Genomic DNA, 57671 nt, shown 5'->3' with positions numbered 1-57671 from the left:
ATGCCCTGGGAGCGTCAGATCCGGTTCGACCACGACACGGTTCGCCCGGTCGAGTTCCGCTCCGCTCTGTTCCGTGAGGATCCCGCCGAGTTCGCTGCCCTTCACACCCGCAGCCCACACCTTGCAGGCCGCCTCGATCCGCTCGGTGCTGCCGTCCTTGTGGCGCAACGTCAGGCCGTCATCGTCCACAGCGGTGACGATCGCCCCGAGAACCACCTCGACCCCCAACCTCGTCAGGGCCTTCTCGGTCTTCGCGCCGAGGCTCGCCCCGAACGGGGGGAGGACCTGCGAGGCACCGTCGACCAGGACGACCCGCGCTGTGGTGGGGTCGATCGAGCGGAACTCGTCGGCGAGGGTGGAACTGGCCAGTTCCCTGATCTGCCCGGCCATTTCGACGCCGGTCGGTCCCGCGCCGACGACCACGAACGTCAGCAACCTGCTGCGTTCCTCCGGGTCGGTGGTGAACTCCGCCACCTCGAACGCCTTGAGGATGCGGGCGCGCAGTTCGAGGGCGTCATCGATGGTCTTCATGCCCGGTGCGAAGGTCGCGAACTGGTCGTTTCCGAAGTAGGACTGCCCCGCGCCTGCGGCGACGATCAGCGAATCGTAGGGGGTCTCGTGATAGTCGTTGTGGAAGCGCCACTTGACGACCTGGTTCGTCAGGTCGATGTCCTCCACGAGCCCGAGCAACACCTGCGCGTTGGGCTGATGCGCCAGGATCTCACGGGTGGCGGGGGCGATCTCGCCTTCCGACAGCACACCCGTGGCGACCTGGTACAGCAGCGGTTGGAACAGGTGGGTAGTGGTCTTGGCCAGCAGGGTGATGTCGACCTCGGCGTGGTGGAGCGCCTTCGTGGCGAACAGCCCGCCGAAACCAGAACCGATCACGACGACGCGGTGCCCGGTCATGCGTGGGCCCTCGACAGGGGGGAAGAGTCGTTTCGCATTGGGCAAGCCTAACCCGGCATCACACGATCTCCCCATGCTGACGCTAGGCTGGCCACTCTGCGCCGAGAGATGGGATACGCGTGAAGCTGCCTTCCTGGGTCAGGACCGGCCACGGCGGGCAACCCGCCCGTCCCTGGTGTTGGGTGCTCGTCGGGTTGCTCGCGGTGGTGCTGATCATCGCCGGCCTCACGGCCGACCTTCACGGTTTCCTTGAGGTGCGCGCCAGTTGGTGGCGGCCCCTGATCACGCTGCCGGCAGTCTGCATGCTGCTGCTGGCGTGGTGGCAACTCGGGCCGAGATGGAAGCATCCGGTGCTCACGGCGACCCTGTGGTCCCTGCCGATGTTGTTCGCCCTGCCCATGCATTCGAGGGACGCCTACGCCTACGCCGCGACCGGATGGCAGGTGGCCCATGGGCTCAACCCATACGTGACGCCGCTGGGCGACGCCGATCTTCCCGGGCTCCTGGTCGGGGTGCACTGGTTCACGACGACCTCGGTGTACCCGTCGCTCTCGCTCGAGCTTTTCGGGGCGATCGCTCGGATGACCGGCGGTGACCTGTATTGGACGCTTGTCGCGCTGCGGCTCCCGAGCCTCCTGGCCCTGGCCGTTCTGGCACTCGTGCTGCCCGCTCTCGCCCGCAGGTTCGGGCTCGACCCCAGGCTGGTCTTGTGGGCCGGCCTCCTCAACCCGATCATGCTGATCCAGTTGGTCGGTGGTGTACACAACGACGCGCTCATGGTCGCGCTCGGCGTCGCTGCGTTCCTGGCCGTGACGGATCTCGGCTGGAAGGGCTGGCGGGGGCTCCTGGTGGCAGGTGTCCTGCTCGGCACCGCGATGGGAATCAAACAGTCGGCCGCCCTTTACGGCCTCGGGGTCGTCGCGGTCGCCTGGGGGCTTCGGATCCGACAGGGCAACGGCTGGCCGCGACTGATCGCGACCGCCGCGGTGCCCGGTGCGGTCACCGTCGGCACCTTCCTGCTCCTGTCGCTGCCCCGGGGGCTCGGCTGGCGCAACCCGACGGCCGGTAACCCGATCGAGGCGACCAGCAACGCCCCGCTGTCTTGGGTGGCCTCTTTCCTCCGCTACCACCATGTGTTCTCGTTCCCGGTGGCCAACGCGGTCGTCACCACAATCTCTACCATCCTGATCGTCGCGGTGATCCTGGTCGTGTGGATCCGGTTCGGGCCCCGCGGCTCTGGAATCGGCCAGCCGTGGCTGTTCGCGATCGCTGTTCTGGTGGCCTTCAACGTCGCCGGCCCCGCCCTGCAACCCTGGTACCTGACCTGGGTTATCCCGTTGTATGCGTTCGCGCGCGGCCGGGCCGCCCTGAACCGGGTGTGGCTGGTGGTGGTGGCGGCGTTTGCGCTGCTCGCAACGCTGCAGGATGTGCTGCCCCCCTACTGGTCGATGTTCATCGTCGGGGTCCCACTGTGGCTCTGCTGGCGGGCGATGGCACGGCGCGGTTACGACCCGCTGCCGACGTCCGACCCGGAGGCCGACCCGTTTCGGACCAAGGTGTGATGTCAGGCGCGACGACGCAGGCTAGCCTTGCGGGCATGTCGAGCCTCCCCTGGCACCAGCGCCCCGGCGGTTGGGCGATCCAGGCTGAGGGGCTCGTCAAGCGGTACTCCGGGCGTGCGGTGTTGCGCGGGCTGAACCTGCACGTGCCGCGCGGTGGGGTCCACGGGCTCCTTGGCCCGAACGGGTCGGGCAAGACGACCTCGATCCGCATCCTGCTCGGCCTGGTGCGCGCCGACGGCGGTGAGGCGAACATCCTGGGGGAACCCGTGCCTCGGAACCTCCCGCGGGTGATCGGCCGTGTCGGGGCCATCGTCGAGTCGCCCAGGTTCTCCCCACGGATGTCGGGCAGGAACAACCTCGTCGTCCTGGCCGAGTCAATCGGGGCGCCGCCGCGGCGCGTCAGTGAGGTGCTGCTCGAGGTCGGGCTGGACGGTGACGCGGAGCGACATTTCACCACCTACTCGCTGGGCATGAAGCAACGCCTGGCGATCGCCGCGACCCTGCTCAAACAGCCCGAGGTGCTGATCTTCGACGAACCGACCAACGGGCTCGACCCCGTCGGGATCCACGACATCCGCACCACGATGCGGGGGCTGGCCGATTCGGGCCGAACGGTCCTGGTGTCGTCGCACATCCTGTCGGAGATCGAGCAGATCGCCGACTCGGTGTCGATCGTCGCGGATGGGAGAGTCGTCGCGGAGGGTGGGATCGACGAGTTCCTCCTCGAAAGTGCCCCGCATGTGCGGATTCGCCTCGACAGGGCGCTGGAGGCGACCGACCTGCTCCGGAGCGACGGCTGGCGTGTCGAGGCCGACGAATCCGGGCTGCGCGTCTCGAGCCGCGACGGTCGCATCCCGGACGCCGCAGGGATCGCCGAGACGCTGGGAAGGGTCGGCCTCTGGCCCCGGGAACTCGTGACGGAGAAGCGCAGCCTCGAACAGGTCTTCCTGCACCTCACCTCCGGGGCAGACCTGTCAGCCACCCAAGGTCGACGGGGGCGGATGCGGTGATGTTCGCCAACCTGATGCGCAGCGAACTCTCACGGTTGCGATACCGCCGCCGGGCCTGGGGCAGCCTGATCCTCATGATGCTCGTCGGGCTCGTGTTGCCCTCGTTCTGGGTTGGCAGTATCCGGGAACCAACGCCCCGGGAACAGCTCCTGACCGAGGTCGACTTCGCCCGCATGCTCGCGGTCGGCGAGTGCCAGGGGTGCACCCTTGCGGACGTGCAGGGCTGGTGGAGCTTCGGGCGCGCGGTGCGCGACGGGATCGGGGGGAGCACGATCTTCCTCGCACTGATCGCTTTCATGGTGGTGGTCGCCTACGTCGTGTCCGACTTCTCCTCTGGGGCCATGGCCACGCAACTCACCTTCACCCCGCGCCGGAGCGCGGTGCTCGTCGCCCGCACCCTGGCCTGCGGTGTGCTCGGGGCTCTGCTGATGCTGGCCGGGGTCATCGCGACGACCACGGTCACGATCACCGGGTTCCTCGCCCTCAACGGGCTGGAATCGATCGGGACGGCGCCGGGCCTGCTCGACGTGGTGAGCGGTGCCGTCGTCTACGGGGCGTTCCTGGGGATCATCGCCGCGCTCGTGGCATTCATCATCCCCAGCGCGCCGCTGGCGATGGCCACCACGACGGGGGTGCTCATCGTCAACGCCTTCGTCGACTGGTCAGGGATCGACCACCTCCCGTCGTGGGCGTTCCACCTACTGCCCATCCACGCCGGGCAAGCCATGCTGCTGGGCAACGTCGTCGTGACCGACCCCTATGTGGGGGAGGTCACGACGGTGATCAGCCGCGGGCAGTCGATCGTCTACCACCTCTTCGTGGTGATTGCGCTCTTCGCTGTGGCAGCGGTCCTGTTCCAGCGACGCGACGTGAAGGGATGAGTCGGCGCCCGACCGCCTAGACTCCAGCCATGCGTTACGTCTCCACCCGATCCGCCGCGCCCGGAAAGTCGTTCAGCGACATCCTGCTGGAGGGGCTGTCTTCCGACGGTGGTCTCTACGTGCCCGAGACCTATCCCTCGGTCGACGCTGAAACCCTCGAGCGGTGGCGCACACTCCTCGCGGAGGACGGCTACGCCGCGCTCGCGTTCGAGGTGCTCCGACTCTTCATCGACGACATCGCAGACGCCGACCTACGGGGGATCGTGCAGCGGGCCTATGAGCCCGGGAAGTTCATCGACCCGGCGGTCGTGCCCGTCACCCGCCTCTCCGACGGGCTCTGGCTCGCACACCTGAGCAACGGGCCTTCGGCCGCGTTCAAAGACATGGCGATGCAGCTGCTCGGCGAACTGTTCGCCTTCGAACTGCAACGCCGGGACCAGACGATCACCATCCTCGGCGCCACCAGCGGCGACACGGGTTCGGCCGCCGAGTACGCGCTCGGTGGAAAGCCTGGCGTGAAGGTGTTCATGCTGTCGCCGCTCGGAAGGATGACGCCGTTCCAGCAGGCTCAGATGTTCAGCATCGAGGACCCGGCGATCATCAACATCGCGGTGGACGGGGTGTTCGACGACTGCCAGGACATCGTCAAGGAACTCAACGCCGACGCCGAGTTCAAAGCCAGGCACCGGCTCGGGGCCGTCAACTCGATCAACTGGGCGCGCCTGATGGCGCAGGTCGTCTACTACTTCGCGGCGTGGCTGCAGGTCTCCGACGGCGGGCCCGTCAGCTTCGCCGTCCCTTCCGGCAACTTCGGCAACATCGCGGCAGGCCACGTGGCCCGCGAGATGGGGCTCCCGATCGACCGGCTGATCCTTGCCACCAACGAGAACAACGTGCTGGAGGAGTTCTTCCGCACCGGGCGGTACAGGGTGCGTGGCTCGGCCGAGACCCTTGCCACCAGTTCGCCGTCGATGGACATCTCGAAGGCGTCCAACTTCGAACGCTTCGTCTTCGACCTGCACGGACGTGCCCCGCAACGGGTCGCAGAGCTGTTCGGGAAGCGGCTCCCCGACGAGGGCGAGTTCGATCTGGGCGCCACTGCCGAGTTTGACGGGCTGGCCGATCGGTTCGGCTTCGTCGCAGGCACCTCGACGCATGCGGACCGGCTCGCCGAGATCAGGCACGTGTTCGAGGCAGACGGCATCGTCATCGACCCGCACACGGCCGACGCCGTGCATGTCGCCCGCCGATCGGGAGTCGACGGGCCCATCGTGGTGTTGGAGACGGCGCTGCCCGTCAAGTTCTCGGAGACCATCGTCGAGGCGATCGGCGTCGTGCCGCCCGTCCCGGACCGGTTCCGAGGTATTGAAGACCTGCCCCGTCACGTCGTCGAGGTAGCGGGCAACGCCGAGGCTGTCCGCAAAGTGATCGAGAGCCACTGACCCGCCGTATTGTCAGGTGCGGGGTGTGAGATCATGCCGATGGGGGTAAACGATGACCTGTAAGACATGTGGGCGGCCAACGGACGGCTCAGCGCTCTGCGTCGATTGCCTGCGCAGACAGCAGAGCGTTGGTGACGACCCCTACGCCGTGCTTTCGACGCCGCCGGCGCAGGGACGCTCGGTCGATCCGTACCTGATGACCGAGAGCTGGTCACCGCAGTCCGCCCCGCCCCCGCCACCGGTGCGGCGCACCAACTGGACCGCGGCGGCGGTCATCGGCGGTGTGGCACTGGTGTTGGCGGGCCTCGGCGTCTGGTACATCGTCGGCACGGGTTCCGGTGACTCGGCTGCGGTGCCGGTAACCACGCCGCCACCGTCCGAGACGGCGATGGAGACGCCTCAGCCGGTGGAAACCTCGACCGTGTTCGTGACGGTTGAGCCGACCTCCGGCGCGACCTCGGCGGTCGCGCGGCCTCCCAGCGCCGAGGGCCTGAACGAGGAAACCGCCGTCGCCGCGCTCAACCGGTACCTGAGTGTCGTCGCCGGCGACCCTGACGCAGGCTGGGAGTACCTGACACCCCGCCGCCAGGCCGTCGAGGATTGGGCCTCCTTCTCGGAGTTCTGGGCCTCCGTGAGCTCTGCGAGCGTCACGGGCTGCCGGTTCGACAGCGTCCTCGGCACCCTCAACTGCGACCTGACCACGGTCGATCCGGCGGGCAAGGTCGCCACCTCCGAGTCGAGATTCTGGCTTACCGAAGACAACGGCACCGTCAGGATCGACGTCGCTGGCGGTGGGGGAGCCGATCAGGTGCAGGCGGAGGACAGGCTGGAGGCCTACCGCAGGCAATGGCTCCCGTTGACCTATGACGAGCGCTGGGTCGCCGAACTCTCGGCCAAACGGCCTGGGATCTCCGACCCGCTTCAGGTTGCGGCCAACGGGACACACGTCTTCTACTTCACCGACATCCTCGCGATGCACGAGGACCTGGCGGCGAGATTCCCGGATGTGCCGGTCATGATGCTGCGGCGCGAGGACTGGGGCAAACAGGGCAGGGATCTGTGGCACAGCGTCGCCGATCCCGGTGGGCTGTATTCACGAGAGGATGCGGAGGCCTGGTGTGCGGCAATGTTCCCCGAATTGTCGGGGGATGTCCTGCTCAACCAGTGCACCCCCAGGAAGGTGACGGCGCCGCACAGCTGATCGCCCTGCCGGGAGCCTGGTAGCGTCGGGGTCATGAGCGAGGCAGACCTTCCAGAACGCCGTCTGAGGGCCAGCGACGCCGAACGGGATCAGTATCTGACCATCCTTCAGCAGGGTTACGAGTCGGGTCGGCTGGACCTGAACGAGATGAAGGACCGTCAAGAGCAGGTCCTGCGCGCCCGGTACCTCGACCAACTGCCAGACGTCGTGGCCGACCTCCCGGAGGGGCGTGGGTTGGCGCCGCTCGGGGTCTCGGCCGACAACTGGCAGGATCTCCCCGCCCAGAGGGAAGGGCGTGCCGCCGTCCCGGAGACGGCCCCGCCCGACGCCGGGTTCAGCGTGTCGATCATGTCCGGGCGCGATGTCCGGGTCGAGTCCGGCACACGCAAGCTGCGCAACTTCGCCTGGTGGGGCGGCAACAACTACGACCTGAGCGACGCCATGGGGCCCGGCCGGATCGTCGAACTCACGCTGGATGCCGTCATGGCGGGCAGCGACATCTTCGTGCCGGAGGGGGTCCGGGTGATCGACCAGTCGCTGGCGATCATGGCGGGTAACGAAATCAACCGGGAGGCGATGGGCGACGGGTCGAATGGGACGCTCGTGCTCAAGGGTTTTCTGTGGTGGGCCGGCAACGAGGTGAAGCTCGCGAAGTAGGGGGGGGCGCGCTCAGTAGTCGAGAAGCAGCGGCAGCTGCATCCGCTGCGCCTGGCGGGTCAGCTCGAGAAACACCGCGAGCCCGAAGACGACCCACCCGTCCCGGAACCCTTTCGGGTCCTGATCGGCGGAATCCGGATCGGGCCCACCCGTCAGCAGCGCCTCGGTCAAGGCCGCCCCGTCGATGCCCAGGCGTTCTCGCAGGTGGTCCAACTCGCGCTCCAGCAGGTCGAGCGTGGCCATCGCGACCGTCTCGCCGTCGACGGTGGTGCCAGTGAAGGTCGCCGACACCCCCGGCGCCGGAAGCCACCATTCGGCTCCGCCGATCAGGCTGGGGTAGAGGTCGCTGCCGGCCGCTTTCACAGCCTCGACGGCGGTGCTGGAGGCGAACTCCTGCGGGGTGTCGGACGGATCGGCCAGGTCCGGCCGCTCCAGGTGGGCCGCCAGCAGCACCAACGCCCCGTAGCCGAGCCAGTGTGGCTGGTCGGTGGCATAGGGGGCGTTCGCCCGGTCGGCCCACAGGTCCTTGAGCCCGAGCGCCTCCCCGAGCGCGGACTGCCACGCAGCCACCGCCTCCTCCAGGTCGGCCGGATCGCCGGGCGATTCCGGTGCCTCGGGGCGCGCGGTTGAGAATTGGATGCCTTCGGCGCGGGCCGCCTGCGCGACGACGCTGTGCCAGTCGCCGAGGTAGTAGCGGCTCAACGATCCGACGTAGATGTCCAGGCCCATGCGCCAATCGTAGCCGCCGCAGAGGTTGAGTCCAGGCGACTCAAGATCGAACTTGAGTCTGGTTGACTCATGTGCTTAACTTGAGTCAGCCCCGCTCAAGGGATCAGACAGAAACTTCCACTCCAGAAGGAGAAAACACACATGGCTCGTGCAGTAGGCATCGACCTGGGCACCACCAACTCGGTTGTCGCCGTCCTTGAAGGCGGCGAGCCCACCGTCATCCCGAACGCGGAGGGTGCGCGGACGACCCCCTCGGTCGTCGCATTCACGCAGTCGGGTGAGGTTCTCGTCGGCGAGGTCGCCAAGCGTCAGGCGGTCACCAACACCGACCGCACCATCCGCTCCGTCAAGCGTCACATGGGGACCAACTGGAAGGTCGACATCGACGCCAAGGAATACCACCCCCAGCAGGTCTCCGCATTCGTGCTGCAGAAGCTGAAGCGTGACGCTGAGGCGTACCTCGGTGAGTCCGTCACCAACGCCGTCATCACGGTTCCCGCCTACTTCGGCGATGCCGAACGCCAGGCGACCAAGGAGGCGGGCGAGATCGCCGGCTTGACGGTCGACCGCATCATCAACGAACCCACCGCGGCCGCTCTGGCCTACGGCCTGGACAAGGCCGACAAGGAGCAGACGGTGCTCGTGTTCGACCTCGGTGGCGGCACCTTCGACGTCTCGCTGCTCGACATCGCCGACGGCGTGTTCGAAGTCAAGGCGACCAAGGGCGACAACCGCCTCGGCGGCGACGACTGGGACGCTGTCGTGGTCGACTGGCTCGTCACGCAGTTCAAGAACAAGTTCGGGATCGATCTGTCCAAGGACAAGATGGCCCGCCAGCGCCTGCAGGAGGCTGCAGAGCGCGCCAAGATCGAACTCAGCTCCGCGTCCGAGACCTCGGTCAACCTGCCCTACATCACCGCCTCGGCCGAAGGCCCGCTTCACCTCGACGAGAAGCTGACCCGCGCCGAGTTCCAGCGCATGACCCAGCCGCTGCTCGACCGTTGCCGCGCGCCGTTCAACGCGGTCATCTCCGACGCCAAGACCTCGGTCGACAAGATCGACACCGTCCTTCTGGTCGGTGGCTCGACCCGTATGCCGGCCGTCGCCGACCTCGTCAAGGAACTCACCGGTGGCAAGGAGCCCAACAAGGGCGTCAACCCGGACGAGGTCGTCGCCCTCGGAGCCTCGCTGCAGGCCGGCGTGCTCAAGGGTGAGGTCAAGGACGTCCTACTGCTCGACGTCACCCCGCTGAGCCTCGGTATCGAGACCAAGGGCGGCGTGATGACCAAGATCATCGAGCGCAACACCACCATCCCGACCAAGCGGTCCGAGGTGTTCACCACTGCCGAGGACAACCAGCCCTCCGTGATGATCCAGGTGTACCAGGGCGAGCGCGAGTTCGCCCGCGACAACAAGTCGCTCGGCAACTTCGAGCTCACCGGCATTCTGCCCGCACCCCGCTCTGTTCCGCAGATCGAGGTCACCTTCGACATCGACGCCAACGGCATCGTCCACGTCGCGGCGAAGGACCTTGCAACGAGCAAGGAGCAGTCGATGACCGTGACCGGCGGCTCCGCCCTCGGTAAGGACGACATCGACCGCATGGTCAAGGAGGCCGAGGCTCACGCAGAGGAGGATCGCCAGCGTCGCGAGGCGGTCGACATGCGCAATGAGGGCGACGCCCTGGTGTTCCGCACCGAGAAGCTCCTCGCCGAGCACGCCGAGACGATCGGTGAGGACATCAAGGCCCCGGTGGTGGAAGCCACTGAGAAGCTGAAGGAGGCGCTGAAGGGCGAGGACAACGACGTGGTCAAGGCCGCGATCGACGACCTGAACACCAAGGCCGCGTCCATGGGGCAGGCCATCTATGCCGCGGCGCAGGCCAAGGCGCAGGAGTCGGCTCCGGCCGAGGGCCAGGAATCCAGGGGCGCCTCGGGTGACGACGACGTCGTCGACGCGGAGATCGTCGATGAGGAAAAGGAAGACAAGTGACCGATTCGCACATGGATGCGGACCGCGTAGCTCAGGGTGAGGGCGCCGAAGCGGCGCCCTCACCCGAGGGTGTTGAGGCCGAGCCCGCGACTGCCGAAGGGGCTGAGCCTGAGGCCTTCTCCGATCGGGAAGGCGAGCTTGAGACTCTCGTCGCAGAGCGCACCGCCGATCTGCAGCGGCTGCAGGCCGAATACGTCAACTACAAGAGGCGGGTCGACCGCGACCGTGACCTGTCCCGACAGCTCGGTGTCGAGTCCGTGTTGACCGACTTCATGCCGGTGCTGGATTCGATTTCCCTCGCGCGGCAGCACGGCGACATCGACGGTGGGTTCAGGCTCGTAGCCGACGAGTTGGAGAAGGTCACGCTCAAGTATGGCCTCGTCGCGTTCGGTGAGGTCGGCGAGGTGTTCGACCCGGTGCTGCATGAGGCGCTTATGGCCTTGCCGCTCGACCTTCCGGTCGAGGTGACCACCATTTCGCAGGTGATGCAGCAGGGCTACCAGCTGAGGGGTCGGGTCATCCGACCGGCACGCGTCGCTGTTGCGAACCCCTGAAAACCCGATTCCTTGAAAGGAGATGAGCGGGAGTGAGTACGAAGGACTGGCTCGAAAAGGACTACTACAAGATTCTCGGCGTCTCCAAGAGCGCTTCGTCCGACGAGATCAAGAAGGCGTTCCGTAAGATCGCGCGCGCCAACCACCCAGACCAGAACCCGGGTGACAAGGCGGCCGAGGCGCGCTTCAAGGAGGCTTCGGAGGCCAACGCCGTGCTCAGCGATGCTGACAAGCGCAAGGAGTACGACGAGGCCAGGAGCCTGTTCGGTGGCGGTTTCAAGTTCAACCGTGGCGCCCAGCCCGGCGGTGGTGGGGCCGGGTTCGAGGACCTGTTCCGCAACGCCAGCGCGAATGCGGGCGGCGCCGGAGGGCTCGGCGACATCTTCGGCGGGCTGTTCCAAGGGGGCGGAACCACCACCTCAAGCAGACGCACCACCCAGCGTGGCCCACGTCGGGGCGCGGATGTCGAAGGTGAGGCGAAGATCAGCTTCGAGCAGGCCGCCGAGGGCGCCACGATTTCATTGCGCACCGTCTCCGACGAGCCGTGCAGCGCGTGCCGTGGTACCGGTGCGAAGGCCGGAACCCTGCCCCGCGTCTGCCCGACCTGTGAAGGCTCCGGCATGCACACCACGCAGTCGGGCGGCGTCTTCTCGATGAGTGAGCCGTGTGTCGAGTGTCTCGGTCGCGGCCTGCTGGTCGACGATCCCTGCCCGGTCTGCGAAGGCTCAGGGCGGGGCAAGTCTTCCAACACCATGCAGGTCCGTATCCCGGCCGGGGTGCAGGACGGGCAACGGATCCGGCTCAAGGGGAAGGGCGCGGCAGGTGAGAACGGCGGCGCTTCAGGCGACCTGTACGTCCTGGTACACGTCGCGCCGCACAAGCTCTTCGGACGGAGTGGCACGAACCTGACCCTCGACGTGCCGGTTACGTTCGCCGAGGCGTCGCTGGGGGCGGAGATCGAGATCCCGACCCTGAACGGGCCGCGGGTCAAGCTGCGGATCCCGGCCTCGACCCCCAACGGCCGCACCATGAGGGTCCGCGGCAAGGGCGTCCGAAAGGGCGACGGGACCATGGGAGACCTATTGGTCACAATCAAGGTCGAGGTTCCCGAGGACCTCAGCGAAGACGCGAAGGCGGCGCTCAAGGAGTATGCCGCCAAGGCACACGAAGCAAACCCGCGCATCGCGTTGTTCGGCGGGTGAAGGCGATGAGCCAGCACCTGCAGCCATTCGATCCCGACGCGGCCGTGTTTCCCGTTTCGGTGGCCGCCTCGCTGGCAGACATGCACGCGCAGACCCTGCGTGGCTACGACAGACTCGGGCTGGTCGTCCCTCAGCGGGCGGCCGGGCGGGGCCGTCGATACTCCCTGCGTGACATCGCGAGGCTCCGCCATGTGCAGAGCCTCTCGCAGCAGGGCATCAATCTCGAAGGGGTCAGCCGGATCCTTGCGCTGGAGGCGGAGGTCGACCAGTTGAACCAGCAGGTCGACCGGCTCGCTGAGGTGGTGCGCAGGCTTCAGACGGACGAGGCCACCTCGCGGGTTTTCACCGCAGAGGTCTCCGGGGCCGTCCAAGCAGGCCGTTTCCAGACCCGCACCTTGCGTGCACTTCCCGCGTCCCCCGAAGTCACCTGAGAGTGACCTGGCGGGGGTCAGGTAACGGAGAGAACTAGGAGCAGGAAATCAACGTGAAGAATCGAACCGGAACGAAGTTGTCCATCGTCGGAGCCGGGGCGGTGGGCACCTCGCTCGCCTACGCGGCACTCATCCGCGGAGCGGCATCGGAAGTGGCCCTCCAGGACATCAACGCCAAGAAGGTACATGCAGAAGCGCTCGACCTGGCTCACGGTAGCCAGTTCCTGCCCCCGGCGAAGATCGACGGGTCCGACGACGTCGCTGTCACCGCAGACTCGGACATCGTCGTGATCGCGGCCGGCGCAAAGCAGAAGCCGGGCGAGACCCGGATGGACCTGGCCGACAAGACCGTCTCGTTGATGAAGTCGATCGTGCCGCCGCTGGTCGAGCAGTCACCCGAGGCGGTCTTTCTGCTCGTGACCAATCCGGTAGACGTCGTAACCCAGGCCGTCGTCAAGATCTCCGGGCTGCCGGACGGGCAGGTTTTCGGGTCCGGCACCGTGCTCGACTCCTCACGGCTGCGTTACCTGGTGGCGCAGGAATGCGACATCGCCATGAGCAACGTACACGCCTACATGTGCGGTGAGCACGGCGACTCTGAGCTTCCCCTGTGGAGCACCTCGACCATCGGCGGTATTCCCCTGGCCGACTGGGAGAAGCAGACCGGCCAGCTGAGCACGGCGCGTCGGCAGGAGATCGCCGAGCGGGTCGTCGGGGCCGCCTACGAAGTCATCGACGGGAAGGGCGCCACGAACTACGCCATCGGGCTTGCCGGTACCCGGATCATCCAGTCGATCCTGCGCAACGAGCACGCGATCCTGCCTGTCTCGTCAATGCTGCACGACTGGCACGGCATCTCGGGGGTGTGCATGTCGGTGCCGCAGATCATCGGCCGCGCCGGCGTCGTCAAGGCGTTGGAGCTTCCGGTGTCGGACGAGGAACTGCGCGGCCTGCGGGCCAGCGCCGAACACATCAGGTCGGTCGCAGCCGAGCTCGGCTTCTGACCCCCGGCCTTCGACGGGATTGACAACCTGGGCCGGGCCCGGCAACGAGGCGGCGTCGTAAGGGTCCGGCCAGGGTGTTTCCAGGGGCCTGACCCTACTGCCCGGGCGTCGTTGTGGGCAGACTGGAAGGAACGACAAACGTGGGAGGAGTGCCAAGAAATGAGTGAGCACGAGCAGGACGTCGCGCCCGAGCGGGTGGAGGCGTTCATCGACGCCGAGGCACAGCACGAGGCCTTCGTCGATGCGGACGACACCCAGCAGGGCGATGAACGCTCCGAACTCGACACGCTACACCTCGACCTCGACGCCGCGAAGCTTGGCGAGGCGATCGCCAAGGCCGCAACCGACACCGCATACGCGACCGTCGGCCTGGTCGGCGTTCTGAGCGACCGGGTCAAGGAGTACTACGAGGAGCAGAAGAAGCGCTACGCAGACCAGCACCCCGAGATGGAGGAGGAGCCGAATGCGACGCACCTCTTCTCCCAGTTCGGGGAACAGCTCGACCGGTTCGTCGGGGATGTCGGGCGCACCTTCCAGGACCTGGTCGAACGGGGCCGGGCAGAGGCGAAGGCCGACGATGCCGACGAGGGTGAGGCCGCTGACCCCGGCGAAGCCACTGAAGCCGATGCGGTGGAGGACAAGACCGAATAGGCGTTGCCCGAGTTGGCGCCAATGGACGCCGGGGCGGCGGAACCCAACACGTCGCCCCGGCGTTTTCGCATGCCCGGACGGCGGTCTGTGACGTTGTTTCAGGATTGATCGGTGGAACCTTGCGGGGCCGTGAGGCCAGTCGTGGCCCGTGTGATCGGCGGATTCAGCAAGTCGAGGGTGCCCCGCCGGTAGAGGCGTGCCGGGCGGCCGCCGTCGACGTTGCTCGCCTGGCTGGTTGGCTCCAGAAAGCCGGGGGCGTGCGTCACCTTGCGGTGGAAATTCCGGGGGTCGATCGGGGCACCCCACACGGCCTCGTACACCGCCCGCAACTGGCCGACGGTGAACTCCGGAGGGCAGAACGCCGCAGCCAGCGGTGAATACTCCAGCTTCGCGCGCGCACGTTCGACACCGTCGGCGAGGATCTGCGCGTGATCGAACGCGAGCGGTAGCCCGCCTTCCATGAAGTCCGTGACGGGGCGCCAAGCGGCGTCGGAGGCATCAGTCCCGGCCGAGGGATCGGACGAGGAGGGCAGCAGCGCCAGCCAGGCGATCGTCACCGTGCGGCCGCGGGGGTCGCGCCCGGGGGCACCGTAGGAGGCCAACTGCTCCAGGTGAACCCCTTCGCGCAGGTTGGTCTCCTCCTCCAACTCGCGGTAGGCGGCCGCGGGCAGGTCCTCGTCGGCTGCGACGTAGCCGCCGGGCAGGGCCCAACTGCCCTCGAACGGTGGGTACTTCCGCTTGACCACGAGGGCGTTGAGGCTGCCGTCCAGAATGGTGAGCACGACCAGGTCGACCGTGACGAAGAACTCCTGCATGGGCCCCACCCTACCGCCCTTATCGTCAGGTTGACACGCGACCCTTCTAATAGTTATCGTCATGCCAACGATAAACAAGTTCTGAGGAGAACCAAGATGGCGACGATCACCCGATTCCCCCTCGTCCGGCACCTGCGCGGTACCGCCACGACGCACATCGAATGCCTGGCCAACGGTCGCCGACGCGAGGCCGGGGTCGGTGCCACCTTCTGGTTCCGGCCCATGACGGCCGCCATCAGCGAGATTCCGATCGATGATCGCGAACAGGAGGCGCTGGTGCGGGTCCGCACGTCGGACCTCCAGGAGGTGACGGCGCCCGCGACCATCACCTACCGCTTCGCGGCGCCCGCGCAGGCCGCCGCCCGCGTCGACTTTTCCATCGACCTTGGCAACGGGACCTGGCTGGAGAACCCGCTCGAGACGGTGGGTGCCATGATCAACGGGGCCGCCACCGCCGCCGTCACAGCGACATTGACGGGTCTGTCGCTGCGCGAGGTGCTGACGCTTGACGCCTCGAACCTTGCAACCCACACGCTCGCGGGGCTTCGCGGCGACGAGCGGCTGGTCGCGATCGGCGTCGAGGTGATCGGCATCCGGTTCTCGCTGCTGAGGCCCGAACCCGAGGTCGAGCGGGCGCTCCAGATGCCTGCGCGCGAGCAGGTGCAGCAGGAGGCCGACAAGGCGACGTTCGAGCGTCGGGCGCTTGCCGTCGAGAGGGAGGCGGCGATCGGTGAGAACGAGTTGGCCAATCAGATCGAGTTGGCCAGGCGGCAGGAGCAACTGATCGCGCAGAAGGGTGCCAACTCCAAGCGGGAGGCGGAGGACGCGGCGAAGGCCGATGAGGTGCGCGTGCATGCCGAAGCAGGGCGGTCGGCGACCCTCGCCAAGGCGAAGGCGGAAGCCACCCGGGTCCTCGGTGCAGCGGAGGCGGAGGCTGAGGCGGCCAAGCTGGCGGCCTATCAGGAGGCGGGCCGCGACGTCCTCATCGGCCTTGCCCTGCGTGAACTGGCTGCCAACCTGCCTCAGGTCGACCAGTTGGTGTTGACCCCGGATCTGTTGACCGGGATGCTGGGCAGGCTGACCGGCGCTCAGCAGGACTGACGGCGAAGGAAGACGCAAGATGACAAGCCCGAGAGCGGTGGTGGTCCACCGAACGACCGAGTACGAGGAACTGCTTGCGCGCCATGGCACCCGCGGCCAGGCGGCGTTCTTCCTGGCAGGCCGGGGCCGCGGCCTCGACGACCTTGAGGCCGCGCGGAGCGCCCAGGAGGAGGCCCGCTCCGTGGTGGCTGCCGCCATCCCCGCGGACTGGCGGCGTGCCGAGGTGGAGCGGGCAGACCTCGCCCGCTTCGTGTTCGGCCCTGAGGATGTGGTCGTGGTGGTCGGCCAGGACGGGCTCGTCGCCAACGTCGCCAAGTACCTGGACGGTCAGGTCGTGGTCGGCATCAACCCAGGACGACACGCCGGTGTCCTCGTCCCGCACCGCCCTTCGGAGTGTGCCCGGCTGCTGGCGAGCATCGGTAGGGCCCCTACCATGCAGCGCACCATGGTGATCATCCGCACCGACGACGGCCAGGAATTGACGGCGCTCAATGAGATCTACGTCGGGCAGCCGACCCATCAGTCGGCCCGCTACCGAATCGAGGTCGACGGCCGGACGGAGCGACAATCGTCGTCTGGGCTGATCGTCGGGACCGGGACGGGATCGACCGGGTGGTGCGCCTCGCTTCAGCGCGGCACGGAGCCCTCGCTTCCGCTCCCTGGGGCCGGTGACCCGGAACTCGTCTGGTTTGTGCGGGAGGCCTGGCCCTCACCCTCGACAGGGGTCTCGTTGGCCTGGGGTGGGCTTGCAGATGGGGCGGAGCTCGCGTTGGTCGTCGAGTCGGACACCCTGGTGGCGTTCGGCGATGGGATCGAGAGCGACCGGCTGACCCTCGGCTGGGGGCAGCGCGTGACGATTGCGCGCGCCGACAGGATGCTCCGCACGCTCTGATCTCTCTCGTGGGGTAGCCACGGCTCGTGCGCGCACGCAATAGGCTGGGGTTCCACCCGCACAGGAAGGATTCGGCGTTGACCGATCCCATCGAGGAGCACGAGCCGCACACCGACACGATCCCGATCCCGGCACCCGGTGTCGCAGAGGCGCACCCGGCGGTGGCGGACGCCGTCGACCAGGAGATCAACTTCGACGAGGCGTTCTACCCCGCACGCCCGCGGGCGCTGCGCCCCCGTGCGCGCCGCCACCTCTCTTTCACGGGAACGCTGGCGACCCCCTTCGAACCCGTGGGGACGAACGGGGCCTATGTCGAATGGCTCGTCAACCACTCGATGCTGGGTGACGCGAAGACCTTGGCAAGGCAACTCTCCGGGCAGCCGGAGATGTGGGGGAGGGCCTATGCCAGCCCTCATCCCCGCGGCGCCATCGACACCGCATCGGTCTGGTTCACAGCCTATCCGCTGTCCCAGATCACGGGAGAGGGGGAATCCTTCCTCCGGGCGCTCGGGGCCGACGACCTGTGGGACGCGTTCGCGCGGGTGGGCATCCGAGCCATCCACACCGGCCCCGTGAAACTCGCGGGCGGCGTTTCCGGTTGGACGCGCACCCCGTCGATCGACGGCCACTTCGACCGGATCTCCATGACGATCGATCCGATGTTCGGCTCCGAGGACGACTACCGTGCGATGCAGGCGACCGCCTCGTCGCGCGGCGGCACCATCATCGACGATCTGATCCCGGCGCACACCGGTAAGGGATCTGACTTCCGGCTCGCGGAGATGAACTACCGTGATTATCCCGGGATCTACCACATGGTCGACATCCCCAGACACGCCTGGCACCTCCTCCCGGATGTTCCCGATGGGCGCGATTCGGTCAACCTCAGCGCCGAGGATGAGCGGAGGCTGAAGGACGCCGGCTACATCATCGGCGAGCTGCAGCGCGTCATCTTCTATGAACCGGGGGTCAAGGAGACCAACTGGTCGGCTACGGCCGAGGTGCTCGACACCGGAGGCGAACCGCACCGCTGGGTCTATCTGCACTACTTCAAGGACGGGCAGCCTTCCATCAACTGGCTGGACCCGACCTTCGCCGGGATGCGGCTCGTGATGGGTGATGCGCTGCACGCCCTGACCGACCTGGGTGCGGGCGGGTTACGGCTCGACGCGAACGGCTTCCTCGGGGTGGAGCGTGCGAGCGAGGATGACGAGGGGGGCGTCGCCTGGTCTGAGGGGCATCCGCTGTCCGTGGCCGCGAACCAGCTGATCGGCTCTATGGTGCGCAAGGTCGGCGGATTCACGTTCCAGGAGCTGAACCTGTCGATGGACGCGATCCGTGCCACGTCTGTCACGGGCCCCGACCTGTCGTACGACTTCGTGACGCGACCCGCGTATCAGCATGCGCTGGCCACCGGCGACACGGGCTTTCTCCGGTTGGCGCTACGGGAAGGACTGAAGATCGGCGTCAACCAGGGCGCCCTGGTGCACGCCCTTCAGAACCACGATGAGCTCACCTATGAACTGGTGCACTTCGCGACGACGCACCGGGCCGACATCTACCGGCTCGGTGACGTGGAGTACACGGGCGCCGACCTGGCGGATAAGATCCGCGACGACCTTCGCCGTCGGATCACGGGCCCGGCCGCTCCGTACAACGCGGTGTTCACCCAGAATGGCATCGCCTCGACCACCGCGTCGGTGATCACCGCGAGCCTGGGGATCAGCGACCTGTCGACCATCGACGACGACGACGTCGCGCGGATCCGCGACGCCCACCTGTTGCTCGCCGGGTACAACGCACTCCAGCCAGGGGTGTTCGCGCTGTCCGGCTGGGATCTGATCGGGGCGCTCCCGGTGGACCGCGATGAGGTTGCAGACCTGATCTCCACCGGGGACACTCGCTGGATCGAGCGCGGCGCATTCGACCTGATGGGTCACAACCCCGACGCGAACCGCTCGGCCTCGGGGCTGCCGAAGGCGCGCTCCCTCTACGGGACGCTGCCCCAGCAGTTGGGCGATCCGGGGTCGTTCGCGAGCCGGTTGGCGTCGATGCTGCACCTGCGCGCCGCGCACGGGATCGCCACCGGAACGCTGCTGGAGGTGCCCGAGCCTGACGATCCGGCCATGTTGATCATGGTCAACCGGCTGGCGGTCGGTGCCCTTCAGCTCTGTGTGTTCAACTTCGCCGAGAGGGAGGCCTCCACCGTGGTGTGCAGCCGGGAGCTGAGGTTCGGCGACGAGGTCTTCGATCTGGGCACGTCTCAGCGGGTGGCCGTGGCGGAACCGCTCGGCAGCCATGTGGCCGAGGGACAGGCCGGTTTCAGGGTCACCCTTGGCCCGTTCGGCCTCCAGGCGCTGATCGTGCGCGACTGAGCCTGGAGCATGAAGACGAGACGGGCCGCCACCCTGGGGTGACGGCCCGTCCCTTTCTGAGGCTCCGGGTCAGAGCATCGGCGAGGTGTGCCAGATCCGCTGCAGGTAGTCGCGCATCGAGCGGTCGGACGAGAAGTAGCCCGTCCTGGCCACGTTTAGGATCGCGGAACGGGTCCATGCGTCCTGATCGGCGTAGCGCTGCTCGACGAGGGCCTGGGTGTCGACATAGGACTGGAAGTCCGCCAGGGCCATGAACCGGTCCTGGTGCAGCAGGTTGAAGACGACCGAGTCGAAGGCGTGCGGGTCACCGTCGGAGAAGTGACCAGACAGGATCAGGTCGAGCGTGGCCCGCAGTTGCGGGTTCGACTCGTAGTACGCGCCGGGGTGGTAGCCCTTGGCTCCGAGTTCGGTTACCGCAGGCTCATCCATGCCGAAGAGGAAGAAGTGCTTGTCTCCGACGAGTTGGCGGATCTCGACGTTGGCGCCGTCGTCCGTGCCGATGGTGAGCGCGCCATTGAGGGCGAACTTCATGTTTCCGGTTCCCGAGGCCTCCATACCCGCCAACGAGATCTGCTCGGACAGGTCCGCGGCCGGGATCAGCTTCTCAGCGAGGGTGACGTTGTAATTGGCAGGGAACGCGACCTTCAGCCGTCCCTCGACCTCGGGGGCCGAGTTGACCTTCATCGCGACCTTGTTGATCAGGTGGATGGTGTCCTTGGCCATCCGGTACCCGGGGGCCGCCTTTGCGCCGAAGACGACGGTGCGAGGCGTCAGGGCGGAGGCCGGGAGCTTCCCGGAGAGCACCTGCTCGTAGAGGGAGACGATGTGCAACAGCTTCAGCGACTGGCGCTTGTACTCGTGCAGCCGCTTGACCATCACGTCGAGGAGGTGGCCATCTGGCAGATCGATGTCGTCTCGGGTCTTCAGCAGGGCGGTCAGGCGCTGCTTGTTGGAAGCCTTGACGGCGGCGAAGGAAGCCTTGAACTCGGGGTCGTCCGCGTAGGGCTCCAATTCCTTCAAACGCTCGAGGTTGGTCAGCCAGCCTGGGCCGATCGCGTCGGTGATCAGGTCCGAGAGCTTGGGGTTGGCCAGCTTGACGAACCGGCGCGGGGTCACCCCGTTGGTCACATTCGTGAACTTGTCGGGCCACAACTCGGAGAAGTCGGGGAGCACCTTGTCCCGGAGCAGTTGGGAGTGGAGGGCGGCGACGCCGTTGACCTTGCCGGCCGCCACGGTGGCAAGGTAGGCCATCCGAACGCCCCTTTCGGGGTACTCGGAGATGATCGACATCCTGCGGGTGCGGAGGCCGTCGCCCGGGAAGGTCTTGTCCACTTCTGCGAGGAACTGGTCGTTGATCCGGTAGACGATCTCAAGGTGGCGGGGCAGCAGCCTCCCGAGCAACTCCGTTGACCACACCTCAAGTGCCTCGGGTAGGAGGGTGTGGCAGGTGTAGTTGAAGCACTTGCTGGTGACCTCCCAGGCCTCATCCCAGGAGAAGCCGCGCACATCGATGAGCAGCCGCATCAGCTCGGGCACCGCGATCACGGGGTGGGTGTCATTTAGCTGGTAGGTGATCCGATCCGCCAGGTTGTGCAGATCGAAGCCTTCCTCGAGCTCGTTGTCGATGAAGTCGCGCAGCGAACAGGCGACGAAGAAGTACTGCTGCTGGAGCCGCAGTTCCTTGCCCTGAGGCGTCGAATCCTCGGGGTAGAGCACCTTCGAGATGTTCTCGGCGAACGTCTGGGCACGGACGGCCTGAGCGTAGTCGCCGGCGTTGAAGATCTGCAGATCGAACGCCTTGGTGGCCTGCGCCGACCAGAGGCGGAGCGTGTTCACCCGACCGTTGAGGTAGCCGGGGACCATGTAGTTGTACGGGACGCCCAGCACGTTCCAGGACGGCACCCACCTGGTGCGCTCCTCGCCGTCCGCGTCGACGTACCTCTCGGTGTGGCCACCGAAGTCGACCTGAACCGAGGCTTCGGGGTGGGGGAACTCCCACGGCGAACCCAGCGCCAGCCAGGTGTCGGTCTCCTCGACCTGACGGCCATCGACGAAGGTCTGGCGGAAGATGCCGTACTCGTAGCGGATGCCGTAACCGATGCAGGGGACATCCATCGTTGCGAGCGAATCGATGAAGCAGGCCGCGAGGCGCCCAAGGCCGCCGTTGCCGAGCCCGGGCTCCACCTCCTGATTGCGCAACGTCACCAGGTCGAGGCCGCACAGCGCCAAGCCCTTCTCGGCGATCTCGTTGAGGTCGGTGGCCAGGAGGGCGTTTCCGAGTTGGCGACCGAGCAGGTACTCGGCCGACAGGTACCCGATCGTCTTGGCCTTTGCCTCACGCGTCCTGCGGCTGGTTTCCAGCCAGCGCGCCATCAGGTAGTTCCTGACGGTGCTGGCCAGGGCCAGGTACTGGTCGTTGGCGCTGGACCGGGAGAGTGCCACGCCCTGGTTCGTGTTGAGTTCGTGGAGGAACTCACGCACGAAACCGTCGACCGAGTGCGCCGGCATGCCGACGGGGGCGGTGGCCAACGGGTGGGTCGGGGTGGACGTCGGGCCAAGTGTGCGGTGACCGCTGACCTCGTCGATCGGGTCGTTCCCCGGGATCTGATTAAGCTCTTGCATGGGACCAATCTAATTGGCACGATCCAAGCTGGTCCACACCGACACCCGAACTTGGACGCTCAAGACGCTCAGGTGGCCAAAGTTGGCGACAGATTGTTATCTATCGGCTACTTGTCGGCAGTATTTCGTCTACCTGAAGTGCAACCGGCGCCGCGGGCCAGGCGTAGAGATGGGTAAGAAGCCTCCCGCGGGCGGAGCCTGATCGCCCCGACCGCGACCCCTGGAGGCCACCTGCTCCAAATAGTTACGGAGGAAGCATGATGAGGAGTCTCAGCAGGATCGCGATCGGTGTCGTCGCCGCGGCAACCGCCATGGCCGGGCTGGTGGCCCGGCCAGCTGAAGCGGCCGGGCCCGACGTCTACACCACCCCGGGTGGCCACATCCAGAACGGACGACTTTGGGACACGAAGTGTGAAAAGTACTCGTCGAGCGTCGTGCGCTGCACCACCCGGATCTGGGCGACGCAGGTCGTCCAGGTCGGAAACGGATTCAGGAGCGTCACGGGTTGGCACTTCAACAACCTCACCTACCTCCCCTCGGCAAGGTCGGCGTGGAAGACCAACCCGTTGGGGGCGTACGGCGTTGAGGGCGGGACGGCGGCCTGGACGTCGAACGGTCGTCGTTGGCGCACCGAGTGCGACACGGCGGCCACCGGGCGAGGGGGCTGTCGCTCCTACATCTGGACCAACTATGTCGCCACCTCGGGCGGCAGCTACGTGAGCCGGTCCGGCTGGGTGTTCAACAACATCGTCCGCTTCGCGCAGGGTTCCATCCCTCCGGTGACGAAGATTCCGGCGCACGTCCTCGACCAGAGCGTCCTGACCATCAACGGTCTCGGTCCGCTGGGCATCATCGGTTCGACGACCGCCCAGCGCAACGCGACGCTGGTCAACTACGCGCGGCTCGGCTACGTCAAGCTGGGCTCCATCTGCGACTCCTATGTTGAGGCGGCACCGCTCACCAGCCGCAAGCTCTTCGTGATGGGGCGCGCGGACGTTGCGGTCAGCAACACGACGACCCGCACGGATATGGGGGCGAAGGTCGGTATGACGGTCGGCCAGGTCAAGGCGTTGTACGGCTCGGCCTTCAAGGTGGTCCAGAAGGAGAACTACGGCGAGATGCAGTATTTTGGCTCGGTTCGCACCGGCAACCGGGAACTGATCTTCCGGGTGGCAGGCCCCGACAGCTACGCGCCGAGCGTGCCGCTCAAGGATTCCGACGTGATCGCCGAGATGTCTGCGGGGGTGTTCACCACTGACGTCTCGTTTGACGGCTGCTGAGCGTCAGATGACCGGCCACCGCTCCAACTCATAGGAGCGTGCCCAGAACTGCTGCTCGTACCAGGTCGCCGCCGTGAACACCTCCGCCATCGCATCCCGCGTGGCATCGTCTGTGGCGTCGGCCGCATCGTCCAGCAACGTGATCGCGCCGCGCGTGGCGGCCTGGAACACCGGGTCGTCGTAGGCGGCGAGCCAGGCGCGGTACGGGTGGTCGTCAACGAGGGAGGCGGTGTGCGCGAGCCGCCTCCCGACGTCGGCATAGACCCAGTAGCAGGGCAGGACCGCCGCGACGCCGACGGCATACGGCTCATAGGCCGCCGCCGTCTGCAGCATCGAGACGTAGGCGCGGGTCGTCGGGGAGGGGGCCTCAGCCCGTGGCAGCTCGGCGAGGCGGGAATCGTTGAGCAAGGCGACGTGCATCTCGACCTCGGCGGCCACCGCCCCGCTCGCGCCTGAGGCCCAGAAGGCGGCGGCCGCGGTGGTCGGAGCCCTGGTGGCCAGCATCGCGAGCGCCCTGGCGTAGCCGCGGAGGTAGAAGTCGTCCTGCGCCAGGTATTCGACGAACCGGTGCGGCGCCAAGGTGCCGTCGGCCAGTTCTGTAAGGAGCGGGAGCGCGTCGATGTCGCCGCGGAGGGAGGCGGTCGACTCCCAGACGCGCCGGCTGAAACTGCGGGTCTGCCAGGTCATGGGCGGGCCTTTCCGACGAGATGGTCGACGGGTCCGTGGCCCGTCCCGGGTGAGCGGCTTAGGGTCCAGGCGGCACCGGAGGCGATGGCGCGCAGCAGATAGCCCCGGGCCTGCCCGATCGCCTCCCGGGAGATGCCGGAGCCGATGGTGTCGCCGTGCAGCGCCGAAAACGCGGCGATGGCCGAGCTGAGCGTGCAGCCGGTGCCGTGCGTGTTGCGCGTGTCGATGCGCCCGTCGGTGAACAGCGTGACGCCTTCCGCGTCGGCCAGGACATCGGTGAGTTCCTCGCCGCTCTGGTGCCCGCCCTTGAGGAGGACCGCGCGCGCTCCGAGGCCGCGCAGGGCCAGCGCCTGCGCCGTCGACTCGTCGAGGTGCCCGGCGGGGGTCGAACCGAGTAGGACGGCCGCCTCGGGGATGTTCGGGGTGATCAGGTCGGCCAGCGGCAGCAGGCGGTCACGCACCGTCTCGACGGCCTCGTCCTGCAACAGCCGGTCACCGGAGGTGGCGACCATGACGGGGTCGAGGACGACGACCCCGAAGTCGGCGCGACGCTCCTCCAACAGGTCGGCGACGACACCTGCCACCGCGGCGTTGGAGAGCATCCCCAGCTTGGTCGCCGCGACCGGCAGGTCATCCAGGACCGCGGCGATCTGGTCTCGGACCAGCGCCGGGTCGACGGGCGCCGCCGCGCGGACGCCCTGCGTGTTCTGCACCGTGAGCCCGGCGATCGCGGCGGTGCCGTAGACGCCGAGCGCGGTGAACGTCTTGAGGTCGGCCTGGATGCCGGCCCCGCCGCTCGGGTCCGAGCCTGCGATGGTGAGGGCGATCTTGGGGTTCATCGGTTGCTCCAGAGCGAGAGGAGATGGGCCGCGGCCGCGCGGGGGTCTTGCGCGGACGCGATCGCGGAGACGACGCAGACGCCGTCGACGCCGGTGGCGATCACGTCGCGGGCGTTGGACGCGGTGATGCCGCCGATGGCAACGGTCGCTGCGCGGCCCGCGGTGGTGGCCACGAGTTCCCGGGCTCCTGCAAGGCCGAGGGCCGGTTCGGTGTCGGTCTTGGTCGGGGTCGCCCAGATGGGGGAGAGGCCGAGCACGTCGGCGGTCGGGTCGGCCAGCTCTTCCTGCAGTTCGGCCCGGTTCGAGATCGACAGCCCGATCAGGAGGTCTCGCCCGAGCGCCGCGCGGGCGGCCTCGACGGCGCCGTCGGACTGGCCCTGATGGAAATGCAACCCGAGCTCTTCTGCGACGCGGAGCCGGTCGTTGACGAAGACGGCGGCCCTTCGGCCGGTGGCGTCGAAGGCGCGTTCGACAGCGTCAAGGCAGCCACGGGTGAGGCGGGTAAAGGCTGGATCGTCGAGTTGCTTGTCGCGCACCTGGATGACCCCGGCACCGCCGAGCACCGCCTGCTCGACGATGCCCGCGACCTTTTCTGGGCCGCCGCTGAGCGCGGTGTCGGTCACGTAGTAGAGGCGCCAGTCGATGGCGGCGGCAACCCCGGGAAGGGCGCGCACCTATGACTCCTGGATGTCCACAAGCTCGGCGACCTGCGCCGGGGCCAACTCATACAGGGCGTCGATCCAGGCGGTGCGGAAGCTGCCGGGGGCGTGCGTCGTGCGCGCCGCGGCCGTGCCAGCCGCGGCGAACAACGCATGCGCCGCGACGACGGCGTCATGCTCGTCCAACCCGGCCGCGCGGGCCGCGCCAAGGCAGGCCGCGACGGTGGCGCCCAGGGCACAGCCGGTGCCGATCACCAGCGGCATCAGGTCGCTGCCGCCGGTCACCCGGGTCACGCGGTCGGCGGAGACGATCAGGTCGACGGGGCCGGAGATCGCGACCACTGCCCCGCTGGTGGCGGCAAGTTCGCGGGCGGTCGCGAGCGCCGAATCTGCTTCGTCGGTGGCGTCGACCCCCCTGCCGCCGGCGCTGACGCCCGCCAGGCCGAGGATCTCGGAGGCGTTGCCACGGATCGCCGCGGGGTGCTGTGCCACGAGGTCGCGGGCCAGGGTCGTCCGGACGGGCAGGGCGCCGACCGCGACGGGGTCGAGTACCCACGGTCGACCGGCCGAGACCGCGGCAGGGGCGGCGCGCCGCATGCCCTCGTGCTGTTCGGCCGACCCGTTTCCGACGTTGATCAGCAAGGCCGAGGCGACTGTGGCGAAGATCTCCGCCTCTTCCGGCAGGTCGATCATCGCAGGCGCGGCGCCGACGGCGAGCAGCACGTTGGCGGTGACCTCGGGGACGACGGTGTTGGTCATGCAGTGCACCAGTGGCGTCGATCTGCGGACCTCTTCGAGTACGGCTTGCATGTGGGCTCCCTTCGCTAGCACTACCTAGATCAGGTGTTGCGGGTGTGATCTCAGCCCTCATCGGTGGGGCACCCCGGCAGAAATCACCCTAGCAGCGTTCGCGGTCGACCCGTTGGTTGGGCCCGGCGAGCGCCAGCGAGCTGGCTTGGTCGTTACCCGGTGTTGTTGTTCAGGGTCTTTGGCCGGGTTTGCTTGTCGGGTTGGGGAGTGGTTTCGTCACGGTCCCGGCGCTTCGCGCGGGGGACCGGCTCAACCGGCGGCTGGGGACCGGCTCAACCGGCGGCTGCGTACCTCTTGGCCGCCCTGGCCCTGGCCTTGGCGGCTTCCTCGTCGCGGTCCTTCGGCGGCGCCGTCGTCACCAGGTCGTCGAGCAGGTGCGCCGTGATGTGGGCGATCTCCTCGACAGCCCGATTGAAGGCCTCCTCGTTCGCTTTGCTCGGTCGCGTGGTCCCCGCGACCTTACGGACGTACTGGAGCGCGGCGGAGCGGACCTCATCAGAGGTTGCTGGCGGCTCGAAGTTGTTCAGCGGTCGGATGTTTCGGCACATACCCGGAGCCTACGTTCGCCACACCCGGAAGCACAGCCCTATCCGGCGGCGACCTCGTCGCGGGCCGCGACGAACGCGGAGATCGCCTTGTCAAGATCCTCCCGCGTCAGCGACGCCGAGATCTGCGTCCGGATCCGTGCCTTACCCTTCGGCACAACCGGGTAGCTGAACGCGCGAACGTAGACGCCCCGGGCGAGGATCGCGTCGGCCATCTTGGCGGCCAGGACGGCGTCGCCCAGCATCACCGGCACGATCGGATGGTCGGATTCGGGCACCACGAAGCCCTCCTCGACGATCCGGCGGCGGAAGTATGCGGTGTTTTCCCGCAGCTTCTCCAGCAGTTCGGGATGAGTTCCGATCAGTTCCAACACCGCCATCGACGCCGCGGTGATCGACGGCGCAAGCGAGTTGCTGAACAGGTACGGGCGCGAGCGCTGCCGCAGCAGTTCGACCATCGGCGCCCGGGCACAGGTGAAACCACCGGATGCGCCGCCGAGGGCCTTGCCGAGGGTGCCGGTGAGGATGTCGACCCGGTCGCTCACCCCGAACAGCTCAGGGGTGCCCGCCCCCGTCGGGCCCATGAAGCCGACGGCGTGCGAATCGTCGACCATCACCAGCGCGCCGTACTCGTCGGCCAGCGCGCAGATCTCGTCGAGCGGGGCGACGTAGCCGTCCATCGAGAACACGCCGTCGGTGGCGATCAGCTTGTGCCGGGCACCGGAGGCCACCTCAAGCTGGGCGCGCAGGTCGGCCAGGTCGCGGTTGCGGTAGCGGAACCGCTGCGCCTTCGACAGGCGCACGCCGTCGATGATCGACGCGTGGTTGAGCTCGTCGGAGATGATCGCGTCCTCGGCACCGAGGAGGGTCTCGAACAGGCCGCCGTTGGCGTCGAAGCATGACGAGTAGAGGATCGTGTCGAACCCGGCGGAGCCGGGCCGCAGGAACGTGGTGAGCGCGGCCTCCAGATCCTGGTGTTGGGTCTGGGTGCCGCAGATGAACCTAACCGAGGCCATCCCGAAGCCCCACCTGTCGAGCGCCGCCTTCGCGGCCGCGATCAGGACAGGTGAGTCTGCCAGGCCGAGGTAGTTGTTTGCGCACAGGTTGATCACGTCGCCGCCAAGGGTGCCGACGTGCGCGGCCTGCGCCGTGGTGAGCGGCGCCTCCTCCTTGTAGAGGCCGTCGGCGCGCAACTGCGCGAGTTCGTCGTTGATCTGGTCCAGAATGTTCATTGCCTGCCTCGAATCAGTTTCATTGCCACGTCATGATGACTTTGCCGGACTGCCCGTCGCCCGCCACGGCGAACGCTTCCTCGAAGCGCTCCGCCGGGAAGCGGTGGGTGATCACGCCGGAGATGTCGAGCCCAGAGCGCAGCAGCGCGCTCATCGCGTACCAGGTCTCAAAGATCTGTCGGCCGGTGACGCCTTGGATGGTGAGCATGTTGAAGATGATCGTGGAGAAGTCGACCGTGAGTTCCCGCGACGGTGTGCCGAGCAGCGCGATGCGACCGCCGTGGGTCATGTTGTCGATCATCGACGACAGTGCCGCACCCGAGCCTGACATCTCTAGGCCGATGTCGAAGCCCTCCTTCATCGAGAACCGGTCGTAGACGTCCTCGAGCCGCTCCCGTCCGACGTTGACGGTCGAGGTGAGGCCCAGGCTGCGGGCCAGTTCCAACCGGGCGTCGCTCAGGTCGGTGATGACGACGTTGCGGGCACCTTGGAACTTCGCCACCAGCGCGGACATGATCCCGATCGGCCCTGCACCGCTGACCAGGACGTCCTCGGCCAGGGCCGGGAACTGAAGGGCGGCGTGTACGGCGTTGCCGAACGGGTCGAAGATCGCGGCGACCTCGGGGTTGAGGTCGCTCGGGTGTACCCAGACGTTGGCTGCGGGCATCGCGAAGTACTCGGCGAAGGCCCCGTCGACCTTGTATCCGATGCCTTGCGTGTTGCGGCACAGGTGCCGCTTGCCTGCCAGGCAGGCGCGGCAGCGGCCGCAGACGTAGTGGCCCTCGCCGGAGACGAACTGGCCGACCTCGAGGCCCGTCACAGAGGAACCAAGCTCGACGATGTGGCCGCAGAACTCGTGGCCGATGATCCGGGGTGTCTCGACGGTCTTCTGCGCCCAACCGTCCCAGTTGGAGATGTGGAGATCGGTGCCACAGATGCCCGTGTGGCTGACCCTGATCAGCACCTCGGTGGGACCCGGCGATGGGGTCGGGACATCGATCAGTTCCAGCCCTGGGCCTGGCCGCGTCTTCGCGAGAACCTTCATGGAGCCCATACTTGCACAGCGTCCGGACCGGTCAGAGGCCGGGTACGCATGGCGCCCGGAAGGAATATCGGCTCCTGTCGGGAGGTTGAGTGTAGTAGACTCAACTTTGAAAATGATCCTTAGGAGACACACACATGAACACTGAAAGGCTGACCACCAAGTCCCGCGACGCGCTCACCGCAGCCGTGCGACAGGCCCTCACCAAGGGCAACCCCAACACCGAACCCGAGCACCTCCTCCATGGGCTGCTCCTCACGCCCGACAACACCGTCGGGGCGCTGCTGGAGGCGGCTGGAGCCGACCCCGCCGTCGTCGACAACGCAGCCGTGCTGGCCATCGGCAAACTGCCGTCGACCAGCGGCACCTCGGTGTCCCAACCCGCGCTCAGCGGGCCGCTGGCCCGCGTCCTGGCGCAGGCCGAGACCCTCGCAGACGAGCTGGGCGACAACTTTGTCGCCACCGAGCACCTGCTGATCGGGTTGTCGGTGATCCCATCTGCGGCCAAGACCGTTCTTGACAAGGCCGGGGTCAAGACCTCTGCGCTGAGCGACGCGTTCGCGGCTTCCCGTGGCGGCAAGCGGGTCACCTCCGCCGAGTCCGAGGGGGGCGAGTCCGTGCTCGACAAGTACTCCGTCGACCTCACCGAGGCCGCCCGTGAGGGCAGGCTCGATCCGGTGATCGGGCGCGACGCCGAGATCAGGCGCGTCGTCCAGGTGCTCGCCCGGCGCACCAAGAACAACCCGGTGCTGATCGGCGAACCCGGCGTAGGCAAGACCGCCGTCGTCGAAGGGCTTGCCCAGCGCCTCGTCGCCGGCGACGTGCCCGACTCGCTGCGTGACCGTCGCCTCGTCTCGCTCGACCTCGCCTCGATGGTGGCCGGCGCGAAGTACCGCGGCGAGTTCGAGGAGCGGCTCAAGGCCGTGCTCAACGAGATCAAGGAATCCGAGGGCCAGGTCGTCACCTTCATCGACGAGCTCCACACCGTCGTCGGCGCGGGTGCCTCAGGCGAGGGGGCGATGGATGCGGGCAACATGCTGAAACCGATGCTGGCCCGAGGCGAGCTGCGGATGATCGGCGCGACCACACTCGACGAGTACCGGGAACGCATCGAGAAGGACCCGGCGCTGGAGCGCCGCTTCCAGCAGGTCTACGTGGGCGAACCATCGGTCGAGGACACCGTCGCGATCCTGCGAGGCCTCCGCGAACGCTACGAGGCGCATCACAAGGTGCGGATCACCGACTCGGCCTTGGTTGCAGCCGCCACGCTGTCGAACCGCTACATCACCAGCCGACAACTGCCCGACAAAGCGATCGACTTGGTCGACGAGGCCGCGTCCAGGCTGCGGATGGAGATCGACTCCTCACCGGAGGCCATCGACATGCTTCGCCGCGAGGTCGACCGGATGACGATGGAGAAGTTCGCTCTGGAGAAGGAGACCGACGCGGCCTCCAAAGAGCGACTCACGCACCTCGAGGCCGAACTGGCAGATTCGCAGGAGAAACTGCGAGGCCTGGAGGCCAAATGGGAGGCGGAGAAGTCCGGGTTGAACCGGGTCGGCGACCTCAGGAGCAGGATCGATGAGCTGAGGGTCGAAGCCGAGAAGGCGCAGCGCGAGGGCGACCTGACGCGCGCCTCGACCATTCTCTACGGCGAGATCCCTGGCATCGAAAGGGAGATCTCCGAGGCCGAGGGGGCCGAGAACACGTCTTCGATGGTCTCAGAGGAGGTTGGCGCCGGTGACATCGCGGAGGTGGTCTCCGCCTGGACCGGAGTGCCCGTCGGACGCCTTCTGGCCGGAGAGTCCGCGAAGCTGCTCGAGATGGAGGATCGGATCGGCGAACGCCTGATCGGGCAGAAGGCGGCGGTGAAAACAGTGTCGGACGCCGTCAGGCGCAGCCGGGCAGGGATCTCCGACCCGAACCGTCCCATCGGCTCGTTCCTGTTCCTCGGCCCCACCGGCGTCGGCAAGACCGAGTTGGCCAAGGCCCTCGCCGACTTCCTGTTCGACGACGAGACCGCCATGGTGCGCATCGATATGAGCGAGTACTCGGAGAAACACTCCGTTGCGCGGCTCGTCGGCGCGCCTCCCGGCTACGTCGGCTACGAGGAGGGCGGGCAACTCACCGAGGCGGTGCGGAGGCGGCCGTATTCGGTGATCCTGCTCGACGAGGTCGAAAAAGCGCACCCGGATCTGTTCAACATCCTGCTGCAGGTGCTCGACGACGGCCGCCTCACCGACGGCCAGGGCCGCACGGTCGACTTCCGTAACACGCTGCTGATCATGACCTCCAACCTCGGCAGCCAATTCATGGCCGATCCGCTACTCGATGCCGAGAACCGCCGCAACGCGGTGATGGGGGTCGTGCGTCAGGCGTTCCGTCCCGAGTTCCTGAACCGGCTCGACGACATCGTGATGTTCGACCAGCTGACGCAGGAGGATCTGGGCAGGATCGTCGACATCCAGATCGGCAAGCTGAACCGTCGCCTGGCCGAACGTCGGATCGGTCTCGAGGTGACCCCCGCCGCCCGTGCATGGTTGGCGGATGTCGGTTTCGATCCCGTCTACGGTGCACGGCCGTTGCGTCGGCTGGTGCAGGGCACCATCGAGGACCAATTGGCCCGGGGGCTGCTCTCCGGCGAGGTCGAGGACGGGGCGGACGTCCGCTTCGACCGGGTCGGTGACGCGATCACGATGGTCTGAGCCGCCGGTGTGGCACCGTGGAGGATCGACTCCGCGGTGCCACGGCGTCGGCTACTGCCGGGCTTGGAGGCTGGCGCTCTGCGTCCCCTGGTCGTCCCAACGCCACCGCACGCCGTAGCAGAGCCCAGGCTGCATCTTGTTGAAGGTGAAATCGTGGTGCGCCTGCACAGGTTCGATCAACTCCGAATCCGGGAGGCTGGTCGAGCTGTCCATCAGCGGTGGCGAGACGAAGCGTTCAAGGGCGGCAGGGCGTCGGTCGCCGAACAAGAGCTCGACCGAGGCGTCGTAGCTGACGGTATGCGGCAGGAACCCGGCGATCGGGTCCAGCGCGTCGCGCCCCGGCAACTCGAAAGACGTGGCGAACGAGTGCCGGTCGCCCGTCCGGAGCCGACGTGGAAACGAGAGCCGCACGTCCCAGATGCCCATCCCGACCTTGCGTGCATGGTCGAGCTTGCAGCCCTCCAGCGCCCGGACCAACAGGTTGTCGCCGTTGAACCGGGGTAACCCGATGCGTTCGTCCACGTGGTCGATCCCGTCCGAGCGGACGCTGATCGTGCGCTCGTTGACGATGTAGGGGGTCTCGTCACGTAGATCGAACCTGGTCCTGACGTGGACGAAGGAGTAGTCGATCTCGGGTAGCACCGACCTGTGGCCGGTCGAGAGCAGGATCGGGACGATCTGCTCTGTGGCCTCCTCGAAGCGGCGGCGTGCGGTCCGTTCTGAGACCCGCAGTTGCGCGGCCGCCTGGGCGAGTCGCTCCCCGGTGCCGGGAGGGGCATCGGGTCGAAGGCCCCCGACCACGAGGAAGGCCGTGCGCAGCGTGGGGTCAAGCTGATCCGCGGTGGCGATGAGCCTCCGCCGGACGTATTCCCGCGCGGTGTCCGGAGAGGTGGACGGATCGAGTTGGAGCAGTTCCATCAGTCGAGGCGACAACGGGGCTGTGCGCATGAAGCCGCGCTTGCGCAGCGACTCCATGGCCGTCTCCAGCTCCGACTTCGCGGTGTCGTTGGTCATCTACCCTCCCACCATGATCGTACGGTCGGCGCGCAATCTTCATGGCATCCACCCGGGCCGCGGGCCGGTCAAGGCGCGTCGGTAGCCGCGGAGAAGCCGCGGCGTGGAAGTGCCGGTAGTCTTGAGGAATGGCTGGCGATGACTCCATGCGGATCGGCGATGCGGAGCGTGAGGCCGCACTGTCCGAACTGCAGAACCACATGGCCGCCGGTCGACTGAGCCCGGCGGAGTACAACGAGCGGATGGACAAGGCGTTCGCGGCACGCACCGAGACGGATCTCAGCGCGCTGTTCTACGACCTGCCCGGTCATGGTCAGCCCCCGGTCGGGCAGTCGCCCACACCGGGTTACCCTGACCCGTACGGGTTGAACCAGGCATACCCGGCCGAACCCCCGGCCGTGCCGCACTGGGGCGACGACTCGGACGAGGTGGCAAAGGCGCCTGTCAGGCCCTGGTTCGCCCAGTGGTGGGTGTTGTTGATCGCGCTGTTCGTCTCGGGGGCGGCAGACGGCCGACTCTGGTTCCTCGTCCCGATGGCCGCGATCTGGATCTGGGTGATCTGGCCGAGCATGAACAACACCCGCAAGCCTCGTCAGATCGCATCCACACCGCCACGCCCCCTGACCTACGCTGAGCGCGACGAGGTGATCCTCGCGCTCCACGCGAGCGGCGAGGTTGCGGCCATCAAGCGCTACCGTGAACTGACCGGGGCCGACCTCTATACCGCGACCATGACGGTGAGGGCACTCAACCGCGAACTCGGGCGCTGATCAAGCCTTCTTGCAGCCGTCAATGAACGGGACCCCGGGGACGAGCCGTTCCCACTCCGCCGGAGACAAGGCGGAGCCGAACGATCGGCAGAGCTGATTTCGGGCGGTCGCCGGGTCGTCCTCCCATGCGACGGTCGTGCCGTTGTCGAGCGACATCACGTACCAGCCGGCGTAGGAGTCGACACCGGTCACGTTCGGGCCACCGGGACGGAGCATCAGGTCGAGCGGCCAGCCCGAATCCGTCTTGGACCAGACCCACAACTCGCCGGCGCGTGAAGATGCGAGCAGTTGGCTCCCATCCTCGGTGAACTGGATCTGGGAGAGCGCCCCCCGCGCGTCGCCCAACCGGTGGATGGGCTCCGGGGTGTCGGGCGCACTCACGTCGTACAGAGTGATCCAGCCGCCGTCGTCGCTCACCGCGAGCGTGCCGTCCGGAGCGAAGGTGAACGAGACCGGCACGGTGTCTTCGCTGGTCGGGTGGATCACGAGCTCCTCCGGGACATCTCCCGCCATCGACCACAGCCCGAACTGTTTGCCGTCGACCGACATGGCCGCAAAGAGCGCGCCGTCGTCGCTGAAGGCCGATCTGCCGGGCCACGCATTGAGGGTGGAATTGAGCACCCAACCGGCATCCGACTCCGTGTAGAGCCGGTATCCCGCCTGCCCCTGGTAGGCGACCGCAAGCTGGCTTCCGTCGGGGGAGAGTTGGATGTCGGCCATGCCGGTCGGCATCGGTTGTTCCCCCGCCACCTCGTAGTGCCCGTCAGTTCGGGTAAAGGTCACCAGGGAGCCGTCGTTGGTCTGGTTGACCACCGTGTCGCCTTCGAGGTCGATGGCGTAGTAGGGGTTGTACCCGGAGCCGTCCGGCGCGGGGGCGAGGGGAAGCTCCGTCCAGCGCCCATCCGTGAAGGCCATCATCACCGCGCCGGTGTCGGTGCCGATCAGGAGTCCGTTCGTGCTCCTGATGACGTCGTAGTGGCTCACACCTTGCGCGGATGCAAGGACAACGTCGCCCGGCGCGGACCAGAAGCTGGTGTCGCCCTCTGTCGACCCCGTCAGAATGTTGTCGCCTGCAGGGACCACGCTTGTGACGATGCTGCGCCCCGGCAGGGTCCTGAGCAGGAGGCCGGATGCGGAATATGCCTCGACGGCGCCGAATGAGCCCGCGAGCCAGAGGACGTCGCCCTGGTAGGCCACCGCATTGATGGCCGTGGTGGTCGTCTGAGAGCGCTTCTTCCCGAGTGTCGTGGCATCCCAGATTGTCGCTTCCCCCCGCGAGCTGCCTGACACGAAGGTCGCCTCGTCAGGCGAGGTTGTGAGGGCGCGGACGGTGCCCGACGTAGTCAGCGGGCCCCGGGCGGTGCCGTCGTCGGCGAACACCTCGATTCGGTCGCGGCGACCACCCGCCAGGATCCAGGACCCGCTCGCCGCTAGCGCGGTTACCTGCGTCTCCTCGCCAAGCTGCAGGTCGGGCAACCTCAGGGGCCGTGACGGGTCGGTCAGATCGAAGCGGTGGATCTGGCCGTCCAGGGTGCCGATGAGTGCGGTATCTCCCTGCCACGTCGTGCTGTAGCCGACGGTCTTCTCCCCCGAATCGATCAGCTTCTCCGGCTGCCCGGTGATGTCCCAGACCGCGGCGGTCTTCTGGCCGGCGACCAGTAGCAGGATCCGGGATCCGGTTTCACGCAGCGACAGGGAGAAGAGTTGCCCTCCCCCGGACGCGAGGCTCTGAGGGGTGAGCCGGATGTCGCCGTCGCGCCAGATGCTCAGCTTTCCTTCACTGTCGCCGCGGACGATGAGCCGACCCGTCGCAGAGGTAGCGAGCATCGTGTTGCCCGAGGGGCCGGTGGCCCGGATCGGCGGGTTGGCCGCCACCGAGGTGAGCAGGCTGGAGCGGGACTGGACGTTGTCGTCCAACCTCCTGGACGCGACGCTCAGCTGGCCCGCCACGTTCGGGGACGAACCCCGAACCTCGTCGCTGATCAGCGCCACCTGCCGTGACTGGGCTGCGCGTGTCGCTGCCTCGCCCTGGCGGCGGAAATCCTCGGACCTGGCCGAGGCCGCGATGGTGACCACCGACATGGCCAGGGCGAGACCACCGGCGACCAGGGCGACGTATTGCCGCACCCGCATCCGGGCGATGGTGCGGCGCTGCTCCACGACCGTTGCCTCGCCGAGTTCACAGCTGGCGTCAATGAAGGCGTGCTCCGTGGCCGACAGCACCGTGGCCTCATCGGAGTCGGCCCAAGCCCGCCACAACTGTGCCTCGGCGGGCATCAGGGTGTCGTTCGTGCGGCCCCCCTCGTCCCACAACTGGGCCGCCAGGTGGATGCGCCTCCCAAGCAGCAATGTCGTCTGTGCGGCCTCCACCCACGAGGCCAGCCGGTGCCAGTGCAACAGGAGTGCGTCGTGCGCGACCATCAGATGGTCGTCGACACGGGCGAGGATGCGGGACGCCACGAAGGGCTCCGAAACCTCGGCCATTTCCGGGGTGAGGGCCGAGACCGGGATGCGGCGGCGTAGGGCGGCGGCGCCGTCGACATTGAACAGCGAGAGCAGGAGTCGCCGCGCCGTCTTCTGCTCGGCAGGCGAGAAGCGATCGAAAATGGCATCGGCTTCCTGGTTGAGTGCGGCCCAGAGGCCACCGGTCGCCAGATAGTCCGCAGGCGTCAGCGTTGCGCCCTTCGATTCCTCCCAGCAGCGCCGCAGCGCGTTCGACAGCAGCGGAAGGACCACGCCGGGCGCCGGCTCCCCGTACGCGTAGATGTCGCGGATCAAGAGCTGGGTCAGTTCGGGGGCGACCGCCCGGCCGTGCTGCAGGGCTGGGCGCTCGATGATTCGGACGAAAGCGTCCTCGGGGATCGGGCCGAGGACGACCGGTGTGGTGAGGTCCTGCGCCAGCCACTCATGCCTCATGGCCAAACCGATGGCATCCGCCCGTAACCCGAGGACGCAGATGGTGTTCTCCGGCAGGGTGCCGAGCCGCTCCATCGCAGCCTGTTGTTCTTCGGGTGGTAGTTGGTCCAGGTCTTCGAACTGGTCTATCACGAGCAGTGTGGGGGCGCTGGTCAGTTCCTGCGCGGCGATCCCGGCGGGTGCCACCTGCACTGGTTTCAGATGACTCAGGGCCCCGCCGCGGGAGGTTTCCCGACCGATCAGTCCGGCGGCCAGTAGTGACGACTTCCCCGATCCTGACTCGCCCAGGAGGATGATTATCCGTGACGTCTCGTCGTCGGATGGGCGTAGGCAGGCGTCGACCAGTTTTCCAAGGGAGCGTTCGCGTCCGAAATAGAGGCGGGCCTGCTCGGCGCTGTACGGATTCAGACCGGCATACGGCGATTCCGAAACCTGCCGGACCGAACGGATCGCAGCCAGCGCATCGGCCCAGAGTCGGCGGTCCTCGTCGGAGGCGGCAAGTCCGAGGTGGGTGAGCAGATCCAGGAACTTCGGCGTCAACGCCTGGGTGGGCAGGTGCTTGCCTTCGAACCAGCCCTGAATCGTGGACGGCGGGAGGCCGATGAGCGCCGAAGCGCTACGGATCGAGATTCCGCGCGCCTTTCGTGCCGCGCCCAACGCGTCGACCAGCCGCTCTCGGGTGCCGGGTAGCTGCATGAACGTAGCTAACCATCCGTACACACTCCGTACGGGCGAGACGCGCAAAGGAGGAGGCAACCCCGTACGACTCCGTACACGCGAAACCGCCCGTCGTCGCTCCGGGATGGCTAGCGTGATGGCCGAACGGATCCCCCAGCCGCTCCGCTGTCCTCGGATCCGGACGCTCTGGTGTCGGGTCGGGATGTCGTTGGGGGACCATCCCGACCCGCATCAGGAGGGCCGCAACTCCAGCAGCTTCGCTCCCGCCCTGTCCTCAAGCAGCCAGATCGCGCCGTCCGAGCCTTGCTCGACCTCCCGGATCCGATCCTCCATCGGCCACGTCTCGGCCAGGATGGCGTCTTCTCCGAACAGGTCGATGCGGATCAACGCTTTCCCGGAGAGGGCGCCGATGAACGCGTCTCCTTCCCAGTCCGGGAAGAGGTCGCCCTGGTAGATCATCAGCGAGCCGGGGGAGACGCTCGGGTTCCAGAACACCTTCGGCGGTTCGAAACCGTCACCGGGCTCATGGTCTGGGATCTCGGAGCCGTCATAGCCGGACCCGTTGGACACCTTGGGCCACCCGTAGTTCAGACCAGCCTGGATCAGATTGAACTCGTCGCCACCTTGGGGCCCCATCTCGCTCGACCACAGTCGGCCGTCGGCGTCGAATGCGAGCCCCAGGGGGTTCCGGTGCCCGATGCTCCAGAACTGCCGGGCCTCCGCCCCCTCATCCTGGAAGGGGTTGCCCGGTGCAGGGGCGCCGTCAAGCGTCAGGCGCAGGACTTTGCCGAGGTCATTGTCAAACCGCTGGGCCGGGGAACGTTCCTGCCTGTCGCCCGAACTCACGAAGAGGTGGTCGTCGTGGATCGCCAGCCTGAGTGAGTAGTGGCCCTCGCGGTCGCCGCGGGGCTCCTGGCGCCATATGGTCTCGAGACCGCTCAGTGCGGCCGCGTCGACGTCGAGGCGTGCCCTCCCCACGACTCCTCCGGTGTCGCCTTGGTTCCCCTCCACCCAGCTCAGATAGACGGTGCCGTCCTGTTCGAAGGTCGGGCCGGGGACGATGTCGGCGAATCCTCCCTGGCTGGTGACCGTCACGTCTGGGACGCCGGAGACCTCACGGATCACCCCGTCAGAGGACCGCAGCTTCAACCGACCTGACTTCTCGGTGACGGCCAGCACGTCGGTTCCCGGGAGGAAGGCCATGGCCCACGGCTCGTCGAAACTCTCGTGCTCCGTGATCGTGAAGGTGTGGGTGACGACCGGTTCCCTCGGCGTGGCCGGGGCTGCGGAGGTGGGCAGAGGCGTCGCCGAGGGGCTTGCCTCGACGGGGGACGACGAAGTGGGCGTGGCCGAAATCGATGATGAGGTGGGGGTCGGGTCAGCGGGCCCGGAGCAGGCGGCCAACAGCCCGGTCAGCGCGGATGCGGTGGCGACTCGGATGGCTCTCATGCGTCGACGTTACCCGGCGACAACGGCATCCGGGCGAGGTTCACGACCCCGGAGGGGTCAGGAGACCTGGGCAGAGAGCCAGCGGTCGCCCCTTGCCCGCCACCCCAAGGTGACGGCCCTGGCGCCCATGAACCCGACCGTGAATGACAACCAGAGCCAAAGCAGGGCGGGCCATCCGCTCGGCAGCAGCAGCGCGATGAGCGCGAGCGGTGCATACACCGCAAGGGTGATCAGCCCCGCCCGGGCGAGATACGGGCCGTCGCCCGCACCCATCAGAACGCCGTCCAGGAGGTACACATATCCTGCGAGGCCCAACGTGGCGCCGACCACCAACAGCAGCCGTCCGACGATGTCGCGCACCTCGCCGTCGGTGCTGAAGACGGCTGCCACCGGGCCACGGGTGATGATCGCCACCAGGCCAAGGACGATGCCCGCGCCGATGGACCAGCGCACCATCTTGGAAGTCGACGCCCGCGCCTCCGCGTGATCGCCACCTCCGAGAGCGGTTGCGATGATGGTCTGCCCTGCGATCGCCAGGGCGTCCAGCGCGTAGGCGAGCAGGTTCCAGACATTCATTGCGATGTGGTGCGCTGCCAACGCCTGTGCCCCCTGCGCCGCGGCGATGTAGGTGGTGAGCAGCATCGCAGCCCGGAGTGCCAGCGTCCTGAGCCAGAGGGGGAAGCCGACCTTGAGGCTGTGGCGCATGTCGGCCCAGGACGGCGCGAGTCTGGCACCCTGCCTCCGCGCGGAGACGGTGACCAGTGCCGCCGCGCTCAGCCCGAGCGTCGTCTCCGCCAGCGCGGTGCCGAGGGCGGCGCCCGCGATGCCCATCCCCAACCCGAAGACGAAAACGATGTTGAGCACGAAGTTCAGCAAGGCGGAGGTCAGCGACAACACCATGGGGGTGTGGGCGTTCGCCAGGCCGCGGAAGGTGCCGGTGGCCGCCAGCATCACCAACATGCCAGGCAGCCCCGGCGACGACCAGCGCAGATAGTCGACCGCGTAGCCGAGCACTTCGCCCCTTGCGCCGAGGGCGGAGGCGAGCAATGGCGCGGTCGGCCACATCACGACGGCCAACAGCGCCCCGAGGGCCGCGGCGACCCACATCGCCTGCACCCCCATCTCCAGCCCGCGCCGTCGCTGCCCGGCCCCCATCAACCTGCCAACCACCGCCGTCGAGCCGTAGGCCAGGAAGATGGAGAGCCCGACCACGGTCAGGAGCAGCCCGCTGCCGATACTCAGCCCGGCAAGGGGGATGGTGCCGAGGCGGCCGACGATCCAGGTGTCGGCGAGCAGCATGAGCGGTTGCGCGAGGAGCGCCGCGAAGGCGGGCACGGCGAGGTTGAGGATGCGACGGGTCAACGACATGATCACCGACACCCTATCGCCCGCCACCCGGGCGGTAATCTCGCCGGATGAGCGATCGAGTGATGCCGGACCGGGACACCCCCGGGGCGTTCTGGGTCAGGTTCGGGCCGACCTCGCAGTCCTGGGTGGATCCGTCGCGCCCCGACTTCCTGGCTTTCGAGTACGTTCAACACATCGCGATGGTGATGGACCACACCGTCCTGAGTGCACCGGATGAGACACGTCTGAGGGTGGTGCACATCGGTGGTGCCGGGATGTCTCTTCCGAGGTGGGTCGCCTGGCGTCGGCCCGGCACCGCGCAGATCGTGTGCGAACCGGACAAGGAGCTGACCGCCGAGGTTCGCCGCAAGATTCCCCTGCCTTCACGCTCCGGCATCAAGGTCCGGGACGTCGATGGCCGGGCTGGTCTGGCGGCGATGCCGGAGCAGTGGGCCGATGTGGTCATCGTCGACGCGTTCGACGGGGCGACGGTGCCTGGGGAACTGGCCACCGAGGAGGCCCTCGACGAGTTGCGGCGGATCGTGCGGGGGAGCGCCGTCGTCGCGTTCAATGTGACCGACCGGGCGCCCTTCGCATGGTCGAAGCGGCTGGCCGGAGGGGTGGCTGCCCGCTGGCGGAATGTGTTGATCGGGATGGAGCCGGTCGTCGCGAAGGGCAAACGGTTCGGCAATCTGCTGCTGATCGGCAGCGACACCCGGCCGGATGTCGCCGGGATCGAACGCGAGTCGGCCAGGCTCACCGTCGGCTACCGCTGGATGTCGGGACGCGAGTCAAGGTCCTGGCCAGGCGGCGCGACCCCGATGCGCGACGACGCCGCCGAGGCCTCGCCCGGGCCACTCGGGCGAGGATGGTGACCTGCAACAATGGGCGCCGTGGCGAAGAACGGACGAGATGGTCGACGGGTCTCCCCGCTGCTGGTGATGCTGGTCGCCGTACTGGTCGCGGTGGTGGGCGTCGGGGGGTTCGTGGCCTGGCAATTCTTCGGCACCAATATCGTGGCCAGCCGGGCCGTCCCCGGCGAACTGGCTGCGGTGCATGCCGCTTTGGATGGCGCCACACCTTCTGCTGACGGTGGGGTGAAGGTCCCCGAGCCGGTGCCGCACGAGGCGGCCTGGCTACTGCGGATTCCCAGCCTGGACCTTGAACAGCCGATCATCGCCGGGGTCGAGCCAGGTGACCTCCGCAGAGGAGTCGGCTGGTACCCGGGAACTGCGTTGCCCGGTCAGGTCGGCAACTTCGTCTTGGCCGGATACCGGTTCGGCAACGGCGAACCCTTCCGTCACCTGTTCGGCCTGAAGGTCGGTGACGAGGTGGTCGTCGAGACGCCTCAGGGGGTGTTCACGTACGAGGTGATCTCAGCGCCGGGAGAACTGACGGTGCAGGAAGGCGACAGCTGGGTGCTGGACCCGGTCCCCGGGAGGAGCGACGAAATCCCCACTCAGGCGCTCCTGACTTTGACGACGGGCGAGGACGTGATCGAGACGGGAGACCGTGCCGTCGGATTCGCGGTACTGACCGGGACGCAGATCCGCTGAGCGTCGGGACCCGGTCGTGCTTGCCTCGTCCGCTACGGTGATCGGTAGATACGTTAGGAGACCCATCGTGACCTTCATCATCATCCTGATCGTCCTGCTTCTGGTGGTGCTGGGAGCCGTCGGCTGGGCAGTGAGCGCCTACAACGGCTTCGTGAAAAGTCGAAACGTCATTCAGGAATCCTGGCGTCAGATCGACGTCGAACTGAACCGACGCTACGAACTCATTCCGAACCTGGTCGAGACCGTCCGCGGCTACGCGGCGCACGAGAGGAACACGCTCGAACAGATCACGGCGCTGCGCAACCAGGCGCGTGCCCTTGCGGGGCAGAGCGGTGGCCAGCCCAGCCAGGAACGGGCCGCGATCGAGTCGCAACTGTCCCAGGCCGTCAGTGGCCTGCTCGTCACGGTCGAGGCCTACCCCGACCTGAAGTCCAACACCAATTTCCTGCAATTGCAGCGCGAACTGACCGATACTGAGGACCGGATCGCCGCGTCCCGCAGGTACTACAACGCGAACGTGCGTGACTACAACACGAGGGTCGAATCCGTGCCGAGCAACCTCATCGCGAACTTCGCAAAGTTCGAGAAGGCCACCTACTTCGAGTTGAACGACCCGATCGCCAGGCAGGCCCCGGGCGTCAGCTTCGGAGAGATCTCACAGCGCCCCGCGCAGGCGCAGCAGGCACCCCAGATCGCCCAGCAGTCGGTCGACAACCCGGTGCAGGCACCGCAGCCGCAGGTCCAGCCGCAGCAGCAACCGGTCGACCGCCCACCTTTCGGAAACTGAGCTACTGGATCACACCGCCTGGCGGGCGCGGAACTTGTGGATCAGGTACTCCGCGCCCATCGGGATGAGTGAGACGACCACGATCAGGATCAGCGCAAGGTCGATGGGACCGCATCGGCACCTTGTAGTTGAAAGATCAATCAAATGTGTGTAGAGTCGGTTTCAACGACCTCCCGAAAGGAAATTCCATGAGCCTCAGCGAACTCAGCGGCACCTTCGTCCTCGACCCGACCCACAGCACCTTCTCCTTCGTCACCCGTCACGCGATGGTCACAAAGGTGCGCGGCTCGTTCGAGGAGTTCGAGGGCAAGGCCGTCGTCGACGGTGCCCACCCCGAGAACACGGAACTTGAGGTGTCGATCAACACCGGCTCGGTCAACACGCGGAATGCGGACCGTGATGCCCACATCCGTTCGGTCGACTTCTTCGACTCTGAGCAGTACCCGAACATGCGTTTCGTCGGTACCGGATTCGTCATCTCGGGCGATGAGGTCGCCGTCACCGGTGACCTGACCATCAAGGACGTCACCAATGAGGTGACCTTCCCGCTCGAATACGCGGGCTCCGCCAAGGACCCCTTCGGTAACACCCGTGTCGGTTTCGAGGGCGCCACGCAGATCCTGCGCTCCGACTTCGGCCTGACGTGGAACGCCGCGCTGGAGACCGGCGGCTTCCTGGTCTCTGACAAGGTCACCCTCGAGGTCGAGATCTCGGCCATCCAGCAGGCCTGATCCTGCTGCCTTACCGTAGATCGCCCCCGGCCTTCAGGACGGGGGCGGTCCGGCTTCCGGTTGGACTCCGGGCCCGGCGTGCGGCACGCTCGTCTGGTGAGTGTTGCTGACCCCACCGCGCCGAGCGTCGGCGTCGGACCCCATCCGCGGCCGTGGCCCGAGGATGACCGCCTCGACCCCGAACTCCTCCTCGAAGGGGACCGACGCAACGTCATCGACAGGTACCGCTACTGGCGCCTCGAAGCGATCGTCGCCGACCTCGACCGCAGCCGTTCGAGGCTGCACGTCGCCATCCAGAACTGGGAACACGACTTCAACATCGGGTCGATGGTGCGCACTGCCAACGCCTTCAATGTCGCCGCGGTACACATCGTCGGGCGTCGCCGCTGGAACCGGCGCGGCGCGATGGTCACTGACCGCTACCTCCACGTCCACCACCACGAGGATGAGGGGTCACTGCTGTCGCACCTGTCGGGGATCGGGGTGACGCCGGTCGGCGTCGACAACCTCCCAGGGTCCGTCCCTTTGGAGACCACGACGTTGCCGGCCGACTGCTGCCTCGTCTTCGGCTCGGAGGGGCCCGGGTTGACAGACGCGATGGTTGCGGGCTGTCAGACGTTGGTCGCCATCACCCAGCGTGGCTCCACCCGCTCGATGAACGCCGGAGCCGCTGCGGCGATCGCCATGTACCAGTGGTCATTGCAGCATGGTGCCTGACGAACACGCCTTTGGCAGACCACTAGAGTGACGCGCATGCAGCCTTCGCGATTCGTGGCCGGTCTGACACCGCTCCCGACGGCGGCCCGGGTGACGAAGCAGCGTAGCGCCCTGCGTATGCGGGTGATCTCCTCAATAGTCTCGCTCGGGGTGCTCATCGTCTTCATCGTGTTGTTCCGGGAAAACTGGTCTGTGGGCTGGACGATCGCGATCGCGGTGCTGTGGTCGATCTCGACGGCCTTCTGGTTCACCGTGTCGGCCCTCGGCCTCCGCAACGCCAAACGTGACCTCGCGATGATCCCCGAGGGCGCCGCGTTCTACCTTGACCACGACGGCGTCGAGTTCGTCTATCCGAAGGCCGTGCGGGTCGCATGGACGGAAATGACGGCATTCAAACTGAAGGGACGCAACCTCGGCACGGGGCCTGCCGTCGCGGTGGAGGTCGACGGGCAGGAGATGGCGAGAGTCCCGCTCGCCTTCCTGGATGCGACCCCTGCGGTGATCGACTCCGCGGCCAGGGCCTATTCGCTCGGCAGCGTGAGCCTCGACACCGAGGCGCTCGACGCCGTCCTCTGAGGCCGATCTACACGCTGGCGATTCAGTACACCCCGCCATACCGCGAGGCGTGCCCACGCGATAGGCTAGGGCCGAAACGACTCATCGAGAAAGAGGCATCCATGCCAGTCGCAACTCCCGAGGTTTACGGCGAGATGATCGATCGCGCCAAGGCAGGCAAGTTCGCCTACCCGGCCATCAACGTCTCCTCCTCGCAGACCATCAACGCCGCGCTCCAAGGCTTCGCCGAGGCGGGCTCCGACGGCATCCTGCAGATCTCCACCGGCGGCGCCGAGTACGCATCCGGCCCCACGATCAAGGACAAGGTGACGGGCGCCGCTGCTTTCGCCGCCTACGCCCAGGAAGTCGCCAAGAACTACCCGATCAACGTCGCGCTGCACACCGATCACTGCCCCAAGGACAAGCTGGACAGCTTCGTGCGTCCGCTGCTGGCTATCTCGGAGGAGCGCGTCGCCCGCGGCGAACTGCCCCTGTTCCAGTCGCACATGTGGGACGGCTCGGCGGTCCCCATGGAGGAGAACCTGCAGATCGCTGACGAACTGCTCGCTCGCACCTCGAAGGCTCACATCATCCTCGAGATCGAGGTCGGCGTCGTCGGCGGCGAAGAAGACGGCGTGAAGGCCGAGATCAACGACAAGCTGTACACCACCGTCGAAGATGGCCTGCGTACCATCGAGGTCCTCGGCCTCGGCGAGAAGGGCCGCTACATCACCGCCCTGACCTTCGGCAACGTCCACGGCGTGTACAAGCCAGGTGCCGTGAAGCTGCGCCCCGCCGTCCTCAAGGAGATCCAGGACGCCGTCGGCGCCAAGTACGGCAAGGAATCGCCGTTCGACCTCGTGTTCCACGGCGGTTCCGGCTCGACCGCGCAGGAGATCTCGGACGCCGTCGACTTCGGTGTCATCAAGATGAACATCGACACCGACACGCAGTACGCGTTCACCCGCCCCGTCGCCGACTACATGCTGAAGAACTACGACGGTGTGTTGAAGGTCGACGGCGAGGTCGGCAACAAGAAGCAGTACGACCCCCGCGCCTGGGGCAAGGCTGCCGAAGCCGGCATGGCCGCCCGCATCGTCGAGGCCTGCCAGCAGCTCCGTTCCGCCGGTACCTCGCTCGGCAAGTGAACTGACACCTGAGGCAAACTGAAAACAATCCGCTGGCGGTCGGTCCCGAAAGGGGCCGACCGCCGGTCGTTTCCTGGCCGCGTCGGTATCGTGTGGGGGGTCACCTGAGATGAGGGGCGGACACGATGAACCCAGGAGCCGCGCACACTGACGACCCCACGCGAGGTGTCGACTTCCGACCAGGAACCGGGCACCCCGGAATCGACGAGGTCGTCGGTGGCCTGCGGCTCGGGGACAACGTGGTCTGGCAGACAGACGACATCGCGGCTTTCCGGGTGGTCGTCGCCCACTTCGTCAAGAGGGCAAGGGTTGAGGGGCGTCGCCTCGTCTATCTGCGCTATGCGACGCATGGGTCGCTGATCGACGACCTCGACGGGGTGCAGGTCCATCGTCTCGACCCGGATCCGGGTTTCGAGGGTTTCGCCACCGCCGTTCACCGAATCATCACCGAGGAGGGGCTCGGCGCCTACTACGTGTTCGATTCCCTGACGGATCTGCTGGACAGCTGGGCGTCCGACCTGATGGTGATGAACTTTTTCAAGGTCACCTGTCCTTACCTTTTCGAACTCGACACGATCGCCTACTTCTGCCTCCTGCGGGGGCAGCACACCTTCGAGACCGTGGCAGGAATCCGGGAGACGACGCAGCTTCTCCTCGACGTCCACAGCGTCGGCGATGCCGTCTACGTCCATCCGCTCAAGGTGCTCGGCAGGTATTCGCCGACGATGTTCTTCCCGCACCGCATCGACGAGACCACGGCCGAGCCCGTCACATCCAGTGAGGAGACCTCACGCCTGTTCGGCAGGATCGCGCAGCAACGTGAACCGCAGGACCGCTGGCGCGTGATGGTCGAGCGTGGCTACGCCGCGCTCGGGGGCGGGTCCATTGAGGAACGCGACGACGTCAGAAGGGACCTGGTGCACCGGCTCCTAGGTCGCGGTGGACGGATGATCGATCTCGCTCTGGAGCATCTGAGCCTCCAGGACCTGCTGGCGATCGCCGACCGTGAGATCGGCACGGGCTACATCGGCGGCAAGAGCGTAGGGATGCTTATCGCGGGTGCAATCGCCGAGGCGGACCCGGACCTGGCGCCCCACCTCGAGGCGCACGACTCGTCGTACCTCGGTTCAGACCTCTTCCTGACCTACATCATCGCCAATGGTTGGTGGAAGAACTGGATGGCGCAGAAGGACCCGGAGGGCTACTACGAAGTCGGCGCGTGGCTAAGCGAGCGCCTGCGTGGTGGCCAGTTTCCCCCTGTCATCAGGGAGAGGTTCCTGCGGCTGCTGCAGTACTTTGGGCAGTCGCCCGTGATCGTGCGTTCCAGTTCGCTGCTTGAGGACAACTTCGGCAACGCCTTCGCGGGCAAGTATTTCTCCGCGTTCTGTGCAAATCAGGGTAGCCCCGAGGACAGGTTGCGGGCCTTCGAGGAGGCCGTGCGCTCCGTCTATGCTTCGTCAATGAGCCGAGAGGCTCTGCGTTACCGCGAGAATCGGGGCCTGACAAGCAGCGATGAGCAGATGTCTGTTCTGGTGCAGCGGGTCTCCGGAGACCACCACGGCGACCTCTTCTTCCCCCATGCAGGCGGGGTCGGTAACTCCCACAACCAGTACGTGTTCGCGGCCGACATCGACCCGGCTGCCGGGGCACTGCGGGTCGTTATCGGGCTCGGGACGCGGGCGGTCGACCACCTGAGCGACGACTATGCGCGCATCATCGCGCTGAGCCATCCGCACCGCAATCCGGTGTCGGATGAGGAGGCCGGGCGCTACAGCCAGCGCAAGGTCGATGTGCTGAACCTGCGCGAGAATGCGTTGGTCACCGTGCCGAAGGCTGTCGTCGAGGAGTTGCCGATCGACTGGAAGCTGTTCCTCAGCGTCGACCGGGTCCACCTGCGTCGGCTCGAGGACATGGGGCGGCGCCCCAAGCGGCCGACGCTCATCTGTGACTTCGACGGGCTGCTTCACGCCGGGTTCGACTCTTACATGCGGGCGCTGCTGGCGAAGCTGCAGGCCGCCTATGACTATCCCGTGGACATCGAGTTCACCGTGAATCTGACCGCCCAGGGCGACTTCCGGGTGTGTCTCCTGCAGTGCAGGCCGCTGCAGAGCGTTGGCCTCGGTGCTGCGGTCACGGTTCCCGCGGTCGACCCGGAGAAGTGCCTGGTCGCGACGAAGGGCGCCTTCATGGGGCGTAATGCGCGGCTCGACATCGACTTCGTCGTCCTAGTGCGCCCTGACAGGTACCTCGCGCTAGGGCAACCCCAGCGCTATGCGGTGGCCCGCGACCTTGGCACGCTGAACACGATCCTTGCCGACCGCACGGTGATGCTGATCGGGCCGGGCCGGTGGGGGACCACCACGACCGGGCTGGGCGTTCCGGTGCACTTCTCGGACATCGACAATGCGAAGGTGCTGGTCGAGGTGACCGAGCCGTCTGTCGGGTTCAGCCCGGAGCTCAGCTACGGCAGCCACTTCTTCCAGGAACTGGTGGAGTTGGACATGTTCTTCGTCACCGTCGACCAGCGGGCCGTCGATGTCGAGTTCCACCCTGGTCAGGTGACCGGGAGGGAGAACCTGCTGCCTCTGCTGCATCCCGACAGCGATCTGGCCGACGTGATTCACGTGGCGGCGGTCCCGGGTCTGACGCTGTATGCCGATGTGGCGGAGCAGAGGCTGGTGTGCCAGTCCGAAGATGTCTGAGCCCACGACGAGCCAAAGAAATTGAAGATTCTATGAAATCGGGAATCTTCCGAGGTGCCGGATCGTTGATCCCGTTGTGAGAGCATTTGGATTTTTGTCGTTCGGGCACTACTCGCCGCAGCCCGGGTCTCAGACCCGGAGCGCCGCAGACATGCTGAAACAGAGCGTCGAGCTCGCCGTCGGGGCCGACGAGTTGGGCGTCAATGGTGCTTACGTGCGCGTCCACCACTTCGCGCGGCAGGCCGCCTCTCCTGTGCCGCTGCTGAGCGCGATGGCTGCGCGAACGCGGCGGATCGAGGTCGGCACCGGGGTGATCGACCTGCGCTAGCACATGTCGGAGTCATGACACTGGCGCAACCGCGGAGGCCCCAGAAGCAGAGCTCCGGGGGCCTCCTCCGTCATCCTCTCGTGGGAATCAGTCGTCGTCCTCGTCCTCGAGGTCCTCCAGTACCTCGAACGGCGACTCGACGTCGCCGCGCCATGCCTCCAGGCCCTCGCGCACCGCGAGCACCGCCACGACCAGTGCCGCGACGGAGTCGGCCCACCACCAGCCGAACAGGCTGTTCAGGATGAGCCCGACGAACACAGCGCCGGACAGGTAGACGCAGAGGATGAGCTGCTTGGCGTCGGCCATCACGCTCTTGGAGCCCAGCTCTCGCCCGGTCCGCACCTCGAACCACGCCAGCAGCGGCATGATGAGCAGGCTCAGCGCGGTGATGCCGAGGCCCAGAGGGCTATGGTCGGGGCCTTCCTGGCCGACCAAGGCGAGCACGGCATCGACGGACACGTAGGCGGCCAGCGCGAAGAAGGCGATGCCGATCGCCTTCACGGTGACCTTCTCCCATCGCTCGGGATGCTTGCGCGTGAACTGCCAGGCGATCGCTGCAGCCGAGAGCACCTCGACCACCGAGTCGAGCCCGAAGCCGATCAGCGCCGCCGAGGACGCGAGGACTCCCGCCCAGACGGCGACGATGGCCTCGATGACGTTGTAGGTGATCGTGAACCCGACGATGAATCGGACGCGGCGGTGAAGCGTCGCGCGGCGCGCGGTGGTCAGAGTCTCGCTCATGCGTCCACCGCCGTCCCGCAGCATCCCGGCACCGAGCACGCCGGGTCGATGCACGGCGCGTCCTCGTCCACCGCGAGCGTGACGTCGATCAGGGACGTCAGCGCCGCGGCGAGGTGCGGGTCGGCGATCTCGTAGCGGGTCTGTCGCCCCTCGGGCTCGGCAACGACGATCCCGCAGTCGCGGAGGCAGGTCAGGTGGTTGGAGACGTTCGAGCGGGTGAGCTCCAGCTCGCGCGAGAGCACGGCCGGGTAGCTCGGGCCGTCGAGCAGGGACATCAGGATCCGGGAACGAGTCGGGTCGGCCATGGCCCGGCCGAGCCGGTTCATGACGTCGAGGCGTGAAGCAATGGTCAGCATACGATGACTATACAGTGCGCACTGACCACTCGTCCAGTTGTACGGACTGCCGCACGCGCTCCGCGCGCTTGCCCTCGGGAATCGTGGTCACCTCTTGCGCCAGCGAGGCCACTTCGGCATCCCGCGACCCCTCCACGTCTCCACAAGCCCGGCGACCCAGCGGACGGACGCGAAGAGGGCGTACGCGGCCCCGGCGAGGCCCACAGCGGCCACGAGCCACCGCCCGATGCCGAGCCACACGCTCCCGTCCACGTCGAGAGCCCACTGCGCACCCGTGATGAGCCCGGCGACGCCCATCCAGAGCCCAGCGACGACCACGACCACCGGCAGGAGGATGAGGCACATCGCGGCGGCTGCAGACCAGAGCTGACGGGACTCCAGCTTCGCCGTCGCCTGCATGATCCGCTCGGCGCGCTCGTTCGACGCGTCGAGGTTCGCCGTCATCCTGGCCGATGCCTCCCCGGCGACCTGCTCGACGGCCTTCTCGACCCGTTCCTCGGTTCGCTTCTCGATCCGCTGGACCGCGCCGCCGACCTGGCTCACGAGCTTCTGGTTCACCGCGGCCTGCGCCTTCAGCCCCTCAATCGCCGAGGCCGTAGCCGCGTGATTCTTCTGCGCTTCTGCGACCAAGCTCTGCGACGCGGCGTTCAAGCGCTTCCCGTCGAGACTCTGCGCGAACTCGCTGAGCGTGCTCTCGATCTCGCTCAGCCTGCTCTCGACGCTCGCGATCCTCACGGACACGTCGCTGGAGAGCGAGGAGGTCGACGGTGGGGCCGTGACCCGCTCCAGCCGCCTCGTCGTCTCCTCGTCCATGACCTTCACGAACCCCGCGAGATTCTTCTGCTGCTCGGTCAGCGTGGCGAGCCGCGTGTTCTGCGCCTCGACGGCGGCGAGGATCGAGGTCAACAGCTCCATCGTCTCCGGGCTGCCGAGCTGCTGCGGCGACTGCTCGGGCTCGTTCTGCTGCTTCAGCCTGTCGAGCGCTGCGCTCATGTTCCTGCTCCTTCTGCTGCTGGTGGTAGTCGAAGAACGCCTGCGCGCCCTCCGGGGTGAAGTCCGCCGAGAGCGCAGACGTGCGCTTGCGGCGCTCGGCGCGCCCGGACTCGCCGCGGCGGTCCTCGATGTAGAGCGTCCAGGTCTCCTGACCGGCGCGCTTTCCCTTCTTGCTGACGGGGCTGTGCAGTCGCATCCGTGGCACGCGCTTCCCGTCATCGCCGAGCTGCTGGTTCTGCTCCGCGATCACCGCTTCGAGACCGGCCCTGTCCACCGCACGGGGATCGGCCAGTGCGGCGCTCATCCGGTCGCCCATCTCGCGGTCGAGCCCGCCCTCGACGAAGTCCTCGCGGCGCAGTTCCCAGTCCTTCGGCGCGTGCTCCAGCCGCTTCACGACTGAGAGCCCGTGCTCGCGCATCAGCTCGTCGTTCGCCGACTGCACGCCCCGCTGATTCCCCGCCTTGCGGTCGTGGAACGTGCGGTAGTCCGAGAGCGCCTTTCCCGTGCGGTTGTTGTGGTTGATCACGAGAATGTGGTTGTGCGGCTTCTTGCCCCGTCCATCCACATGGCTGACCACGAGGCAGTCCGAGTCCGGATGCATCTTCTTGGCGAGCTGATATCCCAGGTCGTTGACCCGCTGCACGTCCTCCGGATTGTTCGGGTCGAACTCCTCGTCGCTGAACGACTGTCTGTAGTGCAGCGCCTCAACGTCGCGCTTCGTGTTCTGCGTGAGCGCGCGGGCGCGCGCCGAGAACGCGCCGGGGCCTCCCGGCACATCGCACGTGATCGCGACGCCCCGCTCATCTTCCTTGCCCCGGATGTAGCGCTCGGTGTCGGCGGCGCTCGTGCTCGGGCTGTAGTGCGTCGTGCTCATGAGACGACTCGATCCCCGAGCAGCGCGCGGACCTCGCGCAGCAGCTCGATCAGCTCGGGCACCTCCGCCGACAGCGCCACCGCCTCACCGGCCCGCGCGCGGCGGTCCAGGTCGTTGACGTTGATCGCCAGCGGGCGGATCTGCGCGGCCAGCTCGCGAGCATCCGCCGACACCTGCGCGCGCTCCTCGACGCCGAGCAGGTGCGCGGCCACGGCGGCGTCCAGCTCCTCGCTCCGAGAGGCGTGCAGGGCATCCCGGACGACGGTCCGCACCCACGTGCTCGGAGCCAGCCCGAGCCGCTTCGCACGAGTGCGAAGCGCCGCGAGCGTGGCCTCTCCGAAGTCGGTATCGAGCTTCGCGCGGCCCCCACGACGACGCTTCGCGCCGCCGTGACTCTGACGCACAGCCTCCGCATCAGCCCGACCGGTGTTCACCTGGGAGTCGATCTGCTGCTCCACCTGTACGCCAGAGTGGCAAGCAGTAGGCCTGTCGGACACATCGCTGACGCTCGTGTCCGACAGGCCTGCTTGCGAGGGGCCTCCGGCCCCCTCGACCCCCTGGAAGAGCGCATCACGTTCGGTGCTCATCGCGCACCTCCCGCGACCAGCAGCCCGCCGTTCGCCCGGAGGCGCTCGACCTTCGCGTCGAGGGCCTTCCGCTTGGCGGCGGCACGACGCTCGCGCTCCTCCTCGGAGAGCGCGGGACAGTCGTCGCCATGACGCGCATAGGTGCCCGACTGCGGCGTCGAACAGGTGCACAGCTTCAGCTCACGGTTGTGCTCCTCCAACTCGGCGAGACGCTTGCGCTGCTGTTCCTCGACGATCTCACGGTCACGCTTCGCCGCCTCTTCCGCCAGGGCGATCTCCTCATCGCTCGGCTGAATCGGCTGGCCGACCCCGGCGAACTCCGCGAGCAGGTTGTCGCCGTCGATCGCATCCAGCTCGGGGTGGGCGATCCGATCATGCTGCTCCACGATCGGCGCGACCGTACGCGCCTCGATCTCACCGCGTACGCGCTCCCGCTCTGCGGTGTCCTTGATCGCCTTGCACCTGCGAGCCAGCAGTTCGAGGTCCTGGCGCATGTGCTCGTACCGCTCGTAGCTCTGGTACTCGCGGGTGCCGTTGAGCACGCCGGAGTTCACGAAAATCGAGAACTCGCGCTCGGCGACCGGGATGATCACTGGGAAGCGGCGGAACCCCTGTCCGAGGTTCTCCGCCTGGTGCTTGACTCGCACGCCGCCCTGCATCGACTCGTACTCGCCAGCCAGGCCCCGGAGGAACTCCTCGTAGCCCTCCGGCCCCGTCACGATGTTCACCCGGTTGAGCAGCTGGGTCTTCGACCCCTTGATGTTCACGATCGGCTTCTCGTCCGGCTCGCGCCACGGGCTGAGAATGCGGAAGAGCATGCCGCGGCTCTTGGCCGTGCGGATCATGTCGCCGACGCGCATGTCCTCCCAGATCACGACCGGCTCGCCGTCGTACCCCTCCCATGAGACGTTCTCGCCGCCCACCTTGAAGTACGGCTTATCCGCGTCCGGGGCCAGAGCGCGAGCGAGCGCCTTCGCGAGCAGATCCTTGCCCGTGCCGCCCTCGCCGAAAACGTAGAAGTTCATGACCGACTCGGGCGCGTCCTGATACGCGAGGAAGTCGCCCCGCAGCTTCTGGAAATGAGCCAGGTTTCCCTTCGCGAAATAGATCGCCGGCTCCTGATCACGAACCTGCTTCAACGTCAGCGAGCCCTTGCCTACGGCCTGGAAGAGCTTGCTGAGCTTCGCACCCCCGCCACCCTCCGCGGCGTTGCGGCGCATCGCCATGTGCGCGTCAAGCTCCTGCCCGAAATCGAAGTTCGCGACGATCCGCCCGCGGCCGTACTGATACTTGCCGGGCATGCCCTCCTGCGTCTTGTCCACGAGATAGTGCCGATCCGACTGGTGGATGCCCGGGATGGCGTTCTTCCCCCGCGACTCATGCGGCAGGTACTCGGCGAGATCGAAGAATGCCCTCTCCGCCGCGCCGCGACCCTTGTGCTCCGTGCCCTCCTGCTCGGCGGTCTCCTTCGGCGGCTTCACGCGAGCCGAGGGGATCGAGAAGGCATCGGAGACGGTGCGGATCGTAGGGCGCGGACCATCGGCATCAGCGACCCACAACACCATGTGAGCGTGCAGACCCTTGATCCCACAGCACACCGTCTCGCCGGTGCCCTCGTCCACCTCGACCAGTCGGTCATACGGGTGCCACACGTAGGCCCAGCGGTGGAGGCGATCGCCCAGCGCCGCGAGACCCTCGTCGATCTGCTCCTGCGTGAGCATGACCTCGCCGGTCTCGGGGCGCTCCCGGTACTGCATCACCGAGAACACGCGCGACTGCATCCGGGCGCGCTTCACCTGTTCCGGGCTCTCGGCAGCCTTCGCCCCGGCGAAGAACTCCTTTGCCTCGGCGACCTGCGCGGGCGTGGACTCGACGACGAACGCCTCGACCTCATCGCCGGGATCGGCTCCCGGCACGTCCAGCTCGGCGAAGTCCACGAGTGCAACCGGGGTAGGCGCTGGTGCAGCCGTTTCCGAAACGGATGCGCGGCCACCCAAGGAGGGCCGCGCATGCTGATCGGCGTTAGTTCCCTGGTCAGAGCCGAGATCGACGGTCGCCTCGGAGTCGTCGGGGTCGGTCTGTGCAGCCGTATAGCCGTTTCCTGCGAAATCGTCCTCGACGGTGAGAACCGGGCTCTCACCGCTCGGAACGGCACCGGGCAGCCCGCCTGCGGCGGGTGCCAGGTCAGGCCCTCCGGGCAGGGTCAGGTCGGCGGACACGAGGGCGCTGGTGCGGTCGGTGGTGCTCATCGGGCACCGCCCTTGCTGTAGCGCTTGATGACGGCCTGGTGCGTGACACCGAGGGCGTCGCCGATCTTCGCCCAGGTCACCCCATCGGTGCGGGCGTCGGCGACGGCGATCTCGACGGACTCCTCCAGCACGGAGCGGAGCACGCCGAGGTCGTAGAGACGTGCCTCGGACTCGGCGAGGGAGGGGTCGCCCTGTCGCCAGCGGAAGCCGTTCACGTGGTCGAAGGCGGCGGAGTTGGCGCTCATCAGCGACCACCGCCCATCACGGCGGCGACAGCGGCGCGCTGGCGCGGGTTCAGCGGAGTGAGAGCCAGACGCTCACCGGCTCGGCGACCGGCGGCGCGGGCGGCGGCGATGACGGGATCGAGCCCATCAGCATGCGGAACGGGGATCGAGTCCTGGGCAGGCCCAGGACGGTCCAGCGCGGATGCGCGGGGAACGTCGATAACGACAGACATCGGAAGTCCTCAGACATGAGTATCTTCCGGTTCCCCGCCACGGTAATTGGGCTGTTTGACCGGCTACTCATCCGGGAGCAGAACCCCGCGCTTCTAAGTCGCGGCCCCGGTGGGATCTTCTTGTCTGCAACTATTCTCCCATGACTCGACTCACCATTGCAATGACGAGTCGAGTCATGAGTCAGTCGCGACGCGGCTCTATCCGAATGAGGTCGGGATCGAACTTCACGTGACCGGGTGCGATGGGCTCGATGGTCACCGTCACCAGCTCGTCCACGAGCATCCGGCGGCGGTCCATGTCCAACGCTTCCCACTTCGCCTCGACCATCTCACGGCGCTCCGCGGTGCCGACCGGCTCGTCCACGTCCGCGAGCAGCTTCGCCGACACCGACACCGAGCGGTCGAGCAGCTCCGCGTCGATATCGTCGATGCGGGCCTTCACGTCGTTGATCGCCGCCGTGATCTCCAGGACCGGCTGATGGATGTCGCGCAGCAGCGGGCTCAGCTCCTTCACCCGCTCGACCAGGGCGTTCCGCTCGGTCAGCAGCTCCTCGCGGTCCGGCCCGTCGTCCTCCTGCGGCATAACGAGGTCGTGCACGTCCACCGAGGACAGGCGGGTGAGCACTGCCTCGGTGACCATCGCATCGACGGGCTCGCGCTGGCGGGTGAGGTGGAATAGCTCGCCGCAGCGGTACGTCGCCTGCTTGCGGCTGTTCGTCCCCGAGACGAGCGTCGCGCCGCACTTCCCGCACAGCCCGATCGTGGACAGGAGGTACTTCGGCTGGTTGCCCTGCCTAGCCGACCTCCGCACGTTGTCCTCCAGCTTCGCCACCGCGGCCCGCCATGTCTGCTCGCCGACGATGGGCGGGAACGCGTCGCCCTGCACCGGGTACAACTCGCCCGACGCGTAGTGCTTGATGTAGCCAGCGTAGAGCGGGTTCGCCAGGAGGTAGCGCACGGCATCGACGGAGAACTCCGATCCGCGGGCGGTGAGATGACCGGCACCGTTCAGATCCTCGCGGATTCGCCGGATCGACAGCGACGGCTCGCCGAGGAACGCGTCGAAGGCCTGCCGAACGGCGTCGGCCTCCTCCTCGATCACCTCACCCTCCCTCGTCCAGCCGAATGCCTTCCAGGCGGACGTGGGGATACCTTCGGCACGTCGGCGCTCGTTCGATCTGATCTGTCGCTCGGCCTTGCGACGCGCCTCGAACCGGGCGAGAGCGGCGAGCATCGTCGCCCGGAACTCGCCGTCTGCCGTCGAGAGGTCGATCTCGCCGTCCACGGTGACGACACGCAGGCCGAGGTCGATCAGCGTGTTCAGGTCCTTCGTGCTGCGCAAGAGCCGGTCCATGTCCACGGCGACGACCATCGAGAACCGGCCCGCGCGGGCGTCGTCCAGCATCTCGGCCCACCGGGTGCCAGCGCGGCGCTTCTTCGTCGCCGAGACGGCGTTGTCGTCGTAGACCTCGACGACCTCCCAGTCCTTGGCCTCGGCGAGAGCCCTGATCTTCCGCAACTGGGTCTCGACCGTCCACCGGTCACCCTTGCGATCCATCGAGGCACGGACGTACGCGGCGACCTCGTTCGTCTTCCTCAGCGACACCAGTTCAACCATGCAACCAAGCTTACGTGAACGAGTGTTGCAACCGTGAGTTGCGCTACGAGAACCCGTTGTATCTCGCGGAGGAGGCCGCCGCGCTCGACCTCCTTTCAGATGGGCGGCTCGCGCTCGGAATGAGCAGGGGATCGCCGGAGACCGCGCTGCGTGGCTATGAGGCGTTCGGCTACACCGGTTCGCAGGACCCGCGAGGCGCCGACCTCGCACGCGAGAAGTTCGACCTGTTCTGGGCTGCGGTGGGTGGTGGGTCGCTGGTCGATGCCGACCCGCGGATGGCGCCTCCGGGCACCAGGCTGCGGATCGAGCCGCAGTCGACGACGCTGCCGAAGCACGTCTGGTGGGGGAGCGGGACCCGGGCTTCGGCCGAGTGGGCGGGCGGGAGGGGTCTGAACCTGATGAGTTCGACTTTGCTGACGGAGGCCACCGGAAAGCCGTTCCATGAACTGCAGGCTGAGCAGATTGACGCGTTCCGCCAGGCATACCGGGACGCGGGGCACTCCGGTGCTCCGAGGGTGTCGGTCAGCCGCAGCATCTTCCCCATCGTGAGCGAACTGGATGCACGCTACTTCGGCGACGGGCGCGACGAGGAGTCGGACCAGGTCGGGATGATCGACGGTTTCCGCTCGACGTTTGGGAAGACCTATGCGGCTGAGCCTGACCGGCTGATCGAGCAGTTGCTCGCCGACTCGGCGGTCCAGTCGGCAGACACCGTCATGCTGACGGTGCCGAACCAGTTGGGGGTCGCCTACAACCTGCATGTGCTCGAGTCGTTTGCCAAGCACGTGGCACCCGCGCTTGGCTGGAAGCCGAACTGGGAGGGGCCGGTCGAGGGAATGGCTCTCCGGCAGCCCGTCTGAGGCGGGCCACGCGGTCGGTTGGGACGGGGTCGAGCGGGGGTCGAGCGTCGGTTGAGCAGGGTCGTGCGTCGGTTGAGCCGGGCCGCGCGTCGGTTGAGCCGGGCCGCGCGTCGGTTGAGCCGGTCCCTCCGCGCGGAGCGCCGGGGACCGTGACGAAACCATCGTGACCATCTCCGCTGAGTCTCTCAAGAACCTGTGGTCGGGATTCTGCACCGTGTGCCAGGTGGTAACGACCACGCCTCGTTCGTTCCTCACGAGGCGGCTCAACCGACGGTCGGTTGAGCCAGACTTCTGACGTCGACACCAGCGGAAAGGCTCGTCACCAGCGATCCGGCGCCGTTACCTGTGGAAGGGCTCGTCACCAGCGGTATACAGCTGGTGTCCAGCGATACTACTGGTATCGGCCACA

At 67.1% G+C, this 57671-nt stretch carries 53 protein-coding genes and 1 riboswitch (1 of these 54 running past the window's edge); of the genes, 28 read left to right on the top strand and 25 right to left on the bottom strand.

All coding sequences use genetic code 11. From position 1 onward, the window contains the following. Positions 1-909 carry the 5' portion of an NAD(P)/FAD-dependent oxidoreductase gene (locus BUC15_RS06135; RefSeq protein ID WP_073186648.1) on the bottom strand. It extends 438 nt beyond the left edge of the window, so only the first 909 of its 1347 coding nucleotides appear in the window; it begins with the start codon at positions 907-909; its stop codon lies beyond the left edge, outside the window. A 119-nt stretch (positions 910-1028) separates the two neighbouring features. Between BUC15_RS06135 and mptB the strand changes: the two genes are divergently transcribed. The 6 genes from mptB to BUC15_RS06105 are packed head-to-tail and all read left to right on the top strand — an operon-like array spanning position 1029 to position 7662. After that, positions 1029-2471 (top strand): polyprenol phosphomannose-dependent alpha 1,6 mannosyltransferase MptB, encoded by a 1443-nt coding sequence (gene mptB, locus BUC15_RS06130; RefSeq protein WP_073186647.1) that lies wholly within the window; start codon positions 1029-1031, stop codon positions 2469-2471. Between the two features lie 35 nt (positions 2472-2506). Next, positions 2507-3481 carry an ABC transporter ATP-binding protein gene (locus tag BUC15_RS06125; protein WP_084189402.1) on the top strand — a complete coding sequence of 325 codons (975 nt, stop codon included), beginning with the start codon at positions 2507-2509 and terminating at the stop codon, positions 3479-3481. Further along, on the top strand, positions 3481-4362 hold the full coding sequence (locus BUC15_RS06120) for an ABC transporter permease subunit (protein WP_073186646.1): 882 nt from the start codon (positions 3481-3483) through the stop codon (positions 4360-4362). The genes BUC15_RS06125 and BUC15_RS06120 overlap by 1 nt, the downstream gene beginning before the upstream one ends. A 29-nt stretch (positions 4363-4391) precedes the next feature. After that, positions 4392-5804 (top strand): threonine synthase, encoded by a 1413-nt coding sequence (gene thrC, locus BUC15_RS06115; RefSeq protein ID WP_073186645.1) that lies wholly within the window; start codon positions 4392-4394, stop codon positions 5802-5804. Positions 5805-5856: 52 nt separating this feature from the next. Continuing rightward, complete coding sequence (locus BUC15_RS06110) at positions 5857-7005, top strand: hypothetical protein (protein ID WP_139280111.1); 1149 nt, start codon at positions 5857-5859, stop codon at positions 7003-7005. Between the two features lie 33 nt (positions 7006-7038). After that, positions 7039-7662: a DUF1707 SHOCT-like domain-containing protein gene (locus BUC15_RS06105; RefSeq protein ID WP_073186643.1), complete on the top strand. Its 624-nt coding sequence runs from the start codon at positions 7039-7041 to the stop codon at positions 7660-7662. 12 nt (positions 7663-7674) lie between these two features. Here the strand turns inward: BUC15_RS06105 and BUC15_RS06100 are convergent, their stop codons facing one another. Further along, a complete protein-coding gene (locus BUC15_RS06100; protein ID WP_073186642.1) occupies positions 7675-8391 on the bottom strand; it encodes a hypothetical protein in 717 nt (238 codons plus the stop codon). Positions 8392-8532: 141 nt separating this feature from the next. Between BUC15_RS06100 and dnaK the strand changes: the two genes are divergently transcribed. The 6 genes from dnaK (at position 8533) to BUC15_RS06070 (ending at position 14225) form a co-directional block, all read left to right on the top strand. Further along, a complete protein-coding gene (dnaK, locus tag BUC15_RS06095) occupies positions 8533-10383 on the top strand; it encodes a molecular chaperone DnaK (protein ID WP_073186641.1) in 1851 nt (616 codons plus the stop codon). Then, the gene (gene grpE / locus BUC15_RS06090) at positions 10380-10937 is read left to right on the top strand and encodes a nucleotide exchange factor GrpE (RefSeq protein ID WP_425443334.1); all 558 of its coding nucleotides are present in this window, start codon (positions 10380-10382) and stop codon (positions 10935-10937) included. Before dnaK ends, grpE begins: the two co-directional genes overlap by 4 nt. A 32-nt stretch (positions 10938-10969) precedes the next feature. Beyond that, positions 10970-12139, top strand: coding sequence for a molecular chaperone DnaJ (gene dnaJ / locus BUC15_RS06085; protein WP_073186640.1), 1170 nt, complete (start codon positions 10970-10972; stop codon positions 12137-12139). A 5-nt stretch (positions 12140-12144) separates the two neighbouring features. Next, positions 12145-12570 (top strand): heat shock protein transcriptional repressor HspR, encoded by a 426-nt coding sequence (locus BUC15_RS06080; protein ID WP_073186639.1) that lies wholly within the window; start codon positions 12145-12147, stop codon positions 12568-12570. Positions 12571-12623: 53 nt separating this feature from the next. Further along, entirely contained in the window at positions 12624-13574 is a 951-nt protein-coding gene (locus BUC15_RS06075) for an L-lactate dehydrogenase (RefSeq protein ID WP_139280110.1), read from the top strand. A gap of 159 nt (positions 13575-13733) precedes the next feature. Then, positions 13734-14225 carry a hypothetical protein gene (locus BUC15_RS06070; RefSeq protein WP_073186637.1) on the top strand — a complete coding sequence of 164 codons (492 nt, stop codon included), beginning with the start codon at positions 13734-13736 and terminating at the stop codon, positions 14223-14225. 98 nt (positions 14226-14323) lie between these two features. Here BUC15_RS06070 and BUC15_RS06065 read toward each other — a convergent pair whose 3' ends face one another. Further along, positions 14324-15040 carry an NUDIX hydrolase gene (locus BUC15_RS06065; RefSeq protein WP_073186636.1) on the bottom strand — a complete coding sequence of 239 codons (717 nt, stop codon included), beginning with the start codon at positions 15038-15040 and terminating at the stop codon, positions 14324-14326. A gap of 96 nt (positions 15041-15136) precedes the next feature. On the opposite strand from BUC15_RS06065, the gene BUC15_RS06060 reads away from it, so the two are divergent. From BUC15_RS06060 to treS, 3 genes are all read left to right on the top strand, one after another. After that, entirely contained in the window at positions 15137-16141 is a 1005-nt protein-coding gene (locus BUC15_RS06060) for an SPFH domain-containing protein (protein ID WP_073186635.1), read from the top strand. Positions 16142-16160: 19 nt separating this feature from the next. Then, positions 16161-17033: an NAD(+)/NADH kinase gene (locus BUC15_RS06055; protein ID WP_073186634.1), complete on the top strand. Its 873-nt coding sequence runs from the start codon at positions 16161-16163 to the stop codon at positions 17031-17033. 77 nt (positions 17034-17110) lie between these two features. Then, positions 17111-19408: a maltose alpha-D-glucosyltransferase gene (gene treS / locus BUC15_RS06050; protein WP_073186633.1), complete on the top strand. Its 2298-nt coding sequence runs from the start codon at positions 17111-17113 to the stop codon at positions 19406-19408. Between the two features lie 69 nt (positions 19409-19477). Here the strand turns inward: treS and BUC15_RS06045 are convergent, their stop codons facing one another. Beyond that, the gene (locus tag BUC15_RS06045; RefSeq protein WP_073186632.1) at positions 19478-22030 is read right to left on the bottom strand and encodes a glycogen/starch/alpha-glucan phosphorylase; all 2553 of its coding nucleotides are present in this window, start codon (positions 22028-22030) and stop codon (positions 19478-19480) included. 260 nt (positions 22031-22290) lie between these two features. Between BUC15_RS06045 and BUC15_RS06040 the strand changes: the two genes are divergently transcribed. After that, complete coding sequence (locus BUC15_RS06040) at positions 22291-23310, top strand: hypothetical protein (RefSeq protein WP_073186631.1); 1020 nt, start codon at positions 22291-22293, stop codon at positions 23308-23310. A 3-nt stretch (positions 23311-23313) separates the two neighbouring features. Here the strand turns inward: BUC15_RS06040 and BUC15_RS06035 are convergent, their stop codons facing one another. From BUC15_RS06035 to tdh, 7 genes are all read right to left on the bottom strand, one after another. Next, positions 23314-23997 carry a TenA family protein gene (locus BUC15_RS06035; RefSeq protein WP_073186630.1) on the bottom strand — a complete coding sequence of 228 codons (684 nt, stop codon included), beginning with the start codon at positions 23995-23997 and terminating at the stop codon, positions 23314-23316. Next, positions 23994-24836, bottom strand: a complete 843-nt coding sequence (gene thiD / locus BUC15_RS06030; protein ID WP_073186629.1) for a bifunctional hydroxymethylpyrimidine kinase/phosphomethylpyrimidine kinase — start codon at positions 24834-24836, stop codon at positions 23994-23996. The genes BUC15_RS06035 and thiD overlap by 4 nt, the downstream gene beginning before the upstream one ends. Further along, entirely contained in the window at positions 24833-25510 is a 678-nt protein-coding gene (gene thiE / locus BUC15_RS06025; RefSeq protein WP_073186628.1) for a thiamine phosphate synthase, read from the bottom strand. The genes thiD and thiE overlap by 4 nt, the downstream gene beginning before the upstream one ends. Then, positions 25511-26305: a hydroxyethylthiazole kinase gene (thiM, locus tag BUC15_RS06020; RefSeq protein ID WP_073186627.1), complete on the bottom strand. Its 795-nt coding sequence runs from the start codon at positions 26303-26305 to the stop codon at positions 25511-25513. Continuing rightward, positions 26295-26391: riboswitch (TPP riboswitch) on the bottom strand. (Overlaps the previous gene by 11 nt.) Before the next feature lie 186 nt (positions 26392-26577). Next, a complete protein-coding gene (locus BUC15_RS06015; RefSeq protein ID WP_073186626.1) occupies positions 26578-26853 on the bottom strand; it encodes a DUF2277 domain-containing protein in 276 nt (91 codons plus the stop codon). Between the two features lie 38 nt (positions 26854-26891). Next, entirely contained in the window at positions 26892-28082 is a 1191-nt protein-coding gene (locus BUC15_RS06010; RefSeq protein ID WP_425443333.1) for a glycine C-acetyltransferase, read from the bottom strand. Positions 28083-28101: 19 nt separating this feature from the next. Further along, positions 28102-29127: an L-threonine 3-dehydrogenase gene (tdh, locus tag BUC15_RS06005; protein WP_073186662.1), complete on the bottom strand. Its 1026-nt coding sequence runs from the start codon at positions 29125-29127 to the stop codon at positions 28102-28104. Between the two features lie 134 nt (positions 29128-29261). Between tdh and clpB the strand changes: the two genes are divergently transcribed. Beyond that, the gene (gene clpB / locus BUC15_RS06000; RefSeq protein ID WP_073186625.1) at positions 29262-31829 is read left to right on the top strand and encodes an ATP-dependent chaperone ClpB; all 2568 of its coding nucleotides are present in this window, start codon (positions 29262-29264) and stop codon (positions 31827-31829) included. 51 nt (positions 31830-31880) lie between these two features. On the opposite strand, the gene BUC15_RS05995 is transcribed toward clpB, so the two are convergent. Further along, positions 31881-32843, bottom strand: coding sequence for a hypothetical protein (locus tag BUC15_RS05995; RefSeq protein ID WP_073186624.1), 963 nt, complete (start codon positions 32841-32843; stop codon positions 31881-31883). A 128-nt stretch (positions 32844-32971) separates the two neighbouring features. On the opposite strand from BUC15_RS05995, the gene BUC15_RS05990 reads away from it, so the two are divergent. Further along, complete coding sequence (locus BUC15_RS05990; RefSeq protein WP_073186623.1) at positions 32972-33613, top strand: DUF1707 SHOCT-like domain-containing protein; 642 nt, start codon at positions 32972-32974, stop codon at positions 33611-33613. On the opposite strand, the gene BUC15_RS05985 is transcribed toward BUC15_RS05990, so the two are convergent. From BUC15_RS05985 to BUC15_RS05975, 3 genes are all read right to left on the bottom strand, one after another. Further along, positions 33614-37225 (bottom strand): nSTAND1 domain-containing NTPase, encoded by a 3612-nt coding sequence (locus tag BUC15_RS05985; RefSeq protein WP_073186622.1) that lies wholly within the window; start codon positions 37223-37225, stop codon positions 33614-33616. It lies immediately after the preceding gene. Positions 37226-37438: 213 nt separating this feature from the next. Beyond that, entirely contained in the window at positions 37439-38656 is a 1218-nt protein-coding gene (locus BUC15_RS05980; RefSeq protein WP_073186621.1) for a PQQ-dependent sugar dehydrogenase, read from the bottom strand. Positions 38657-38713: 57 nt separating this feature from the next. Then, positions 38714-40024: an MATE family efflux transporter gene (locus BUC15_RS05975; RefSeq protein WP_073186661.1), complete on the bottom strand. Its 1311-nt coding sequence runs from the start codon at positions 40022-40024 to the stop codon at positions 38714-38716. A 47-nt stretch (positions 40025-40071) separates the two neighbouring features. On the opposite strand from BUC15_RS05975, the gene BUC15_RS05970 reads away from it, so the two are divergent. The 3 genes from BUC15_RS05970 (at position 40072) to BUC15_RS05960 (ending at position 42346) form a co-directional block, all read left to right on the top strand. Beyond that, on the top strand, positions 40072-40878 hold the full coding sequence (locus tag BUC15_RS05970; protein ID WP_073186620.1) for a spermidine synthase: 807 nt from the start codon (positions 40072-40074) through the stop codon (positions 40876-40878). A gap of 18 nt (positions 40879-40896) precedes the next feature. Further along, a complete protein-coding gene (locus tag BUC15_RS05965; RefSeq protein ID WP_175558256.1) occupies positions 40897-41559 on the top strand; it encodes a sortase in 663 nt (220 codons plus the stop codon). Between the two features lie 67 nt (positions 41560-41626). After that, positions 41627-42346: a LemA family protein gene (locus BUC15_RS05960; RefSeq protein ID WP_084189397.1), complete on the top strand. Its 720-nt coding sequence runs from the start codon at positions 41627-41629 to the stop codon at positions 42344-42346. 9 nt (positions 42347-42355) lie between these two features. Here BUC15_RS05960 and BUC15_RS20965 read toward each other — a convergent pair whose 3' ends face one another. Next, positions 42356-42490 carry a hypothetical protein gene (locus BUC15_RS20965; protein WP_281249257.1) on the bottom strand — a complete coding sequence of 45 codons (135 nt, stop codon included), beginning with the start codon at positions 42488-42490 and terminating at the stop codon, positions 42356-42358. Between the two features lie 44 nt (positions 42491-42534). On the opposite strand from BUC15_RS20965, the gene BUC15_RS05955 reads away from it, so the two are divergent. The 6 genes from BUC15_RS05955 to BUC15_RS05930 all read left to right on the top strand — a co-directional run bounded on the left by BUC15_RS05955 (position 42535) and on the right by BUC15_RS05930 (position 48527). Further along, on the top strand, positions 42535-43077 hold the full coding sequence (locus BUC15_RS05955; protein ID WP_073186619.1) for a YceI family protein: 543 nt from the start codon (positions 42535-42537) through the stop codon (positions 43075-43077). A 96-nt stretch (positions 43078-43173) separates the two neighbouring features. Continuing rightward, positions 43174-43794, top strand: a complete 621-nt coding sequence (locus tag BUC15_RS05950; RefSeq protein ID WP_139280109.1) for a TrmH family RNA methyltransferase — start codon at positions 43174-43176, stop codon at positions 43792-43794. Positions 43795-43830: 36 nt separating this feature from the next. Further along, positions 43831-44370 (top strand): hypothetical protein, encoded by a 540-nt coding sequence (locus tag BUC15_RS05945; protein ID WP_073186617.1) that lies wholly within the window; start codon positions 43831-43833, stop codon positions 44368-44370. 101 nt (positions 44371-44471) lie between these two features. Continuing rightward, positions 44472-45497 carry a class II fructose-bisphosphate aldolase gene (fbaA, locus tag BUC15_RS05940; RefSeq protein ID WP_073186616.1) on the top strand — a complete coding sequence of 342 codons (1026 nt, stop codon included), beginning with the start codon at positions 44472-44474 and terminating at the stop codon, positions 45495-45497. Positions 45498-45622: 125 nt separating this feature from the next. After that, entirely contained in the window at positions 45623-48199 is a 2577-nt protein-coding gene (locus BUC15_RS05935; protein WP_073186615.1) for a PEP/pyruvate-binding domain-containing protein, read from the top strand. Positions 48200-48275: 76 nt separating this feature from the next. Beyond that, entirely contained in the window at positions 48276-48527 is a 252-nt protein-coding gene (locus BUC15_RS05930; RefSeq protein ID WP_217652129.1) for an LLM class flavin-dependent oxidoreductase, read from the top strand. Positions 48528-48614: 87 nt separating this feature from the next. Here BUC15_RS05930 and BUC15_RS05925 read toward each other — a convergent pair whose 3' ends face one another. The 9 genes from BUC15_RS05925 to BUC15_RS05885 all read right to left on the bottom strand — a co-directional run bounded on the left by BUC15_RS05925 (position 48615) and on the right by BUC15_RS05885 (position 56402). Next, the gene (locus tag BUC15_RS05925) at positions 48615-49268 is read right to left on the bottom strand and encodes a cation diffusion facilitator family transporter (RefSeq protein ID WP_073186658.1); all 654 of its coding nucleotides are present in this window, start codon (positions 49266-49268) and stop codon (positions 48615-48617) included. Continuing rightward, positions 49265-49624 carry a Cd(II)/Pb(II)-sensing metalloregulatory transcriptional regulator CmtR gene (gene cmtR, locus BUC15_RS05920; protein ID WP_073186613.1) on the bottom strand — a complete coding sequence of 120 codons (360 nt, stop codon included), beginning with the start codon at positions 49622-49624 and terminating at the stop codon, positions 49265-49267. Before cmtR ends, BUC15_RS05925 begins: the two co-directional genes overlap by 4 nt. A gap of 87 nt (positions 49625-49711) precedes the next feature. Next, a complete protein-coding gene (locus BUC15_RS05915) occupies positions 49712-50182 on the bottom strand; it encodes a hypothetical protein (RefSeq protein ID WP_245787909.1) in 471 nt (156 codons plus the stop codon). A gap of 22 nt (positions 50183-50204) precedes the next feature. Next, the gene (locus tag BUC15_RS05910; RefSeq protein ID WP_073186611.1) at positions 50205-51491 is read right to left on the bottom strand and encodes a relaxase/mobilization nuclease domain-containing protein; all 1287 of its coding nucleotides are present in this window, start codon (positions 51489-51491) and stop codon (positions 50205-50207) included. After that, positions 51488-52078 carry a hypothetical protein gene (locus tag BUC15_RS05905; protein ID WP_073186610.1) on the bottom strand — a complete coding sequence of 197 codons (591 nt, stop codon included), beginning with the start codon at positions 52076-52078 and terminating at the stop codon, positions 51488-51490. The genes BUC15_RS05910 and BUC15_RS05905 overlap by 4 nt, the downstream gene beginning before the upstream one ends. Further along, complete coding sequence (locus tag BUC15_RS05900) at positions 52075-54327, bottom strand: hypothetical protein (RefSeq protein ID WP_217652128.1); 2253 nt, start codon at positions 54325-54327, stop codon at positions 52075-52077. Before BUC15_RS05900 ends, BUC15_RS05905 begins: the two co-directional genes overlap by 4 nt. Then, positions 54324-54572 (bottom strand): hypothetical protein, encoded by a 249-nt coding sequence (locus BUC15_RS05895; protein ID WP_073186609.1) that lies wholly within the window; start codon positions 54570-54572, stop codon positions 54324-54326. The genes BUC15_RS05900 and BUC15_RS05895 overlap by 4 nt, the downstream gene beginning before the upstream one ends. Beyond that, entirely contained in the window at positions 54572-54784 is a 213-nt protein-coding gene (locus BUC15_RS05890; protein WP_073186608.1) for a hypothetical protein, read from the bottom strand. Before BUC15_RS05890 ends, BUC15_RS05895 begins: the two co-directional genes overlap by 1 nt. A 181-nt stretch (positions 54785-54965) precedes the next feature. Further along, entirely contained in the window at positions 54966-56402 is a 1437-nt protein-coding gene (locus tag BUC15_RS05885) for a recombinase family protein (RefSeq protein WP_073186607.1), read from the bottom strand. Positions 56403-56416: 14 nt separating this feature from the next. Between BUC15_RS05885 and BUC15_RS05880 the strand changes: the two genes are divergently transcribed. Further along, positions 56417-57262, top strand: coding sequence for an LLM class flavin-dependent oxidoreductase (locus BUC15_RS05880; protein WP_245787908.1), 846 nt, complete (start codon positions 56417-56419; stop codon positions 57260-57262). Positions 57263-57671: the final 409 nt, after the last annotated feature.

The organism is Tessaracoccus bendigoensis DSM 12906 (assembly GCF_900141915.1).
Lineage (GTDB): Bacteria > Actinomycetota > Actinomycetes > Propionibacteriales > Propionibacteriaceae > Arachnia > Arachnia bendigoensis.
This window is presented reverse-complemented; position numbering and strand designations above follow the sequence as displayed.

Coding starts and splice junctions, on each gene's coding strand:
- BUC15_RS06125 (WP_084189402.1), top strand. CDS start 2,507: ATGTCGAGCCTCCCCTGGCACCAGCGCCCCGGCGGTTGGGCGATCCAG.
- BUC15_RS06120 (WP_073186646.1), top strand. CDS start 3,481: ATGTTCGCCAACCTGATGCGCAGCGAACTCTCACGGTTGCGATACCGC.
- thrC (WP_073186645.1), top strand. CDS start 4,392: ATGCGTTACGTCTCCACCCGATCCGCCGCGCCCGGAAAGTCGTTCAGC.
- BUC15_RS06110 (WP_139280111.1), top strand. CDS start 5,857: ATGACCTGTAAGACATGTGGGCGGCCAACGGACGGCTCAGCGCTCTGC.
- BUC15_RS06105 (WP_073186643.1), top strand. CDS start 7,039: ATGAGCGAGGCAGACCTTCCAGAACGCCGTCTGAGGGCCAGCGACGCC.
- BUC15_RS06100 (WP_073186642.1), bottom strand. CDS start 8,391: ATGGGCCTGGACATCTACGTCGGATCGTTGAGCCGCTACTACCTCGGC.
- dnaK (WP_073186641.1), top strand. CDS start 8,533: ATGGCTCGTGCAGTAGGCATCGACCTGGGCACCACCAACTCGGTTGTC.
- BUC15_RS06080 (WP_073186639.1), top strand. CDS start 12,145: ATGAGCCAGCACCTGCAGCCATTCGATCCCGACGCGGCCGTGTTTCCC.
- BUC15_RS06070 (WP_073186637.1), top strand. CDS start 13,734: ATGAGTGAGCACGAGCAGGACGTCGCGCCCGAGCGGGTGGAGGCGTTC.
- BUC15_RS06065 (WP_073186636.1), bottom strand. CDS start 15,040: ATGCAGGAGTTCTTCGTCACGGTCGACCTGGTCGTGCTCACCATTCTG.
- BUC15_RS06060 (WP_073186635.1), top strand. CDS start 15,137: ATGGCGACGATCACCCGATTCCCCCTCGTCCGGCACCTGCGCGGTACC.
- BUC15_RS06055 (WP_073186634.1), top strand. CDS start 16,161: ATGACAAGCCCGAGAGCGGTGGTGGTCCACCGAACGACCGAGTACGAG.
- BUC15_RS06045 (WP_073186632.1), bottom strand. CDS start 22,030: ATGCAAGAGCTTAATCAGATCCCGGGGAACGACCCGATCGACGAGGTC.
- BUC15_RS06040 (WP_073186631.1), top strand. CDS start 22,291: ATGAGGAGTCTCAGCAGGATCGCGATCGGTGTCGTCGCCGCGGCAACC.
- BUC15_RS06035 (WP_073186630.1), bottom strand. CDS start 23,997: ATGACCTGGCAGACCCGCAGTTTCAGCCGGCGCGTCTGGGAGTCGACC.
- thiD (WP_073186629.1), bottom strand. CDS start 24,836: ATGAACCCCAAGATCGCCCTCACCATCGCAGGCTCGGACCCGAGCGGC.
- thiM (WP_073186627.1), bottom strand. CDS start 26,305: ATGCAAGCCGTACTCGAAGAGGTCCGCAGATCGACGCCACTGGTGCAC.
- BUC15_RS06015 (WP_073186626.1), bottom strand. CDS start 26,853: ATGTGCCGAAACATCCGACCGCTGAACAACTTCGAGCCGCCAGCAACC.
- BUC15_RS06010 (WP_425443333.1), bottom strand. CDS start 28,082: ATGAACATTCTGGACCAGATCAACGACGAACTCGCGCAGTTGCGCGCC.
- tdh (WP_073186662.1), bottom strand. CDS start 29,127: ATGAAGGTTCTCGCGAAGACGCGGCCAGGCCCAGGGCTGGAACTGATC.
- clpB (WP_073186625.1), top strand. CDS start 29,262: ATGAACACTGAAAGGCTGACCACCAAGTCCCGCGACGCGCTCACCGCA.
- BUC15_RS05995 (WP_073186624.1), bottom strand. CDS start 32,843: ATGACCAACGACACCGCGAAGTCGGAGCTGGAGACGGCCATGGAGTCG.
- BUC15_RS05990 (WP_073186623.1), top strand. CDS start 32,972: ATGGCTGGCGATGACTCCATGCGGATCGGCGATGCGGAGCGTGAGGCC.
- BUC15_RS05985 (WP_073186622.1), bottom strand. CDS start 37,225: ATGCAGCTACCCGGCACCCGAGAGCGGCTGGTCGACGCGTTGGGCGCG.
- BUC15_RS05980 (WP_073186621.1), bottom strand. CDS start 38,656: ATGAGAGCCATCCGAGTCGCCACCGCATCCGCGCTGACCGGGCTGTTG.
- BUC15_RS05975 (WP_073186661.1), bottom strand. CDS start 40,024: ATGTCGTTGACCCGTCGCATCCTCAACCTCGCCGTGCCCGCCTTCGCG.
- BUC15_RS05970 (WP_073186620.1), top strand. CDS start 40,072: ATGAGCGATCGAGTGATGCCGGACCGGGACACCCCCGGGGCGTTCTGG.
- BUC15_RS05955 (WP_073186619.1), top strand. CDS start 42,535: ATGAGCCTCAGCGAACTCAGCGGCACCTTCGTCCTCGACCCGACCCAC.
- BUC15_RS05945 (WP_073186617.1), top strand. CDS start 43,831: ATGCAGCCTTCGCGATTCGTGGCCGGTCTGACACCGCTCCCGACGGCG.
- fbaA (WP_073186616.1), top strand. CDS start 44,472: ATGCCAGTCGCAACTCCCGAGGTTTACGGCGAGATGATCGATCGCGCC.
- BUC15_RS05935 (WP_073186615.1), top strand. CDS start 45,623: ATGAACCCAGGAGCCGCGCACACTGACGACCCCACGCGAGGTGTCGAC.
- BUC15_RS05925 (WP_073186658.1), bottom strand. CDS start 49,268: ATGAGCGAGACTCTGACCACCGCGCGCCGCGCGACGCTTCACCGCCGC.
- cmtR (WP_073186613.1), bottom strand. CDS start 49,624: ATGCTGACCATTGCTTCACGCCTCGACGTCATGAACCGGCTCGGCCGG.
- BUC15_RS05910 (WP_073186611.1), bottom strand. CDS start 51,491: ATGAGCACGACGCACTACAGCCCGAGCACGAGCGCCGCCGACACCGAG.
- BUC15_RS05905 (WP_073186610.1), bottom strand. CDS start 52,078: ATGAGCACCGAACGTGATGCGCTCTTCCAGGGGGTCGAGGGGGCCGGA.
- BUC15_RS05900 (WP_217652128.1), bottom strand. CDS start 54,327: ATGAGCACCACCGACCGCACCAGCGCCCTCGTGTCCGCCGACCTGACC.
- BUC15_RS05895 (WP_073186609.1), bottom strand. CDS start 54,572: ATGAGCGCCAACTCCGCCGCCTTCGACCACGTGAACGGCTTCCGCTGG.
- BUC15_RS05890 (WP_073186608.1), bottom strand. CDS start 54,784: ATGTCTGTCGTTATCGACGTTCCCCGCGCATCCGCGCTGGACCGTCCT.
- BUC15_RS05885 (WP_073186607.1), bottom strand. CDS start 56,402: ATGGTTGAACTGGTGTCGCTGAGGAAGACGAACGAGGTCGCCGCGTAC.